Here is a 57,671-nt window from a genome sequence, read left to right on the forward strand (position 1 = left end):
CATGGTCCTGTCCGCCGCCCCGGTCCCAGCCAGCCCGATCAGAAGGCCGCGTCGACCGACAGGCCGATGGTGCGCGACTGGATCGGGATGAAGGACGGGCGCGTCGCGTTGTACTGGTTGTAGAGGCCCGAATAGGACATGTCGTTGAACAGGTTGCGCGCGTAGAGACGCAGCGACAGCGCATCGACCGTCAGTCCGAGATGGGCATCGACCACGTTCTGCGCCTTCATGGTCAGCACGTTGGCGGTGTTGCTCTCGGCATGGGTCAGGGAGGCGCCGCGATAGCGGTACGCAAGACCGGCCGTCAGCGTGTTGTGGCGGTTCAGCGCGCGCGAATAGTCGAGCGTCGCCGCCGCCGTCCAGCGCGGTGACAGCGGCAGGCGATCCCCGTCCTGCGCGAAAAGGCTCGCCACAGGCTCGTCGAAATGCGCATCGGTGAACGAGGTGTTCGCGCCCAGCTTCAGATCCGGCGTCAGACGAAAGCCCACGCTGGCCTCGAAACCACGGCTCGAGGCCTTGCCTCCGTTCCCGATATAGGTCGTCCCGGTCTCGCTCAGGATCTGGACCTGGATATCCTTCCAGTCGATGTAGAAGGCCGAGAGTTCGATATCGAGACGGTCATCAAGAAGCGTGCCCTTGTAGCCGGCCTCATAGTTGATCAGCGTATCCGAGGCATAGCTGTCCGGGTTGCCCAGGATCGGCGCGTTCGGGCCGCCCGCACGGTAGCCACTCGCCGCGCGCAGGTAGATGTTGGAGCGCGCATCCAGCGCATAGCGCGCGGTCGCCAGCCAGGTCAGGACGTTGTCGTCGGAATCGAGCACGGTCGAGCCCTCGCCCCCCATCAGCACCCCGGAGTAGTACTGCTCGTAGTGCTGCTCGTTCCGGCTGTAACGCAGCCCGCCTGTCAGGTAGAGCGCGGGCACCACGTTCCAGGTCACATTCGCAAAGCCCGCGTATTCGCGAAAGCTCGAGGGCGAATAGATGTCCGCCATGTCTGGCACCCCGGCAAGCGCGCCGCCGTCCTGCGCCACCGCCTCCACCAGCTGCGCGTTGCGCACGTGCTCGCTCGTGTAGAAGCCGCCCACCATCCAGTCGATCGCGCCCCCCGAGTTGGAAGCCATGCGCAGTTCCTCGGTGAACTTGGCCAGACGCACATCGAGCGTAAAGGGCGTGGGCGCGCCCGCCTCGGCGCCCACAAAGGGCGCATAGGCTCCGTACAGGTCAGTGGCATCGAGATACTGTCGATTGCGGGTCCGCGACCAGCTGGCCGCGTTGGTGACACTGGCAAAGCCCAGGTCCCAGTCCGCGGTCACCGCGTAGTACCGCAGCTTCTGAGCGAACAGCTCGGGGAGCTGGGTGGAATTGGCATAGCCCTCATAGGCCGGTGCAAGCGTCTCGCGCGCGAGCGTGACGGCACTGATCCCGTTGGCATCGACATCCTGAAGCAGCGCGGAGCCCCTGATCTCGAGCCTGTCGGAAGGCCGGAAGGTGGCCGCGATGCGCCCGCCCTTCTGGGTCGAGGAATTGTAGTCCTCGACGCCCGTGCCCACGTTGTCGATCCAGCCTGCGTTCTTCTGGTAGAAGCCGCTCGCCCGGACGCCGAGGACACCCTCGACGACCGGAATGTTGACCAGCCCGCGCGCGCCCCGCGTCGCGGCGGAGGCCCCATCGGTGTACTCGACAAGCGCCCCGCCACGAACCTGGTAGTCGTAGGTATCGGCCTCCTGCAGCGTGTACTTGAGCAGGCCGCCCATGGCCCCGGCGCCATAGAGCGTGCCCTGCGGCCCGCGCAGCACTTCCAGTTGCTTGAGATCGTAGGGCATGAGATCGAGCGCGAACGTCGAGGCCCGCGCATAGTTCGAACTGGAGCCGACCGGCGTATCGTCGAGATAGGTGGCAACCAGCGCGCTGGCCCCGATCGCACCGCCGGTGTTGATCCCGCGCAGGATGATCTGTGCCTGCCCTGGCGACCCGCCACTGTTGACCGCAAGACCTGGCACATAGGAGGCATAATCGGCCAGCGCCGGCGCCCCGGTCCGCTCGATCGCATTGCCCCCGATGACACTGATCGAGACGGGCACATCACGCAGTTTCTCCTCGCGCTTTTGCGCAGTGACCACGATCTCGCCTCCCGAGGCCGCCAGCTCGCCCCCCTCGTCCGCAGACGTCTGGGCCTGTGCCGAAGCTGGCACCATCAGGAGCGGAGACGCGGCCACCGACATGCCGACCAGCCATTCGCGAAACTGCATGCGCATTGATATCCCCACCTTGCTGCTACCCCCTTGGCGCGCCGGTTCGCCATGCCTCGCAACGGCGCGCGCGCCGGACACGCGATGACCGGGAGGGACGAGCCCCGTCCCTTCGCCGATGCTGCAAACCTTGGGAATTTTCAGAGACAACTCAAACGCACGACAAGCTTGCGCGCATTAGCGCGACTTATGCTTTCCAGAACCGCTGCGCGCGCTCTTCTTCCGCCTTCAGAGCGGAGCTTTAATCTATAAATTTGAGATGGTTATTCTTTAAATCGAGAGTTCCAACGCCCGACATTCCTCGACCAGCCAGGACGTGAAGAGTGCGACGCTGCGCTTGCGCGGCTGATGCGACAGCAAGGCATAACGCGAGTTGGAGACCACCACCTCCGGCGAGGCCTGGACAAGATTGCCCTTGGCCAGTTCCTCGTGAACCAGTTCGAGCCGCCCCATCGCGATGCCGGCGCCGCGCGCGGCGGCTGCGAGGGCCATGTCGGAAAGATTGAACAGCTGCGAACGATGCGCGCCCAGCGGCGGCTTGCCCACGCTCTCGCGCCAGATGTTCCATTCGACGTAGCGCGCCGCCCCCACCCACGCGCTCTCGTCGTGCAGCAAGGTGACGTTCTCGTCTTCGTCCTCGTCCCAATGCGGGTGGTCTGCAAGGTAGGCCGGACTGCACACGGGCACGATACGCGAACCCAGAAGCCGGACCTGGTGAATTCCGGTGTAGTCGACCGGATCATAGGTGATGATCACATCGACATCCTGCGCGGACAGGAATTGCTCGTCGATCCGGACATTGTCGGCGTTGATGCGAAACTCGATATCCGGGTATTGCTGAAGGAAGCGGCCGACGCGCGGCATCAGCCAGCGCAGCGCGAAGGTCGGCACGCAATTGACGTTGAGCGTGTGCTTCTGGTCGATCGCGTTGCTCAGCGCCATCTCGATCTGCCGCATCGACTGACCGAGTTCGTCCTTGAGCTGCAGCCCGAGGGCGGTGAGATCCAATCCGCGCGACTTGCGCACGAACAGGGCCCGCCCCAGCCGCTGTTCCAGCGAACGGATCTGCTGGCTGATCGCGCTCTGACTGAGATTGAGCTCGCGTGCCGCTTCCGTGAAGCTCCCCGTACGCGCCGCGCTTTCGAAGCAGCGAAGCCAGGCAAGGTCAGAAGGTGTCAGCGCCACGCGAATTCCTGTCGAGCGTTGGTTTCGAAAGGATGACCTCTACGCATCGTGTCCGCAAAGGCCAACCCGCCCCTCCCCTCGCTCAGCTGAGCTCTTCGCGCGCGAGCCAGGCCTGGAAGATCACATCCGGGACGAGCGAGCCCCCCGTTGCCCAGACCACATGGACGGCGTTTGCGCGCTCTGCCCCGATGCCAAGGCCCTCGAGGCAGGCCAGCCCCTCAGGGCTCGTGAGCAACCGGCCCGGGCCGGACAGGCCCGCGGTTGCCGACGGTTCGAGCCGCAAGCCCGCCGCGTCGTGAAGTCGGCGCACATAGCCCAGCATGGCCTCATCGCTTTCCGTCAGGACACCCGCGAGGCGTGCGCGCATCATGCGGGCCACCAGCAGCGAAGCCTGCGTCACGGCCAGTCCGTCGGCTTCCGTCCGCCCGTCGAGACCGAAGTCGTAAACCGAATGGGGCGCGTCGTATCCCCCCAGCATCTGGGTCAACATGCAAGGCGCGGCGACAGGCTCGGCAAAGAAGCAATGGACATCGCCTCCGAACAGTTCGTGCAGACCATAGGCTATGCCGCCCGGTGCGCCGCCGATGCCGCAGGGCAGATAGACGAAGAGTGGCCGGTCCGGGCCAATCGCCATACCGGCCTCGTCCAGCTGCGCCTTGAGTTCCGGCACAGCCGCGCTGTACCCCAGGAACAGGTCGGCGGAATGCTCATCGTCCACGAAGTGACAGGCCGGATCGCGCCCCGCATCCTGGGCGGCCGCATGGACGGCGCTGATGTAGTCACTTGCGTGCTCGATCACCTGCGCTCCAGCATCGCGCAAGCGGCTCTTCTTCCAGTCCTTGGCATCGCGCGACATATGGACATCGACCGCGAAGCCCAACGCCCTTCCGATCAACCCCACGCTGAGGCCCAGATTGCCTGTGCTCGCCACAAGAAGACGGCGGGTGGCCAGAAACGCGCGCGCGCGTGGCTCGCGCAGCGCCTCGAATGGGGCATCACCGGCAAAGATCCCCGCCTCGACGCACGCCGCATGGGCATGGCGCACCACTTCGAAGAAACCACCGCGCGCCTTGATCGAACCGGCGACCGGCAAGCTGTCATCACGCTTCAGGTACACCGTGGCTTCGGTGTCCCCCAGGCCAGGAACGAGCCCCCTGTCCAGCGCCAGCAGATCCGAGGCGACACCCCGCTCCCCTACGTCCCTGGGAAAGAGCGCAAGGAGCAAGGGCTGCATCGCCTGCCACGCCTCGCAGGCTTCGGCGAAATCGCGTCTGTCGATGGCATCGCCCTGCCCGCCAGGCACAGTCGCAGCCCGCTCCGGATTGATCCAGAGCACCGGCTTGCCTGCCCGGACATCCACCTCGACCATCACCATGCTTCCCTGCGAACCTTTCCATTCATGGACGTTGGCTATCATCGCCCGGCGCGCGTGCAAAAGGCGTCGGAGATGCAGAGACATTAGTCTGGCTTATGGACTGCGTGGCACCACCCTTATGACATGTGGCCCCCTTTACGTCATGAAACTGCCAAGAACGGAGACCGTCCGAGCTCCGCGAGACATCCGCTTTCAGATGCACGCAGTTCAGGGGGTTTGCATGCAAAATTTGCGCAGTAGCGCCAGCACCATGGCCATGGCCGCTTTCATTACCACGCTGTTCGGCGCCACCGGCGCGCATGCGCAGGAGGCGGCCGAAACGCCAGGTTCCGAGACCAGGGGCAACGACATCGTGGTAACGGCCAGCCGCCGCGAACAACGCCTGATCGACGTTCCCATGAGCATCTCGGCACTCCAGCAGGAGGATCTTGATCGCCAGGGCGTGACCTCCATGCACGACCTCTCCCGTGCCGTCCCCGACCTCGTCGTCGTCGAGGCCGGCCCCGGCCAGAACCGTGTCTTCATGCGCGGCATCGCCAATGGCAACAGCCTCACTTCACTCGTGGGCGTGTACCTCGACGAGATCCCGGTAACCGGCTCATCGCTTGGCCAGCCTGACCTGCAGATGATCGATCTCGAACGCGTCGAGGTGCTGCGTGGGCCGCAGGGTACGCTCTACGGGCAAGGCTCTGCGGGCGGCACACTGCGCTTCATCACCGCCAAGCCCGACACCACCCGGGCTTCGGGCGCCATGGAATTCACCGGCTACGACACCCGTTACGGCGATTTCAGTGAAAAGATGACCGGCCACCTCAATGTGCCGGTCGTGGACGACACGTTCGCGGTGCGCGTGGCGGGCACGCTGGCCAATATCGGCGGGTGGATCGACCAGCCCGACGCCGGACGCAGCGACATCAACGATCAGCTCATGCGCCACATCCGGGCAAAGGCCTTGTGGCAGGCAAGCGCGGACCTGACCATCGAAGGCACCGTGGTTGTCCATCGCAACGAAGGCCACGGCGTCAACGTGGGCGCGGATGGTGACTACGACGTCTACTATCCGGGCGGCGATCCCGAGGCGCGCCAGTCCTTCCGCGACGACTATACGATCTACAACGGCACCCTGACCTACGACTTCGGCGGTGTGCAGCTGCTCAGCTCGACAAGCTGGATGAACACCACGCGCCACAATGTCGGTGCCGCCCAGAAAATTGTCGGCGTCGAGACCTTCCTCGACGATTCCATCGGCACGAAGAGCTTCACGCAGGAAGCGCGCCTCAGCTCCACCGATGCCGGACCGCTGCACTGGGTCGTGGGCGGGTTCTACACCAACGAGAAGCTGGACCGCGATCTTGATGTAACCCTCTACACCATGGGTCTCGTCATCGAGTCCCCGAGCGTCACGCGCCAGAGTTCGGAAACGATCTCGGCCTTTGGCGATGTCAGCTACGACGTGACCTCCGCGTTGCAGCTCGGTGTCGGCCTGCGCTACTTCCACGACACGCGCCACGAAAGCAACGCCGCGCTGTCGCAGGAAGGCAAGTTCCACTCGGTGAACCCGCGTTTCTACGCGAACTTGCGGGTTTCGGAGGATGTCACGATCTACGCGAATATCGCAAAGGGCTTCCGCAGCGGCGGCTTCCTGGGCGATGCGGATCTCTCGACCTACGATCCCGAAACGGTCTGGTCCTACGAGCTGGGCACCAAGGGCGAACTGGGTCCCGTGAGCTGGGAACTCGCCGGATACTATTCGCAGTATCAGGATTACCAGACCTTCGTGATGGTCAGCGCCGTCTACGGCGGTGTGACCAATGCCGGTGACGCGGAGGTCTATGGCCTCGATGCCTCGCTTTCGCTCGAACCTGTCTCCGGGCTTACGCTTGCCGCCTCGGGCAACTACACCCACACGGAGCTGACCGAGGTCGATGCAGCCACAGTGACGAACATCGCAGGCGATCCCCTCGACTTCGTCCCCAAGTACACGGTCACCGGCTCGGCGGAGTATCGCTTCGCACTGACAGACAGCCTCCCGGCCTTTGCCCGCGTCGATTTCAGCCAGATCGGCAAGTCGACGATCACGGATCGCAGCTACGGCCTGATCCGCTATCCGTCTGACGAGCTCAGCCTGCTGAGCGCGCGCCTGGGCATTGCGGCACAGTCCTGGAAGTTCGAGATCTTTGCCAACAACCTGCTGAACGAAAACGGCCTGCAGGACCCGATGGCCGCGATCGGCCTCGACACCCGTGCCAAGCCCCGTACGATAGGCTTCACCATCGGCAAGAGCTTCTGAACCCATTGTCCCAGCCCCCAGCCCTGCCTCTTCGGCCCTTGCGTCCTGGCCCCCGCCGCCTTGCCGCCCTGGCCCTGACGCCGGTCTGGGGGCTGGCGTTCTGCATGGCCGCCTGTGCAACGCCGGCTTCGCAAAGCGACGACGAGGCGTTTCGCGACTATGCCCAGATGCACGTAAGGCCTCTCCCGGCAACCGGGGACCTTCTTGCCGGACTGCAGGACGAGAACGCGCCCGGTGCCGTCACGGACCGCCTGTGCGCCGCGAAGATCGTGGCTCTGGGCGAACCGGAGCATGGCGCGCCCGGCCCTCTTCGTGTGCGGGACCGCCTGTTCCGGTCGCTCATCGCCCGGTGCGGGACGCGTGTCATCGTCCTGGAAACAGGCTTCACCGAAGCCGCCATCCTGAACCAGTGGCTACAGACCGGCTCGGGCGATATCGACGATGTCTTGCGCCGAGGTCTGACCTGGGGGTTTGACAGGTACCCGCAGAACCGGGCCTTGCTGCTCTGGATGCGGGAATACAACGAGGCCCACCCCCACGATCCGCTCCACCTCTACGGCATGGATATCCCGGGCGGCGACAAGGAAGACGGCCTTGGCGCAACGCGCGTGGTTCTCGATACAATCGGCGCTTTCATCGCCAGCCAGTCGCCCGAAGGTCTCGAGCGTGAGGTCGAGGTTCTGGAAGATCTGGCGCCGCACTTCACGCTCACGGCGTGGCGCAGCGTGCCCGCGCCGCGCCGCGCCGCCCTGAAGCCTGCCCTCGACAAGATCGCGGCACGGCTGCACGGGAGCGATCATCTGCCTGTGCTCACCCGCGAATGGATGCTGCAGAACATCGAAGTCGCCCGCAGCAGCGCGGCCATGTTCGCCTCCTGGCCGCAGGCCTCCTCGAACCACCCCGGTATTCCGCCCGAGGCCTGGCAGTCTGCACAGATCCGCGACGCAACGATGGCCGCCAATGTCATGTGGGTACAGCAGCATATCCATCGCCGTGGTCCGGTCTTCGTCACCGCTCACACGGCACATACCATGGCCGCGAAAGTCCAGGGCTCCATCTGGGACAGCTACGCGACGCCACCTGCCGCCATGGGAGACAACCTTCGCACACGGCTGGGCCGACAGTACGTCACGATCACGATCAGCCGCACGGCTGGCGATGCGGGCTCCCTCGATCGGGCGCTTTCCAAAGCGAGGCGAGGCGGCTTCCTGCTTTCCTTGACCGCGCCGAATGCGACCGATGCGGCACGGCGCTGGATGGAAAGCCCCCAGTCAATCCATGTGAATGCCAAGGATAGCTTGCGCATTTCCCCCGCCCAAGCCTTCGACATGCTGATCCATCTTCCCTGACACCTGCAAGATCAGGCAAGACGGGCCACGCAGCGAGAGGTTTGTGGCACGTTGGAACCCCACGCGAGCGCCAGAAAAACGCACCGGCTTGAGGGGCGTCCAGTCAGCTCTCTCGAGGCCGACAAGAACACGTCGCTGTCGCTTCCCCTATTCGCCCCCTTGCGGACACTAGGCGCATGCCTACTATGCTCCTATGCCCCCACCCCGCCTGTTGATTTTGCCTATTTTCGTCCTTGCGTTGACGGGATGCTCGCGGGCGATAGATGTGAACGTTGCGTTACTGGACGGGTTGCCCGTTCTCTCTTTCCGTACACTTGGATTCTTCCCTCGTCCGCTTCCCACCGTCTGCTTGTGGCAAGCCGATATCATCGACGATGTGACTGACAAGCCTGTGATGTCGCTCTTCGCAACGCATTTCGAAGATGATTGCGCCCAAATTTCCAAGGCGAACTTTGCGCAGCCCGAACAGGGCTTGAGACGAGCCGGTGAGCCCACGGAGATTGTTGGTGGACGATTCTACCACGCCGAGGTCACCACAGAGGAGGGGCTGGGCCGATCAAAGAGTTGGCAGCAGCCCATGTAAGTGGACTAGCTCGGTTTGGCTAGCGTCCGCAAACCACCCATTCCGGCGAGTGGCAGATCCGGCCGGATAGGGGAACGTAGGGGCGGCTCCGGGACGCGACCAATCAGGTGCTGAGCGGCCAACTGGGCCGCCTGGCAGCCGGTCCCAGAGCGGACGCCTCAAAGCCCTTGCGCGCCCGACAGCGTTCCATCACGGAACATCCGGGAATGGGGCCTCAAGACTGGCAAACGTAATGGGATCCACGTTCAGCTCTTCATGCCGGGAAGTATGAGGATTGACGTGCCCCCCACGAACCGACTGGATCCACGTGCAAGATCACTTGAGATTTGCGGAAAAGCTCATTCTTGTTGCTTCGTTCAAATATGGCATCATTTTTCAAAAAAGACTGGAACAAACCATACTTTTCCGCTCATTTTGTATTTTACGATGTAGCCCTCCCTGGGGTTCAATGAAATTTTGAAGCATTCAAATGCCATTCTATTTTCTATGTCGTTTGTGAAACACACATCCGATCCATTTATTTGATAGTTTGGACTTGATCTAAATAATCCACCCGGATTATAAATATAGACTTTACCATCCTTACTAAATCTCATATATGGCGGAAAAAATAACCCAAAATCGCGCCCCGGCTTGACGCGCATTGGCGCTTCTTTAATCTTTCTCCTTATCTGCTCTTCGTGCAGAACCTTCCCTGAAAGAAAGTATTTTTGATAAGCCCTATTTCTGTCGTCAAGTTTTTTCCGGAGCAATTTTTCTCTAGCTGCAGGGCTATTCGAGGGGGCACTAGCTTGCGCATAGATGCCCGTAGGCATTAAGATTGTCGCCATCGCGAAAAATGCGGCTGAGTTGATCTGAATTTTGGTCATGCTCAGGCCCTTCTGCAAGTTCCAGTTTTTGAGCCTTTGCCATGAAAATGGCAACGCCCGCCACCCTCCCCACCCCTCGGCGCCGGTCGATCTGGTCGACAAAGGAAAGCGAAGCTGGCGGGAGGACGCCGCCTTGGCACAAGCACCCACCCTCTCCGATTCCGGGAGCGCGAGGGCGATGGCCCTCGCATCGGCTTTTTCTTAGCCCCCGACGCCGGGAGTTTTCCCTTTCCTACAGCCGCACTCTCGTGCGAAACCGAGGGAATGCTCGTTCTCGCCACGTCCTCGAAACCAGACACCCCGGGAGGGTGACACGGGCGACAGGTGACACCCTCTGGACCGTGTCACCTGTGTCAACCTGGGTGTCACCCGGCCCCGATGTAGCTAGGCCGCGAGGCCGATGTCCTCAGCATCGACCCAGTTGCCGTGGAGGCCGAAGCGCAGCCGGATCGGGATGTGGACCGTCGCGACGGGGCCCTTGGCGATGTCGAGCGCGTCGAAGATCAGGAGGTCGCTGGTGTGCTCTTCCAGGCGGTTGCAGACCTGAACGATCCAACCGTCGCCTTCCTCGCCCTCGGCGCTGCGGGGCACGAAGCAGGGTTCCTGCAGGCTGGAGACCGGGCCGCACCACCAGTGCTGCTCTTCGCCGGTTTGGAAGTCCTTGAGGAACAAGCAGTTCATCAGGAGCCCGCCCGCGCTGCCACCGCGCAGTTCGACGGGGCGCTTCATGTCCATTTCGAGGAACCAGCCGTAGCGGGTCTGCTGGCCGGTAAAGCGGTCGTCGATGCGCGGGAATTCGCAGGCCGTCTCGCTCAGCTTCGTGACGGCTTCGAAGGCGTCCTCGTTGCTGGCCATGTCCACCGTCCAGTCGGTCGGGTAGCTCATCGCCTCCATGCCGTTGAAGGGCTCGCCGTGGATGTCGGGGAAGAAGGGGAACATGTTGTTCTTCGCCTCGCAGGTCAGGAAGTGGATCTTCGATCCCTCCTGCCAGGCGTTGAGGACGTGGCTGGCAAAGCAGTTGTCCCGCGTGAACCAGCGGATCTCGTCGCCCGAGACGCCTTCGCGGCGCGGGAGAACGCCCAGATGCACAGGCTTCGTCGTGTCGAAGCCGAAGTGCGGCAGGCCCTTCTCGAGCCGCTCCCAACTGCCGATCGAGGGCACGATATGGATGACGAGGTAGTCCTCGGTGATCGCGAAGTCGTGCATCATGCAATAGTAGGGGACCTTGAACCAGACCTCGCGGATCAGCTCTCCTTGCGGGTTGACCTCGTAGTAGGCGACATCGTCGGTGCACAGCCCCGAGGCGGCGTAGCCGATGGCGACCATGTTGCCGGTGACGGGATCGATCTTGGGGTGCGCGGTGAAGGTCTGGCCCTTCATCGTACCGCCGAAGGTCTCAAAACCCGTAGTCTCCATCGTCACCGGGTCCATCAGGAGGGCCGGGCTATCCTCCTTCATCGCCCAGAGCTTGCCCGCGTAGATCCACGCATTGGTGTTGGCGGTGGAGCGGTACTCGCCCCTGACGGACGGGTCGTCGGTAAGGGGATTGCGGTAGGCGCCGAACAGCGCCTTGCCGGCCTCGTGCTCCCGGTTCCACTTGTCGGTCTTTGCCCAGCGCTGGCGAAAATCGCACTGGCCGTCGTGGATGTGGAAGCGGGTGATCATGCCATCGCCGTTGAAAGCGATGTCATCGCCCAGCCGCGGCGGGAACTGCGGATCGGGCTGAACGCGGTAGAACGCGCCGCTCAAGGCTTCGGGAATGGTGCCTTCGTGGGCAAGGTCGGCGATGTCGGCCTCGATGCGCGACGGCGTGTTGAACCCGGTAAAGCTCGGGCTGTTGGGGAAGTGGGACATATCCTCTCCTGGATCGGCGAATCTCGTGCGTGGATTCGCCCTTGCGATATTGTATGCCTCACTCACAAATTTATCCAAGTCGCCGCTTGACGCAATGCAGAAATGATCGCAACTAGGGCCTATGAACGCCCCTCTCCCTCTGACTGAAGTGCCCACTGCGGCGAGCATCGATCATGTGCTCGACCTACATCTTCGCCTGGCGCAGGGCGCGGTGCAACGGCGGTTTTCCGACATTTTCAGCGACCTGGGGATCACCCAGACCCAGCTTACCACGATGATCCTGATCCAGGAGAACGCAGGCACCTCGCAGAGCGATATCGGCCGCACGCTGCAGATGGACCGCGCCACGGTGATGGGCATTATCAACCGCCTCGAAGGGCGTGGACTTATCCAGCGCGGCCAGTCGCCCACCGACAAGCGCCGTCAGACGCTCGCCATCACCGAGGCAGGCTCAGCCATGCTGTCGATCGCGCGTGAGCGCAGCACCGAACTTGGCAACTGGCTCAAGGAGCGCTTTTCCGATGCCGAGTTCCACATGCTCGCCGCACTGCTGAAGCGCATTCACGAGGTCGACATCAAGGCCTTCTGAGGCGCGCGGCTTCCCCCGCGCCCCAGCAAGATCGCTCAATCCTCGACGAACGCCGCGAAGCCTTCGAGACGCCCCTCGCCAAGCGTTGCCAGTCGTCCCAGCACCTCGGTACGGGCCGGGAGTTCGGCCAGGTAGAAACGCGCCGCGGCCTTGAGGCGGGCGCCTGCCGGATCCTCGCCAGCGTCGCGCACCAGACGCCCCGCTATCCAGCCCCCAACACAGGCTCCGCACAGATCGAGGAAGGCCAGCGCTCCAGCATCGCCATCGCGCCCCAAACCTTCCATCTGCGTCATCTGCGCCGCGACGGCCTCAAGCGTGTCGAGCCCTGCCCCCAGTTGCGCGGCCGCTTCCGTATCTCCCAAGTCGCCCTCGCCGCGCGCGATCGCGAGGAAATGGCCCAGCCCCTCCCCCTTCTCACGCCAGAGGCGGCGGTGGACCATGTCGATGGCCTGGATGCCGCTGGTACCTTCGAAGACGGCAAAGACGCGCGCGTCACGCAAGGTCTGCTCGACCGGCCATTCGCGGGTGTAGCCCGCCCCGCCGAAGACCTGCACCGCCTCGCTCGCACAGTCAAAGGCAAGCCTGGCCGACATGTCCTTGGCAATCGGCAAGAGGAACTGGGCGAGCGAGGCCCAACGCGCCTTGTCGGCGGGATCCTCGGCGCGTTCGCTCAGTTGCAGGATGTTGCCGCAGGCGAGTGAGACACCGCGCGCAGCCTCGATGCGACCAGCCATGCCGAGCAGCATGCGCTGGACGTCGGCATGCTCGCGAATGAGAACGGGCTTGTCGGTCGGTGCCCCGCCCTGCCGGCGCTCCCCGGCATAGCGCAGCGCCCGGTCGAACGCGTTGGCCGCAACACCGATGCCCTGCGGACCGCACGAGAGGCGCATGCGCAGCATCATGTGGAACAAGGTCTGGAGCCCGCGCCCTTCCGGACCGATCAGAGTCCCTTGCGCGTCCTCGTAACCCATCACGCAGGTCGGCGAGCCGTGCAGGCCCAGCTTTTCCTCGATACGGCGCACGAAGGCACCGTTGCGCGTACCATCCTCAAGGCTGTCGGGCACGAGAAACAGGCTGAGCCCACGCACGCCAGGCTGATCGTTCGAGCGCGCCAGCATGCAGTGCCCGATGCGCTGGGTCAGGTCATGATCGCCAAAGGAGATCCAGCACTTTTCCCCGGTGATCCGCCATCCGCCCGCGCCATCGGAGACCGCCCGGGTCCGGATGCGCCCGACATCAGAGCCCGCATCGGGCTCGGAAATGCAGATCGTCGCGCCCCATTCACCGCTGACGAGGCGCGGCACCCATTCGCCCGCGATCTCTGAAGGTGCGCTGGCCACCAGCATCTCGGCCGCCGTGCGCCCCGGCGTTCCCAGCATCGAGAAGGCGGGAGAAGCCCGGTTGAACAGCTCCTCGCACGCGTTCTGCAGGACGAGGGGCAGCGCCATACCGCCCAGTTCCTCAGGCAGCGGAAGGCCGATCCAGCCGCCTTGTGCAAACTCGTCCCAGGCCTCCTTGTGGCCGGGCACCGTCTTTACCCGTCCGTCGACGAGCTTGGCCCCGACCTCGTCCATCACACGGTCCACCGGCGCGATCACGCCTTCGGCCAGCTTCGCAGCCTCCAGAAGGATCTGCTGCCATGTCTCCTGATCGACCTCGACACCCGTGGCGGCCAGTTCCTCCAGGAACGGTGCTACCTCCAGATGACGGGCAAGGGCATCGCAATGCGGCTGGTAATCCAAGTTCGCTCTCCAAACGTATCGTTCTCTTGGAATCGAGATAGCTATGTTTAATTGCTATTTCGAGAGCAAAAGTCGAGACACCCTCTCCACTCAGTCACGCGGCTGGAAACGCAGGGCGAGAAGCGCGAAGGCCGCCGTGAGGGAGCCCAGAGCGATGGTGGTCGCAACCAGGGCGAGCGAGAGCCCCCACTCGAACAGCGCCCCAGCGAGGATCGGCGAAAGCGCCGCCCCGCCGCGTCCGATACCGATGGCAAAACCGGTGCCGGTCGCGCGCACGTGGGTCGGGAAGACCCGTGCAAACAGCGTGTAGAGACCCGAGACCGCGCTATTGGTGAAGAGCCCCGAGGCAAAGGCCAGGCCCGAGAGGCCAACGAGCGTGTTCGCCCCCGCGGCGCCGAACAGCGCCACCATGATCGAAGCGCCGAACAGCATGGTAACGGTCGCCCCCTTCAGCGGCAAGCGCTGCACGGCAAAGCCGAAGATCGCACCGCCCAGCACGCCGCCCATGTTGGCCCAAACGAGCACGCTCGCGGCCTCGGGCGGCGGGAAGCCCAGATCGACCACGATCTTGGGCGTCCATTTCAGGATGAAGTAGAAGCTGACGATATGGGCGAAATAGGCGAAGGTCACGAGCAGCGTCGTCGCCATCAGCCCCGGGCGCAGGATGTCGGCGATGGAGGCCTTCTCTTCCTCTTCGCGCACCGGCGGCAGGACCGAGACAGCCCCGTGCCCGAAACGGGCAAGCAGGGCATTGATCCGCGCCAGCGTATCGGGGTTTCGGTGCACGAGCGTGTAGTGGACGCTCTCGGGCACGAAGATCCAGACCAGCGGGATGAAGACGGCGGTGAGGATCGCGCCGAACCAGAAGATCGCGCGCCAGTCGAACATCACGAGGAGCTGCGCCGAGATAAGCCCGCCGATCACCGCGCCCATCGGGTAGCCGATGACCATGATGCCCATGGCGAGCGTACGGCGCCGGGTGCTGGCAAATTCGGCCGTGACCGCGTTGATCGAGGCGAGCATCCCGCCGATGCCGAGCCCTGTAAGGACTCGCCAGATCGAAAGTACGGTTACGCTGGTGGTCTGCGTGACCATGGCCATGCCCAGCGCCATGACGACCAGGCAGCCCAGGATCGTGCGGCGCCGACCGATCCGGTCTGCAACGCCGCCGAGCACCACCGAGCCCACGGCCATGCCGATGAGCTCCATCGAAAGCACCGCGCCCAGCGCCACGCGGTCGATCCCCCACTCGGTCGCGATGCCCGGCGAGGCAAAGCTGATCGAGAGCACATCGAACCCGTCGAGCGCGTTAAGGCCGACCATGATGGCCACGGCAATGATCTGCCCCCGCGACATGGGGGCTTCAGAAATGATATCGCGCGGATCGCGCAGGCTCGCATCGACCGAGTTCACGGCGCCGTCTCTCCCAAGGCTTGCGGAAGAACGGGCCGCTTCTTACGGCTCCGCTCCGCCTCTCATTGTTTCGTTAGCATACAATAAGAGGCGGAACCAACGCGAAAATCGCGCGGAGGATCAGGAGACCTGCTGGCCTGCCAGAACGGCACCGAAGCGCGGGTGCGCGAAGTGCATCGGCACGTCACGGCGGAACGGCCAGGTCGGGCGGTGCTCGCTTTCAGGAAGCAGGCGGTCGGGGCCTAGCGGGTCTTCCGGGAAGGTCTTGGCGGCGGGCTGAAGGTGCGAGGTGGTGTGCGCCCAGCCGTCCTCATAATTGGACTGCCACTGCATCATGTAGTCGAGGCGCTTGATCTTCCACACGCCGTTTTCGAGCACGTAGTCGTTCTCGTAGATACCCGCCTCCATGAACTGCTGGGGCATCATTTCCTCGCGCGTGTCCTGGAAATCGTCGTGCCAGCCACCGAACAGCATACCGCGAAAGCGGCCCTTCGCGGTCTGGCGATCGGGCGCGACGGTGATGATGTCCTGCATCTGGAAGTGGTCGAGGAGAAGGCCATCCACCGGCCCGGGGCGTCCACCTGTGAAGCGCCCCGCGATCCAGTCGCCGTAAAGCCGCTTCACACCGGCATGACCGACATATTCTCCCGAAAGAAAGACGACGACGCCATCCTCGGAAAAGAGCTGCGCAACTTCCTCGGGCTGGTTGAAGTCGATGTAGTAGCCGTAGGCCCAGTGCAGGCGGCGGATGGCGTTGATGTCCTCCAGTTCGCCCACGCGGTGTTCCAGCGCATCGAGGCGCGCGGTGGCGGCCTTGTCGAGCACGTCGGTCATGCGAATCTCTCCCATTGCACGATCTTGTTCGTTATAGTTTGCTACACCAACATTATTTGAAATCAAGGCGAGAGGAAAACTTCGCACCATGGGAGAGACGACAAAACGCCACGAAGGCCGCGTAGCCTTCATTACCGGAGGGGTATCGGGGCTCGGCTTCGGGATCGCGCGCGCGCTGTCCAACGCGGGCTTCAGGCTCGCCCTCAGCTACCGGAACGAAGACTACCGCACGCAGGCGGAAGATTGGTTTCGCAAGGAAAAACGGGAAATACCGCTGTTCCTGAAGCTCGATGTCACCGACCGTGCCCGCTTTGCCGAAGTGGCCGAGGAAATCGAGGCTGCCTTTGGCCGGCTCGACGTGCTGGTCAACAACGCGGGCGTCTCGGTATTCGGGCCGACCGACACCGCCACCCATGCCGATTACGACTGGATCATGGGGGTGAATTTCGGAGGTGTTGCAAATGGTCTGGTAGCCCTGCTTCCGCTTCTGAAGCGCACCGGCAAGGGCGGTCACGTCGTCAATGTCGCCTCGATGGCGGCGTACCTTTCGGGTCCGCAGGCGGGCATTTACACCGCGAGCAAGTTCGCCGTGCGCGGCCTGACCGAGAGCCTGCGCTACAACCTCGCGCCCGAAGGCATCGGGGTCTCGCTGCTGTGCCCGGGGCTCACCCGCACCAACGCGTGGGACAGCGCGTTTCGCCGCCCGGACGCCTTTGCGCAAAGCGGGTTCGAGGACATCGATCCCGAGGCGCTGACCGAATTCGGCAAGGCCTTCGAGCTTGGCATGGACCCGCTTGAAGTGGGCGAAAAGACCTTGAATGGCATCGAGGAGAACCGCGGGCTGATCTTCTCCCACCCCGAGTACGCCGAGGACTTCGAGGAGATCTACCGCACCTCGCTCGCCGCGCTTCCCGACGAGGAGGCCCCGCCCGAACGCCTCGAGATCGAACGGCTGCGCCGCGAGGCCAACCGCGCCTCGGCCGCAGGGCAGGCGATCTCGCTCGCCGATCTTACCTGAGGAAGTCCGAGCCCCCACGAAAAATCCCCCGGATGCATAGGGCATCCGGGGGCGAAGTCACCTTCGGGAGGTGTCGAAGATCGGATAGGATCAGGCGTTTTCAGGCACGTAGGTGCCGATCACCGCCTTGACCTCGAGGAATTCCTCCAGTCCGAACTTGCCGAATTCACGGCCATTGCCCGACTGCTTGTAGCCGCCGAACGGCATGTCCATGACCAGGCCGCCTGCGTTGACGAAGACCGCGCCAGCGCGCAGTTTGCCGACCAGCTTGCTCGCCTTGGCCGGATCGCCCGCGATGTAGGCACCAAGGCCGTAGGGCGTGTCGTTGGCGATGCGCACCGCATCGTCCTCGTCCTTGTAGGGCATGATCACCAGGACCGGACCGAAGATCTCTTCCTGTGCGATCGCCATGTCGGGCGTCACGTTCGAGAACACCGTGGGCTTCACGTAGAAGCCGTGCTCGAAGCCCTCGGGGCGGCCGGTACCACCGGTGACGAGCGTCGCACCTTCGTCAATGCCCTTCTGGATCAGGCCCTGGATCTTCTCCCACTGGGCCTTGTTGACGACCGGGCCAATGTGCGGGCCTTCGCTCATGGGATCGCCCACGGGCTTCTCGGCGAACATCTTGCCCACTTCCGCCGCAGCCTCGTCATGCTGCGAGACATGGACAAGCATGCGGGTCGGGGCCACGCAGGACTGGCCCGAGTTCAGCAGCACACCGCCCACGCCGCCGGGCAGCGCCTTGTCGAGCGGGGTGCCTTCCAGGATGATGTTGGGCGACTTGCCGCCCAGTTCCTGTGCCACGCGCTTGACCGTGTCGGCCGCGTTCTTGGCGACCATGATGCCCGCCCGGGTGGAGCCGGTGAAGCTGATCATGTCGATGCCCGGATGCGCCGCAAGAGCGGTCCCAACGCCCGGACCATCGCCCTGAACGAGGTTGAAGACACCGGCAGGAACGCCAGCGGCTTCCAGCACCTCGGCGAAAATCGCAGCCGAGCTCGGCGCTTCCTCGGACGGTTTGAGGATCATCGTGCAACCCGCGGCCAGGCACGGGCCCACCTTGGCGACGATCTGGTTCATCGGCCAGTTCCACGGGGTGATGAGACCGACCACGCCGATCGGCTCACGCACCACGACGTTGTCGCCCACCTCTTCGGAGAACTCGAACTTCTCAAGCGCGGCGAGGGCCTGTGCGAGGTGCCCGAGACCCGAGCCGGCCTGTGCGGTCGAGGCCGTGGAGATCGGGCAGCCCATTTCCACGGCAATGGCTTCGGCAATGTCGGGGATGCGGGCCTTGTAAGCCTCGATCACCTTGCCCAGCAGTTCCATGCGCTCCTCACGCGTGGTCTGGCTGAAGGTTTCAAACGCCGCACGTGCGGCGGTGACCGCCGCATCGACATCCGCGCTGGTGCCCAGCACGATCTCGCTCGCCGGGCCTTCGGTCGCGGGGTTGATGACGGTGTGCTTCACGCCCCCGGTGCTGTCGACCCACTTTCCATCGATGTAGTTCTGGAGATAGCTCTTCATTGTCGGCTTCCTGCTCTCACAAATAGGTGTTCGGTGTCCGGCCAGTGCGCTCAGGCGGGCACCGTGTCCGAACGGACGGTAATGCCCGGGATCAACCCGAGCTCGGCATCGCTGGCGCCCTGCCCCCACTTGTCACGCGGCGGCATGGGCCGCGCGCGCCACGGCGGATCGAGGGTGAAGCTGGAGACGCTGCGCCCTTCGGGCAGACGTCCGTTTCCACCGCCTTGGGTGTAATCATAGTAGAGCGTCATCAGCTCGCGGTGGCCGTGGCGCGCCTGCACCACGGGTTCGGCCAGTGTCGCCTCGCGCCACAGAAGCACCCGCGTCAGGTTCTGCGGCACCTCGTAGTCCTCGTAATATTCAAGGAACCACAGCCGCTTGAACATCGGCGCGAAGGCGACTTCGGCCCAGCCGAAACGGTCGAACAGGTAGACCCCATCCGGACTGTAGTGCCGCAGGAAATCGTCGAGCCGGGCGTACTGCGCGTCGACTTCGGCCTTCAATTCCTCGCGCCTGGCCTTGTCCCGGTTCAGGATCATGCGATAGCCAGCCCCGGTGTAGGCTCCGTCGGTTGCGCACAGCATCGCCTCGAGAGCGTGCTCGTAGGGATCCTGGCGCGCGACCGGAACTTTGGGAAAGCGGTCCTCAATGTAGCGCATGATGACCATGCTCTCCTTCAAGGTCTCCCCGTTCTCCAACTCCAGCGCGGGAAGCGAAGTCGTCCCCCGCGTCTTCTTCAGGAGCCAGTCCGGGCGCGGCTTGGAGATGTCGATCTCGTGGTCGACGAGGACATCGCCCAGCCCCTTGAGATCGAGCAGCAGTTCCACCCGTTCGGAAAACGGGCAGCCCGGGATCTGGTACATGCGCAAGGCGCCGCCTTCGGGTTCATCGTCCCATGCCATGTGCGCCCCCTCAGCTCGCCGTAGCCGGCTCGGCCGAGCCCTGGTTGACCGGCGCCGGCTCGATGCCAAGGCCCGTCCGATCGAAGGGCTCAGGATCGCCTTCGCGCAGCTTCAGGCCGAACAGCGTGTGCATGCCCGGATGACGCCCCAGCCCGCCGTAGAGGTCGAAGCCGCGGTCGAGCCAGTCGCGCAAGGGGTCATCCTCGGTGAGCGGCGGCGTGGTGCATACAGAGCCGGTCCACAGGAAGATGGCGAGCGCGGTGTAGTCCGCGTAATTGGGTGTCTCACCGCCCAGCCAGGGCGTATCGCGCAGCAACTGGCGCAGCGGCTCGAGCAGCGGCGGCACGTGCGGCAGGCGATCCTCGCGGCCCGCCTGCACATCCTCCAGCTTCTGCCCCCCCAGGAACATCGTCTCGCGCGATTCGCGCACGTAGGCATGGTCCTGCGGCAGCGACAGATCGTGGTAGTCGAGGATGTAGCAGCGGAACCACGGCGCGATGATCGTCTTCCAGAGCCAGGCGTCGAGGAACTTGGTGAGCACCTTCATGGAAGGGCCCTCGAACAGCATCGGGCGATCAGGATAAGTCTCGTCGAGGTATTCGGCGATCTTCCAGCTGTCGAGCACCCACTTGCCATCATCGACGATAACCGGCGCACGTTCGGAACGTCCCCCCGTGCGCTCGGCAATGCCGGTAAAGCCACCCGGCACGATGTCCATGTCGAAGCCCTTGTGCGCCAGCGCGTACTTGGTGCGCCACACGAAGGGGCTGATCGTGCAGCCCGAGGCGAGCTGCAGATCGTACAACGTTATGCGGTTGTCCTTGGCCATTGCGCGCTCCTCAGGCCTGTGCCTGCTCTTCGCTCTTGGCGAAGGGCTTGCGGGCGGCGAACTCGCTCTTGGACTTGGCGAACATTTCGATGCAGGCGGGACGCGCGTTGATGCGTTCGATCCAGGCTACGAGGTTGGGCGTCGCGGTCGTGTTGACGATGTCATCAAAGCCCTTCTCCATGCCGTTGGCGATGGCGAAGTTGCAGATGTCGGCGAGCGTATAGTCCTCGCCCGCCAGCCAGGTGCTTTCGGAAAGGCGCTTTTCGAGACGGTCGATCGAAACGCGGATCTTGCGCATTTCCTCGTCCAGAACCTCCTTGGGGAAACCGGCACGGGCGCTGCGCCACTTGGCCTGCTGCTCGGGAATCGGGATGCGCTTGACCTTTTCCTCGAACTCCTCGTCGGAAAGCGCACGGGCCATCGGACCGATACCGCGCTCCCAGCCGATGGTGGAGACGCACCAGCAGAAGTACTCGTCCACCCACTTGGTCCACACGCGCATCTCGGCGATCTGCACAGGGTCCGTGGGCCGGAGGCGAGGCGCATCGGGGAAGGCGTCTTCGAGGTATTCGCAGATCACGGTCGATTCGGTGATGACGTGGCCATCGTGATCGAGCGCGGGAACCTGGCCGCGCGGGTTGATCTTCTTGAACCATTCCTCGTGATGCTCGAACTTGGTCGGGTCGACGAAGCGCGGCGTAAATTCGAGGCCTTTCTCGTAAAGGGCCAGCAGGGGCTTAAGCGAATTGGCTCCGGGGCCAAAGCTGTACAGCGTCAACATCGCGTGGGCGTATCCTCTCCATTTGTGTCCTTGCGGATCTCTCGAAAGGCAGAGTGCGTCGCCACGCGGCCGGGGGGAAGCCCAGCAGCGATACTATTACAATAGACAACTGTTTGCAGCTGCGTGCGGATGCGCACGCCCTAACTGTCACTCCCAATACTACTGTTTGCACTCTTCTTGCCCGCGCGCATTGCCTCTGCTTTCGTTCGTGACACGAATGGCGCACCCTGAAGGCGAATCACGCACACGGCGCCATGGGAGAGAGACGTGCTGGAACTGTGGACTTCGGAAACACCGAATGGCTGGAAAACCACCATCATGCTCGAGGAGCTGGACGCGAACTATACATTGCGTCCGATCTCGCTGACCAACCGCGAGCAGAAGGAAGACTGGTACCTGGCCCGCAATCCCAACGGGCGTATCCCCACGCTGATCGACCATGAGGTTGATGCCGGGAACGGCGGTTTCGCGGTGTTCGAATCGGGTGCGATCCTGATCTACCTGGCCGAGAAGTTCGGCCGCTTCCTGCCCACCGACACGATGGGCCGCAGCCGCGCGATCCAGTGGGTGATGTGGCAGATGTCGGGCCTCGGGCCAATGATGGGGCAGGCCACCGTCTTCAACCGTTACTTCGAGCCCAAGCTGCCCGATGTCATCGACCGTTACACGCGCGAAAGCCGCCGCCTCTTCGAAGTGATGGACACGCACCTCGCCGACAACGAATTCCTCGCGGGCGACTATTCGATTGCCGACATCGCCTGCTTCCCATGGGTACGCGGGCATGACTGGGCCTGCATCGACATGGAGGGGCTCCCCCACCTGCAGCGCTGGTTCGAGACCATCGGCGAGCGCCCGGCCGTCCAGCGCGGCCTGCTCCTACCCGAACCGCCCAAGGCGGACGAGATGGCCGAAAAGACGACCCGCCAGGGCAAGAACATCCTGGCCTGAGCGATGAACACACCCACCACCCCCTTCCTGACCCGCGAATATCGCATCGAGTGGGGCCAGTGCGATCCGGCCGGCATCGTCTTTGCCCCGCGCTACATGGATATGTTCGCCGAGAGTTCGGTGCTGCTGTTCGAAGCGGCGGGCCTTCCCAGGAAGCGCGACATGCTGCGCGAGATGGGCGTTGCCGGGTTCCCGCTGGTGGACCTTTCGGCCCGCTTCCTGAAGCCCGCCAGCTACGGCGACGTGGTCACCATCGAGGCCGATGCGCCCGTCTTCGGCAACTCCAGTTTCACCATCGCGCACCGCATCCGCCTTGGCGACGCGCTCTGCGTCGAGGGAACCGAGAAGCGCGTGTGGACCGTGCGTGAGAAAGACGGCAGCGGCCCCCTCAAAGCCGCACGCGTGCCCGGCGACGTGCGCGCGCGCTTCGCATCCGGGTAGACCGCCGGCAAGCCCGAGGGCCGCACAGTGGCGCCTGCACAGGACACGACACAAAGATCCGGCAGGCGCCCCATATTGCATGGAGGAGAGGACAACCATGGACAGTGACACCCTGTCGCGCCCCGGCGCGGCCATCGACACCGAGATCAAGTACCTGGTGCCGACCTCGCGCATCAACCGTCGCTTCTGGGCGCCGGGCGCGGAGTACAACACCGGAGTCTACGACTTCTACCCCGCAACGATCCGCAACGCGCGCCTGCGCGACACGCCCCCCACACTCGACGAACACGGCTTCTGCCTGGCCGAGCACCCCACCAAGGTGACCGACTTCGCCGATGCCGATACGCTGAAGGCGATCTACCCGGCCGAAGTGGAAGAGGTCGCCAAGCGGTTGACCGGCTGCGACTTCATTCACCCCATGGGTGGCCAGCTGCGCTCGCCCGTCGTCGGCGCTGCGGGCGTCCAGCCCCCTGCGGCCGAAGCCCACGTCGATTTCAACACGCCCACCGCCAACGCCATTGCCAAGGTCTTCTATGACCAGATGCGTCCCGATGGCCCTGGCTATGACCGCTTCTTGTGCTTCAGCCTCTGGCGCACCTTCTCGCCGCCGCCGCAAGACTGGCCGCTCGCGCTGTGCGAGGGCCCCTCGATCGGCGAGGAAGACAGCATCTCCAACTACAAGGTCGATGTCGACGAGATCCCGACCGGCGCCGACCTCTTCGCGCCCATCCCGGACGAGGAGAAGCTGCTCGCCGCGACCATCTTCAAGTACAGCCCTGGCCATCGCTGGTGGTACTATCCGGACATGACGCGCGATGAGGTCATCTTCATCAAGTTCCACGATTCCGACCACTCGCGCGCCTGGCGCAGCCCGCACACCGCCTTCCACGACACCACGCGCCCCGACGCAAATGTGCGGCGCAGTTACGAATTTCGGGCCATCGCCTATTTCGAGAAGAAGGGCTGATCCCCTGACGCGAGTCGACCACCTGCCGGGGCAAAACCGCCTTCGGAGCCAGATATGAGCGAGCCAGCGGACAGCCCCCGCGAAACCGAAGCACCCGGCAGGGATGCGCCGCACGCCGATCCGCGTGCGGCCGCCATCCTTGTCGCCTTCGTCATGTTCCTCTCGATCCTCGAGGCGACGGTCATCGCGACCGCGCTTCCCGACATGGCGCGCGACTTCGGCGTTGCGGCGAGCGAGCTGGGCATCGGCATCACCGCCTATCTCATGGTCTCGACCGCGTTCCTGCCACTGAGCAGTTGGGTCGCGCTGCGCCTCGGGCCCCGGCGCGTCCTTACCGTCTCGGTGCTCGGCTTCGGTGTCGCCTCACTCTTGTGCTCGCAGAGCCCGACACTGGGCTTCTTCGTCGCCGCGCGCGCCTTCCAGGCGCTGTGCTCCAGCCTCATGACTCCGGTCGGCAACCTCGTCCTGCTGCGCATCACGCCCAAGCACCGCCTTGTCGAGATGCTGGCGATCAGCACCACGCCCGCACTCATCGCGCCGGTCATCGGACCGCCGCTCGGTGGGTTCCTGACCGAGGCCTTCGGATGGCCTTCGATTTTCCTGATCAACCTGCCGCTCACGCTGGTCGGCGCGCTGCTGGCCCGGCGTCTGCTGCCGCGCCTTGCTCCTCAACGGCTGCGTTTCGATGCGGTGGGCTTCGTGCTCATAGCCTCCGCGCTCTCGCTTCTCATCTACGGGCTGGATCGTCTTGGCGCCCACCCCGATGCCCCCATGGTGCCGCTCATGCTGATGGGCGTGGGCAGCGTACTTGCCGTCATGGCCTACCGCTGGCTGCGCCGGATGCGCCACGGGCTGGTCCCGCTCGACGCGCTGCGACACCAGACCTTCCGCGCGATTTCCTATGGCGCGGGCATGCTCATGCGCATTCCCCACATGGGCCTCGCGCTGGTCCTGCCGCTCTATTTCCAGCTGGCTTTCGGACTGTCACCAGGAATGGCGGGTGTATTGCTCCTCGCCAACAACCTGGGCGACCTTGCCGTCAAACCCTTCATCAGCCGCATTCTGCGCCGTGTCGGCTTTCGCAGCGGCCTTGTCGTGGGCACCGCGATGATGATGGCCGCCAGCGCCTCGATCGCCGCCTTTACGGCCGCAATGCCGGTCTGGCTGATGGCGCTGGCCATGTTCCTGATTGGAATGGCCCGTTCGGTGCCCTTCACCGGCATGGTCAGTCTCGCCTTTGCGGATGTCGAGGCCGACGAATTGCCCGGTGCCAATGTCCTCAACGCCATCGGCAACGCGCTTTCGGCCGCCGCAGGCATTTCGCTCGGCGCGCTGTTCCTCAACCTTCCGCTGGGCGACGGGCTCGCCTCCGATCCCCTGCCCTACCGCGTCGCGCTGCTTGCGCTTTCGGGAATCGGGACGCTGTCGGTCTTTCTGTTCCTGCGCCTTCCCGCCGATGCCGGAGCCAAGGTCACCGGCAAGGCGCCCGCTGTTACAGAGCCACCAGTTCGGGCCTGAGTTCGCGCAGCTTTTCCAGCTTGCGGGCATCTTCCTCACCCTTGGGTGCAAAGAGGATGAGGCGCTGGCCGGGTGCTTCCTCGATGCCATAGGAGCTGTGCGTGAAGGAGATCTTGCCCACTTCAGGCACACGCGCGTTGTTCTCGCCCCCGAAGTGGGCCTGGATCGCGCTACACTCCCAGAACTCGCGAAAATGTTCGGACTTCTCCGTCATTTCCTCGATAAGCTCATCAAAGGCCTCGGGCGTGCCCGCCTGACTGTAGTCCCACTTCAACCGCGCAACCAGACGCGAGGCCATCGCGCGGAAGCTTTCCGGATTGCGCTGGTAGCGTTCGCCCAGCATCAGGATCTTGAACAGATTGCGCTCACTGCGCGGCATGTTGGCGTAGTCGCGAAAGGCTGCGGTCACCATCCGGTTCCAGCCGACCACAGTCCAGTCCGCCACGATCACCAAAGCGGGCATGCCCAGGGTATCGAGCAGGTGGCGCGTGGCCGGACGAATGTCCTCGTCCAGCTTGGAGGCGAGCGGCGGCGGGCGATGCTGCGCAAGGCCGAACAGGTAGTCGCGCTCGGTATCGGAAAGCCGCAAGGTGCGTCCCAGCCGCTCGATCATGGGGGCGGAAAGCTGGATCTCACGGCCCTGCTCGAACCAGGTGTACCAGGTGACGCTCATGCCCGCGAGCGCGGCCACTTCCTCACGCCGCAACCCCTTTGCGCGACGTCGCTCACCTTCGGGAAGGCCCACTTCGGACGGTGTCAGCCGTGCCCGGGCCGCTTTCAGGAATCGCGAAAGTTCCTCGCGATGGGACATCTCTCTTCCCCTTCTCTCTCTCCGACCTGTCACTCCCGGTACCTGTTACAGGGCGTGATAGGATATGTGCTGAACTATTCCGCCAGCCTCGATCTTGTAGTTTTGCCAGAGTGAACCCGAAATCAAACGGGCATGCAAGGTGAGAGGAGATCCAAATTGGCCAAGAAGGTCTACATTACGTGTGCGGTTACCGGCAGTTCGCCCATGCCGGACCACCCCAACTTCCCGTTCCGTCCCGACCATGTCGCCGCCGAAGCCCTCGCCGCCGCAGAGGCAGGTGCCTCGATCATCCACGTCCACGTGCGTGACGGGACGACCGGCGAACCTTCGCAGGCACTCGACGACTACCGCGAGGTGGTGGGCCTGATTCGCGAAAAGAACCGCGAGGTCATCCTCAACGTCACCACAGGACCGGGCTGCACCTGGATGCAGAGCGAGGAAGATCCCAAGGTGTGCGGCGAAGGCACGCTGATGTTCACCGCCGAGCGGCGCCTCGAACACATCCTCGATCTCAAGCCCGACATGTGCACCCTCGACATCTGCACCATGCAGCTGTGGGGCGGCGTCGCGATCAACCTGGACCCAATGATCACGCGAATGGGCCACATGATACAGGATGCCGGTGTCATGCCCGAGATCGAATGCTTCGAAGCCGGTGACTTCGTCTTTGCCGACGACCTCATGGCCAAGGGCGCGATCCCCAAGAACGTCCCCTTCTCCTTCGTACTGGGCACCAAGTACGGCCTGCCCGCCACCCCCGAAGCGATGATGTACGCGGCCAACCAGATTCCGCGCGGTGCGGCTTTCACCGGCTTTGGCGTCAGCCGCCATTCCTACCCGATGGCTGCGCAGTCGGTGCTTCTGGGCGGGCACGTGCGCGTCGGCTTCGAGGACACGATCTGGCTGCGTAAGGGCCAGCTTGCCCCCGACAACGCCGCCCACGTGCGCTGGGCTGTCGACCTCATCGACCGCATGGGTGCCGAGGTGTCGAGCGCGGGCGAGACGCGCGATCTTCTGGGCCTGGCCAACCACGCCTACGCCTGAGCGCGTCCGTCACGATCTGAGAGAGCATAAAGAGGGAGTGGAGAGGACATGACACAGGTAATGGGACGCACCGCGTTCATCACCGGCGGCGGTTCGGGCGTGGCGCTCGGCCAGGCCAAGGTTTTCGCCAAGGCCGGCTGCAAGGTCGCCATCGCCGATATCCGCCAGGATCACCTCGACGAGGCCATGGCCTGGTTCGAAGCCGAGAACGCGAAGGGCGCGAACTACGAGGTGATGGCGGTCAAGCTCGACATCACCGACCGCGAGGCCTACGCCAAGGTCGCCGACGAGGTGGAAGCGAAGCTGGGGCCCGTCGAACTGCTGTTCAACACCGCCGGGGTCTCCCACTTCGGCGCGATTCAGGACGCCACGTACGACGACTGGGACTGGCAGATCGACGTCAACCTGCGCGGCGTGATCAACGGCGTGCGCACGTTCGTTCCGCGCATGATCGAGCGCGGCAACGGCGGCCACGTGGTCAACACCGCCTCGATGTCGGCCTTCGTGGCGCTCAAGGGCACGGGCATCTACTGCACCACCAAGATGGCGGTGCGCGGCCTCACCGAGACCCTTGCCCTCGATCTGGAAGAGCATGGCATCGGCGTGTCGCTGCTTTGCCCGGGCGCGGTCAACACCAACATCCACGAAGCGCTGCTGACCCGCCCCAAGCACCTGGCGGACACCGGCTACTACCAGGCCGGGCCGGAGATGTTCGCGCATCTCAAGAACGTGATCGAGTGCGGCATGGAGCCCGAAACTCTGGCCAATCACGTCCTGAAGGCCGTGGAAGAGAACCAGCTCTACGTGCTCGCCTATCCGGAATTCCGAAAGCCCCTGGAAGACATCCATGCGCGCGTCATGGCGGCTCTGGCCAAGCCCGAGGACGATCCCGACTACGACCGGCGCGTGGCGCACGGTGTGCCGGGCGGCGAGGCCAAGGAGGAGGAAAAGACGGCATGAACAGCCCCTTCCTCCAGTTCGAGACGCGGGTGCGAGCCCGCGTCGTCGCTCTCGACCACTTCTGCGTGGTCGCCTCGGACCTCGACCGTTCGGAAGCCTTCTACCGCGATGTGCTTTCGCTGGAATCGTGCCCTGCGCCCGCCCCGCTTACCCGCGAGACGGCGCGCTGGATCTACGATCACGAGGAGCGGCCGATCATCCACCTCAACGCGAAGTCCGCGCCGCGCGCAATGGACCGCGACATGACGAAGGGCCCGACCGGCGCGCTGCACCACATTGCGCTGCGCTGCGAGGGCTTCGACGACATCCGCGATCGCCTGGAAGACCGCGGCCTCACTTACGAGAGCAACGTGATCCAGTCGATCGGCCTGCGCCAGATCTTCGTGCACGATCCCGACGGGGTGCTGCTGGAGCTCAACTTCTTCGAGGATTGAAGAAGGAAGGATTGTTTCAAGGGGCTATCGCCCCTTGACCCCGGAATGGGCAACCTTGCCGGTCTCGGCCATGGGTGCGCATCGCAAGTAAGCTCGACAGTTTGGGGAGCCCGAGGGCGATGGCCCTCGGAATCGTTCTTCTGCCTTCCTTAAACAGAAAGCGTACCCAGCACCCCGCCATCGACCGCAAGGCTCTGCCCGGTCACGTGCGAGGCCGCGTCCGAAAGCAGGAACGCGGCCACCGCACCCAGTTCGTCGGCACTTCCGGTGCGCCCCTGCGGCACGCGCGCGGCGATCTGCTCAAGCGCGTCGGGCGGAAGCGCGGCAAACATCTCGGTGTCGATGAAGCCGGGCACCACGCAATTGCAGCGAACGCCATGGGGCGCCGCTTCCAGCGCGACCGCGCGCGCAAGCCCCAGCACTGCGTGCTTGGAAGCCACGTAAGCGACGTTGTTGGCCATGCCGCGTTCGCTCGCAAGGCTGCCCGTCACCAGGAGCGCGCCGCGTCCGCGCGCTTTCATCGCCGGCAGCACCTGCGCAATGGCGCGATAGGGGGCCGTCAGGTTGACGTTGAGAACCTGCGCGAAAGCGTCCTCGCCATAGTCCTCCACGGCTGCGAAGGAACCACCTGTTCCGGCATTGAGAAACAGCCCGTCAATCGGCCCGCCCGCCTCCATGGCTGCGTCCAGTGCGGCCGCCTGCGCAGCTCCATCGCTGACGTCGACCGCAAACCAGCGCGCGCCCTCGCCCAGTTCCGCGGCCAGAGCCTCCAGCCGTTCGGCCCGGCGGGCCATCAGCGTAACCGCCCCGCCGCGCGCCGCGATGGCCCTCGCGGTGGCGGCCCCGATCCCGCTCGACGCGCCGGTGACGATGATGTGCTTGCCGGTAAAATCCATGAGCCCTGCCTTTTTGCCGTCTCAGCCCGCGAGTCCCAGAACCCGCGCGGCGTTGTCCTTCATGATGCCCGGCATGACCTCGTCCTTGAAGCCGATGCGCTTGGCCGCTTCGATCCACTTGTCCGGGCGGATCAGCGGAAAGTCGGAGCCGAACATCATCTTGTGTTTGAGCTGCCCGTTGGCATAGCGCACGATCTGCGGCGGAAAATACTTGGGGCTCCAGCCGGAAAGATCGATGAAGACGTTCTCCTTGTGGAGCGCCATCGACAGGCTCTCATCCACCCAGGGCCAGCTGGGATGCGCAAGGATGATCTTCATGTCCGGGAAGTCCACCGCGACATCGTCGACCAGCATCGGGCGCCCATATTTCAGGCGTAGCCCCCCGCCGCCCCGCATGCCGGTGCCCATGCCCGAATGGCCAGTGTGGAAGATGGCGGGCAGACCGTGCTCGGCGATGACTTCGTAGATGGGATAGCCGACCCGGTCGGCCGGGTGGCAGTCCTGCATGATCGCGTGGAACTTGAAGCCGCGCACGCCATGGTTCTCGATGAGGTCGCGGGCCTCGCGCGCGCCCATCCTCCCCTTGCGCGGGTCGATCGAGGCGAAGGGAATGCACACGTCCGAATTCGCTGCGGCAAACTCGGCCACCTCGTAGTTCGAGACACGCTTGGCCCCCACACCGCTCTCGCAATCGACCGTGAAGAGGCAGAAAGCGATGTTCTGCTCCCGGTAGATCTGTGCGATCTCGGGCATCTTCGGGCGTTCGCGCGGCGCCTTGAAATAGGCTGATGCCGCATCGAAGAACTGCGCCATCACCGGGTCTTCGGGATCGTGGCAGGAGACCTCGGCGTGCACGTGGACATCGATGCCGGCAAGCCGCGCGAGATCGAGGGTCACGGACGGCGGCCCGTCGCCTGCTGGTCCTTCACAATCTGCGCGGCCGCCTTGGTGGCCTCGCTGGCCGGGACACTGGGTGCGGCCTTGGGCGCCTTGCCCGACTTCGCCTCGAGCGCCTTGTCCTCGTTCGCGCGGTGGATGATGTACTGGCGCACGTCCTCCACTTCCTCCGGCGTCAGGGTGTCGGCAAAGCTGACCATGCCCAGATCCTCGAGCGCGCCGTCGTGGACGACCTGCTGGAAGGCATCATGGTCCTGGATGAAGCCCGAGCGGCGAAGGTCGGGCAGCACGCCGCCACCGATGGCCGCATCGCCGTGGCAGGTGGAGCAGAAGCGTCCGAAGCGGTAGGCCCCGCGCGCGACCTGTTCCTTCGTCCCTGCAAACGGCGGCGGGTCGAGCGGGAGTTCATCGAGCGTGAGCGGCTCAGACAGCTTGGCCTTGCCATCGAGCTTGAAGACGAGGAGGCGGCTGACGTTGCGCACCGGGCCGCCATCCTGCGAGAGGATGCCCGGCGCCAGCGCCCAGATGCCGCCCCAGCCCGCGACCAGAGCCACGTACTGCGTGCCGTCGATCTCGTAGGTGATCGGGGGCGCGACGACCCCGGTCTGGACCGGGTAGGACCACAGCTCCTTGCCCGTGTCCGAGGCATAGGCAACGAGATTGCTTTTCATGTTGCCCTGGAAGACGAGGCCGCCGCCCGTTGCCAGTACGCCGCCGTTGTTGACGCTGGGCAAGGTGACCTTCCAGCGCGCCTTCTGCGCGACCGGGTCCCAGGCGATCAGTTCGCCCGTGGTGGCATCGGCCGCCGCCTTGCGCACCGCCGGATCGGCCGGCATCGCACCTGCCGACATGTCGACACCGGTGTTGAAGCCCTTGGGCTTGGCCTTCCAGTCCTTGTCGGGGAAATACGGCAAGGAGGCGAGTTGGGCGGGAATATAGACCAGCTTGTCCTTGGGGCTGTAGGCCATCGGGTGCCACGAGTGCGCGCCGCCAGCCCCCGGCGATCCGACGAACATCTTGCCCGTCTTGTAGTAGCGCGCCTCCGGGTTCTCGATCGGGCGGCCGGTCACGGGATCAAGGCCCGTGGCCCAGTTCACCGGCACGAAGTTCTTGCCCGAGATGAACTGGCCGGTCTCACGGTCGATCACGTAGAAGAAGCCGTTCTTGGGCGCCTGCATCAGCACCTTGCGCGGCTTGCCCTCGATTTCGAGGTCGGCCAGGATGATGCTCTGCGTCGCGGTGAAGTCCCAGGTTTCACCAGGGGTCGTCTGGAAGTGCCAGACGTATTCGCCGGTTTCGGGTCGGACTGCGACAATCGAGGAGAGGTAGAGGTTGTCCCCCTTGCCTTCCGAGCGGATGCCCTGGTTCCAGGGGGAACCGTTGCCGACGCCGATGTAAAGGAGGTCGAGTTCGGGATCGTAGGCCATCGAGTCCCAGGCCGTGCCGCCACCACCCTCGGCCCAGTATTCACCGTGCCAGGTCTTTTCCGCGTCCTTGAGATACTTGGCCTCGTTCTTCCCCGGTGCGTCGGGCACCGTGTAGAAGCGCCAGGCCTGCTCACCCGTCTCGGCATCATAGGCCGTCACGTAGCCCCGCACGCCCATCTCCGCGCCGCCGTTGCCGATAACCACCTTGCCCTTCACCACGCGCGGCGCACCGGTGATGGTGTAGGGCTTGGTGGGATCGACCGTCTCCTTGATCCACAGCGGCTTTCCGGTCTTGCGGTCGAGCGCGACAAGGCGTCCGTCGAAGGTGCCCAGGTACAGCTTGCCCCCCCAGGCCGCGAGGCCGCGGTTGACGACGTCGCAGCATCCCTTCACGCCCGCCGAGCCGGGCACCTCGGGATCGTAGCCCCACAGCTGCTTGCCCGTCTTTGCATCGTAGGCGCGCACTTTGGACCAGGCAGTGGTGATGTAGATCACCCCGTCGATGACGAGCGGGGTCGATTCCTGCCCGCGCGAGGTGTCGAGGTCCTGCGACCAGGCCAGCCCCAGCGTGCCCACGGTTTCCCGATTGATCTGGTCGAGCGGGGAGTAACGCTGCTCGTCGTAGGTGCGCCCGTAGCTCAGCCACTCGCTGTCCACGCCCTGTGCGATGAGCAGGCCATCGACACCGGCTTCGCCGCTACCGTCGGCACTTGCCGTGCAGCCGGCAAGAATCAGGGCGCCGGACATCGCAAGCCCGGCCAGCCAGCCGCGCCGGGCCCGCACGCGAACTTGCCTTGCCTGCGAATTGCCCTGCGCGCCCGTCAGCCTGATCATGTGTAAACCCAATCCTCTCGTGCGTTCCTGTATCCCCCGCGCCTTGTGCCGGCAGGTGGGACCAGGACCCCTCTCTCATCGTGTCTTCGTTTCGTGCCCGGGCTCAGCCCCAGCGGTTGATTTCCGGCCCGGGCGCCCAGCTGCGCTCCGGCGCCTCGCTCGTGGCCCTGGCCAACGCCGCCTGAACGCTCGGACGCGCCTTCACGCGCTTCATCCAGGCCTGGGTCTCGCTCTTGCCCTTGAAGGCCTCGGGAACAATCGACTCCATGCCAACCAGCCAGGCGAAGGTCTCGAAGTCGGCAATGGTCAGCGCGCCCATCAGCCATTCCCGGCCATCGGCAAGCTGCTTCTCGCAGCGTTCGACGGCCTGCATGACCTTGGCCTCGCAGTCCTTGAGCTGCGCATCGTCGGCTTCGCCGTCGCGCACCAGATCCCAGCGCACCTTGAGGTCGGCGCTCACGATGGGTTCCACCTGGGCGGCAAAGGCGTCTTCGCTCAGCGCCTCGAGACGCTGGTGCGAGGTGGCCAGATTGCCCAGCAGGGAAGCCGCAGGGGACAGACGCTCGGTAATCTGGCGGCACCACATCATCATTTCCCAATGCGCATAGGCATCGTCGGGCTGGAGCGAGGTGCCGTCCCCAACCTCGTCGAAGAACTGGGCCAGAAAGACGGATTCGGTCATTGCCTCTCCGTCGATCACCAGGACAGGTCCCTCACCTTCCACGCCCATGTCGCGGGCGAGCGGCTTGGTGACACCGGGCAGTGTATGCCGCTTGCCGCCCAGAAGATCCATGGCATGACACTCGATATCGAGCGCCGTGTCAGCACCGGTCTCGGCCATGGCAGCAAGAACCGCCAACGAGGGCCCGTTGGGCTCACCGTGATAGAGGATCGTCGCCATCAGATGCGCTCCTGTTCGAGAATGGTCACGCGCTTCACCATGTCGGTGCGACCCAGCGCCCAGCAGTCCTTCACGGCCTTGCGTGCGTAGATCGCGCGCAGCCAGCGCAGGAGATTGGGGGTAAGCTCGTCGTTGGAGAGCTCGGGCTGGCTCAGCGGAATGGCGTAGGCCAGGTTGAAGCCATTGATGTCAGCGAGCGAATAGCTGTCGCTGCCGAGCCATTCGCGCTTGCCCAGTTCCTTCTCCAGCATCGCGATGCCCATCGCCACGCGGCGCTGGCTTTCCGCGATCTCGGCCTCGGAGAAGGTGCCATAGATGGCCTTGCGCCACGAGACGCGGCGTTCGGGCATGGGAATGCGCTCGATCGCAGCTTCGAGTTCGGCCGGGTCGCGCTGGCGCACGACGGGACCGATGAAGACCGACCAGCCGATCATCGAGAAGCTGGGGGCCAGCCACTGGTCCATGAACTTCATCCACCAGCGCACGCGCCAGCGATCCCGCGCGTCGGCGGGCATCAGGTCAGGTCCCTCGAAGCACTCGTTCACGTATTCCATGATCGCGGTGCTCTCGACGAGGACCTTGTCGCCATGGGTCATCGCCGGGATCGTTCCTTGCGGGTTGATCGCCAGGTATTCCGGACGGTGCTGATCGAAGTTCAGCATGTCGATGTAGTGGCTGTCGAAGGGAACGCCCTTTTCCATCAGCGCCAGCATCGGCTTGCCCGAGTTGGCGTTGGGCTCCCAGTGGTAAAGCGTGACCTCGGCCATCGCGTCTCTCCCCCGTGCGTCTATCGTATCGAAATGGGTGCGGCGGGACAGGCCCGGGGACCTGCCCCGCCGCGAGGGGTTCGGATCGTCAGAACTTCTTCTGCACGGTGAAGGCCCACTCGCGCGGTCGACCCACGTTGGAGTAGGTCGTGCCCGCGCTGCCGTAGAGCGCAGCAAAGCGGATCGGCAGGTAGTAGTACTTGTCGAACAGGTTCTGGACCTCGAAGGAGATCGCCAGATCCTCGTCCGCGTTGCGCCAGGTCACACGCGCATTGGCGATGGCCCGCGAGGGATTGAAGTCCAGCTCGCTGCTGCCCGGAAGACGGCCCAGGCCCTGCTTTCCGGTGTAGGCGATGTCGAAGCGCGGCGTGACCGTGCCTGCGTTGTCGCCCAGTTCGCCGCGGTACTGGATGCCGAAGCTGCCGCGCCAGTTGGGCGTGGTGAGCGGATCCTCGAGGCGGATGTTGTTGCCGACCATGGGGCCGATGCGCTTCCAGTTGCCCTCGATCCAGCTGACAGTCGCGTCGATGTCGAGGCCGTAGATCGGGCTCGCCTGGAGCTCGAACTCGACACCGTACATCTCGCCGTCGCCCGCGTTGCTGATCGCGGCGCAGGGGAACGGATCCTCACCCGGCGGGAAACCGTCGAGGATGGCGCAGTCCGCGATGGGAAGCTGCATGTTCTTGTAGTCGTTGTAGAAGCCCGACAGGTTCATGCGCAGCGTACGGCCGAGAAGATCGGTCTTCACACCCACTTCGTAAGCGGTCAGCGTTTCGGGATCGAACGTGCCGTTGACAGCCTGAGCCTGGGTGAAGGGGCGCGCGGTCACACCGCCGCCCTTGAAGCCCGTGCTGATCGTGGCGTAGGCCAGAACTTCGTCGCTGAAGCGGTAGTCGACCGAGATACGGTAGTCGACGCGGTCGCCGTCGTATTCCGCCACACTGCCATCAAGCGCGCCGACACCGAAGATATCGACCAGCGGGCCGCCGTCCCAGGCCTTGCGCACGAAGGTGTAGTCCTTGTGCTCCTTGGTGTAGCGAAGGCCGCCCGTGACGTTGAGGTTGGGCGTGGGGTGCAGGATGACGGTACCGAACAGCGCCTTGCTGTCGGCGCGGACCGGGTCATCGCCCTGGAACTGGAGGAACAGCGCCGGGTTGCCCATGCCGATATAGCGGATGTCCTGGCGGGTGAAGTAGACCGACTTCTGATCGCTGTAGTAGCCACCCACGGTAAGATCGGCGAAGTCACCCAGTTCCGCGTTGACACGCAGTTCCTGGCTGAAGAAGCGGAAGGTCAGGTCGTTGAAACCGCCGCCGCCGATGTTCGGGTTGGGCGTGTAATCGTCGTCCGTGCCATAGGTCTGCTGGTATTCGCGGTAGGCCGTGATCGACTTGACGTTGATCGAGTCCGAGAGGTTCACCGACATGTCGCTCGACACGCCCCAGCCCCAGAACTTGACCGAGTTGGGCATGTAGTAGGCCTGGCCCGCCTGGCCGCCCGCGGGCAGGTACCAGCTGGCATACGTGCAGAACTTGCCGCAGCGGAAGTCCGCGCCGGTCAGGTCGGTGTTGTTCTCGGTGATGACACCGGCGGCCGCCGTGCGGTTCTCCCAGGTGTAGTCGCCGGTCACGATCCAGTCGAAGCTGTCGGTCGGGTTGAAGCGCAGCGATCCGCGCACGCCGGCGTAGTTACGCTCGCCCAGCTTGTCGACGACGCAGTTGGCCGGGGTCGAGGGATTGCCGGTGATGCCCAGTTCGTTGTCCGGGTTCACGCAGCCATAGTCGAGCTGGTCGACGTAGCCGTTCTGGTGCTTGTAGACACCTGCGACGCGCGCATAGAGATTGTCGGTCAGCGCGAAGTTCATGCTGGCGCGAAGGTCGATGCGTTCACGCGCACCATAGACCACGTCCACCTTGCCGCTGCTTCCCGGCTCGGGCTTGACCGAGAACATCTTGATCGCGCCGCCGATCGAGTTGCGGCCGGTCAGGGTGCCCTGCGGTCCGCGCAGGATCTCGACACGCTCCAGGTCGAGCAGGTCCATGATGTTGCCGGTCAGCGTCGCGTAGTAGACATCGTCGATGTACATGCCCACGCCCGGCTCGTAGGCGGGGTTGAAGTCGTACTGGCCGATGCCGCGGATGTAGACGGCCATCGAGGAGCCGAAAGCACCGCCCATTTCGGTCAGCTGCACGTTCGGCGCCTGGCCTGCGACCTGCGAAAGATCGGTCTGGTTGCGCGCTTCAAGGAGCGCAGCGTCGACTGCGGTGATCGAAAGCGGCGTGTCCTGCAGTTTCTGCGAGCGGAACTGCGCGGTCACGATGATCTCGCGCATCGCGGCATCACTGGTGGTCTGCTGCTGCGGCTCCGAAGTCGTCTCGGCGGTGTCCTGCGCCCGCGCGCCGGTAGCTGTGAAAAGCGTTGCCGCCGAAGCGGTTGCGAGCAGCGCATAGCGCAGCCCTGATCTGGAAGTGATCTGCATATTGGCCCTCTCCTGAACCAGCGCCGGGGATTATGCGTCTCCGTGCGCCTTTCATGCCGTCGCGTTGTGCGACATGTTGTTTGTATGGCATACAATATGTGGAAGGCAAGCCCGGAGAGGTCCGCAGGCGACTTTTTTAGAAGAAATACAGTTGCCCTGATCACCTATAGGGAAACCGCATGAGCACCACGCGCTCACGCAAAAATTGACATAAAACAACAATTAAATAAGGACTTGAGAGGGATGGATAGACTTGTAGGCACCATCAACTATGCCGCCCGGGACGCAGAGCGCATGCTCTACCGGGCCAACGACCACACCCGCGACACCGTTCGCATCGCCCCCGAATCCATGCCAATACACGATGGTCGCACCCGCGAATCCACGCTGGATTGCAATGGGTACCAAATTGTCTCGGTTGTTATGTCACCCGGCACCAGTGGCCATCTCGAGCCAGCAACCGACGCCGCCTGTGCGCTGATCCGCGATCTGTGCGGCGCCGACCGCGTGGTGGCGACCGCCCCTCCGGTCCACCGCTTCGGCGAGCGCTCGGACCTTTCGGGCCAGCTCGACAACTCACGGCCCGCCCGCTTTGCCCACGTTGACGTCTCGGACACCACCGCCCTCGCCTTCTCCGAGCGCTCCCGCCCCGACAGTCTGGACCACTACCGCCGCAGTGCGCACTACAACCTGTGGTGCGTCACCTCGCCGCCGCCACAGGACGTGCCGCTGGCGCTGTGCGATGCCCGCTCGTTCGCGCGCGAGGACCTGATCCTGGCCGACGCCGTATTCGACCGGGACGGCGAGGATCTGTGGACCATGGAAAGCTTCGTTCTTGCCCACGCGCCCCGCCACGAATGGGTCTGGTTCCCCGACATGCAGCCGGGCGAAGCGCTTCTTTTCAAGACCTTCGACAGCGATGCCGACGCGGCAACTTGCGTGCCCCATGTCGCCTTCGACAACCCGCTCGCCCCGCCCGGCACGCCGCCGCGCAGCTCGGTGGAACTGCGCTTCATCGCCTACTGGGCCTGAACTTGGCTGCGCGCGCCCCCCACGCTACCCTGCTTGGATGAGCGATTGCGGATGCCGCCCGACGGGCCTCGAAACCACCTCCCAGCGCCGCGCCCTCGTCGTGGCGCTGGGGCTCAACGCGGTCATGTTCGTGGTCGAGACCGCCGCAGGTATCCACGCCGATTCGGCGAGCCTGCTCGCCGACGGCCTCGACATGGCCACCGACGCCTCGGTCTATGCCGTCGCGCTCCTCGCCCTCACCCGCAGCGCCCGCTTCAAGAAGGGCGCGGCAACGTGGAGCGGCGCCCTCCTCTTTCTCGTCGGCGTGGGCGTGGTGCTCGAAACCGTGCGCCGGGCCTTTGCGGGCGCGGAGCCCGGCGGCCTGTGGATGATGGCGGTCGGCCTCCTCGCCCTGGCGGTCAACGCTTATGTCCTGCGCCTGCTCGCGCGCCAGCGCAGCGCCGAAGTCCACATGCGCGCCGCCTGGATCTTCACCCGCGCCGATGTCATCGCCAACGCCGCCGTCCTTGTCTCGGGCGCCCTGGTCTGGGCTACCGGCATCATCGCCTTCGACCTTGCGGTTGGCCTCGCCATCGGTGTCTATGTCATCAAGGAAGCCTTCGAGATCCTGCGCGAAGCACGCGACGCATAGTCCCAGCGCCCCTCCTGCTGCGCACAAAAGAAAAGGCCGCCCGGATCGAAATCCGGACGGCCCTTCTTCATCGGGAGAGCGAAAGGATCAGGCGTCGGCCTTCACGGTGCGCCAGCCTTCCTGGTAGCTTTCACGCGCAACACGCGAGTAGGGCACTGGCGAGACGATCGCGCGCACGGCAAGCTGCTTGTGCGGCTCGACGGTCGACTTCTTGGTGCCGCCGTTCTCTTCGCCCCACAGCACGGTGACTTCGTCACCGATCTGCGTTTCGGGGTCGACAGTCGCCAGGCTCAGCGCCTGCTTCTCGTTGTAGGAGAAGCCGGTGAACATCGAGTAGCCGATGGTCTTGCCCGAAGCGTCGCGCACCGCGTCGTAGTTGGACGAGGCGTAGTTCGCGAGCGGCACGTCGAAGAACTTGTAGGCTTCGCCGTCCGGATCGAACATCGAGGCCATGATCTTGGCCATGTCTTCCGGATGCCAGGCCAGCGTCACCTTCTTGCGCTGCTTGGCCGGGTCGAGAGCTTCAAGCGCTTCACGGCCGATGAAGTCGTGGTCGAACTTCACGAAGTTGCCGTAGCCCAGTTCCCACGGGTTCAGGTAGTAGTCCTCGATGTCGTCCGACACGAACGAACCGCCGATCGAACCCGTCGCCTCGTAACTGTTCGCGCCGAGCCACTCGCGGAAGCCCTTGAGCTTCTCGCCGGTGTAGATGGCGGGCAGCGGCGAGGGGATCCAGCCCGATTCCAGCGTGTTCGAGGGGTACGCGCGGCTACCGCAGGGGATCAGGCCGAATTCCTTGCCCGCTTCCAGAATGGCCGCGCGGATTTCTTCCTGCTCTTCATAGGGGCCCCAGATTTCAAGACCCGGTGCGCCCGACATGCCGTGGCGCAGCGTGCGCACGGTCTTGCCGGCAATGTTCATGGTGCTCATGTTGAAGAACTTGAGCTTCTCGAGCGGGCCGCCGTGCAGCTTCTCGATCACGTCCCAGGCCTTGGGACCCTGGATCTGGAAGCGCCATTCCTTGCGCTGCACCGGCTTGCCCATCGGGCGCATCGGCGAGCGGTCGTCAAGCTCGATCTCGCAATCGTAGCCGCCGGTCTCGGCCTGATAGCGCAGCCAGTTCGACGCGGGCGCGCGGCCAACGTAGGTGAAGCTTTCCTCTTCTTCCCAGAAGATGATGCCGTCACCGATGACATGGCCGTAGGGCGTGGTCGGGACGTACTGCTTGGCCTTGTTCACGGTCCAGCCCTTGGGGCTATTGATCATCGTGTCGGTCAGGAGCTTGAGGGCGTCCTTGCCGCGGATGTAGAGATTGACCATGTGGTGCGACTGGTCGAACAGGACGGCGCTGTGCTGCCAGGCCCACTGCTCCGAACGCCAGTTGGAAAATTCGGGCGCGACAACGGGATATACGTAGGCGCCAAGCTGCGAATTGCGCAGCATCTCAACGATATTGCCGGCCCCCTGCAGGACCTGCTCGAGATTGTCAGCCATCTCACCTCTCCAAAAAATTCAGCCACAGCCTCGCTGCGTGCCGGGAGAGAGTATCGCGCACCCTGAACCCGCACAAGAGAAAAGGTTCGTGGAACGAACTAATATCTATCAAAGTACTGATATAGAGCTATATTTTTTGTTTTCATGCGATGACTTGCGCGATCTGTGCGACGGGCTAAGCATGAGCGCGTGGGCACGAACGAACCAAAATCCGACACTCCCGACGCCTCCGCACCAGCGGAAGGACGCGGCGATCTCGACTCGATCCTGGGCTTTCACATCCGGTTGGCCCACGGCGCGGTCTATCGCCATTTCACCGAGACCTTCACCGACCTGGGCCTGACCCAGAAGCAGGTCTCGGTGCTCTGGACCGTGGCCGAACAGCCCGGCCTGTTCCAGGCGGATCTGGGCCAGCAACTCCAGATGGACCGGGCGACCACGACCGAGATCATCAATCGCCTGGCCGCGCGCGATCTCCTGCGCCGCGAGCCCTCCCCGCTCGACCGCCGCAAGAGTTCGCTCCACCTCCAGCCCGAGGGCAAGCGCGTGCTCGAGGAGGCGCGCACATCCATTCTCGCGCATGAGACCTGGCTCAAGGAGCGCTTCAGCGACGCCGAAGTGGCGACGCTGATCGGTCTGCTCACCCGCATCCACAGCCTGCCACCAGGCGACTGAGCCTCCTTCCACTCGCGCCGCGTTGACAGGCGCACGCGCCTCCTGCAAAGTAACGAACGTTACTAATAAGGTGGCAGCCACCCCGTGCGCCTAGCAGGCGCAGGACCTGGCTTGCGACAAGGTGGAGAGCGATGGTTTCGAAACGTGCGCAGGGGCCCGACCCGGCCCGCATCCGGCAGGCGCGGGCCGCCTTCCAGGCGGCGCTGGGCGCCGACAATGTCTTTTTCGGGGAAGAGGACGCGGCCGCCTACAACGACAAGTTCGCGGTGGACGACACGCTCCACCACCCATCGGGCGCCATCGCGCCGGGGAGCGCTGAGGAAGTCCAGGCGGCCCTGCGCATCGCCTCGGAGGTCGGAATCCCGCTCTGGCCGATCAGCCGTGGCAAGAACCTGGGCTACGGCGGCAGCGCGCCGGTCCTCGCCGACTCGGTCATCCTCGATCTCTCCCGCATGAAAAAGATCGAGTACGACGAGGAGAACGGCACCGTCCTTCTCGAGCCTGGTGTGGGCTTCTACGATCTCTACGACTTCCTCAAGGCGCGGGGGATGAAGCACTGGCTGTCGACACCCGGAAACTCCTGGGGTTCGGTCGTCGGCAACGCCCTCGACCGGGGCGTGGGCTATACCCCCTACGGCGAGAACACGAGCAAGATCTGCGGGATGGAAGTGGCGTTGGCGGACGGTTCGCTGGTGCGCACCGGCATGGGCGCGCTCGAAGGCTCGCCTACCTGGCAGCTCTACCGCTACGGCTTCGGCCCGGCCTGGGACCAGCTCTTCGTGCAGTCGAACTTCGGGGTCGTCACCAAGATGGGCCTCTGGCTCATGCCTGAGCCCGAATCGTTGATGGGCATGGATGTCGAGTTCGACAATCCCGAGGACCTGGGGCCCCTCATCGACACGCTCGCCCCCTTGCGCCGTGAGGGCCTGCTCCAGCAATCGCCCACCATCGGCAACTGGCTGCGCGCGGCCGCCGTCCTCACCACGCGCTCGGAATGGACAGACCAGCCCGGCGCGCTGAGCGACGAGGTGATCTCGGCAATCCGCAAGAAGTATCGCGTGGGCTGGTGGGGCGTGAGCCTGCGCCTCTATGGCCGCGAGGAGGTGAACAAGGCCGCCTATCCGATCCTGGAAAAGGCCATGAACGACCTGAAGCCGCTCTCCATGCGCCCCGCGCAGTGGAAGCGCGGCGAGCCACTCGAAAATTCGGGCTGGACCGGCACACCGATCAGCTTCCCGATGCAGAACGCCAACTGGCACGGCGGGCGCGGCGGACACATCGGCTTCTCACCGGTACTGCCCCAGTCGGGCACGGCCGCCATGGCGCAGTTCAAGCGGACCTATGACCGCTACCGCGAATACGGCATGGACTACCAGGCCAGCTTCGCCTTCGGCGAGCGCCATCTCATCAACGTCAACGCGGTCCTTCTCGACAAGGACGACCCGGCGATGATGGGCCGGGTCGATCCCTTCCTGCGCCAACTCGTCGCCGACGCGAAGGCGCAAGGCTATGGCGAGTACCGCACCCATCTCGACTACATGGACCTCGTCGCCTCGACGTACGATTTCAACGACAACGCCCTGCTCAAGCTCAACGAGCGCGTGAAGAATGCGCTTGATCCGGCTGGCGTCATCGCGCCCGGCAAGAGCGGCATCTGGCCCGGCGCCAAGGGAGGAACATCCGCATGAGCACGCTTTCCAAGTCGGCGTTGACCGGTGCCTGCACCGCCGTTCTCATCGCCGTCGCGGCATGTGGCTCCGGCGCCCCGGCCCAGGATGCCAAGGATGCACCACAGGGCGGCCCGCCGCCAATGCCCGCCCCCATTACGCTCTCCTCGCGCCCCGGCGCGGGCCCCGGAGAAAAGCTCTTCATCGAGAAGTGCGTGATGTGCCACGGCCCCAACGGCATGGGCACCGGCCTCCTCGCGCGCCGCATGGACGTCGCCCTGCTTGAAGAGCGCGAGGACCTTCCCGCGGACTACGTCATCCAGGCCGCACGCATGGGCATCGGCAACATGCCCGCAATCCCACGCGGCGAAGTAAGCGATGCCGATATGCAGCAGATCGCCGACTACCTTGCGAGCAAGACGCCCAAGGACATGGGCGGCACGCTGGGAGGGGACGCCCGATGACAACGCTGGCCCGGCGCGAACTGCTCGCCCTCACCGCCGCGGGCGTGCCGCTCGCAGCCCTTGGCTCCACGCTTCTCGCCTCCGGAGCAAGCGCAGCCACGGCGCCCACCGCCCTCCTGCATGACGCGACGCTTCCCGACGCGCGGCGCTTTGCCGCCCGCGCCGCCGAGCTTGGCCAGACCTCGCAGGCCCTCGCCGGAGACCCCGTGCGCCAGGCCCAGGCGCTCTTTGCGCGCCGTCCGCAGGTCGTGTTCGGAGTTAGCCGGGTCAGCGACCGCCTGCTCTTCAGCGAGGTCGCGCGCGAGGCCGGTTACGAGGAACTCGTCCAGATCGCTCAGCGCGCCGGATGTATCCATGAGAGCCGCTGCCGTAGCGGCGCCGAAGCCTTTGCCGCCCTCGCCCGCGCGAGTGGCCCCAACTGGCCGCGCGCTTTTGCCGAACTGGCTCTGGGGGCGGCGCCGCTGACGGACGTTCCGGAGATACAGGGAGCGGACGCACCAACCAGCTTCAGCTGGGTGCTGCGCCGCAAGGGGTGATCTTGAACATACCCAGAAAAAGCCCCTCCGGAATGGCCGTTCCGGAGGGGCTTTTTTCTCGCATAGAGTAGGAAGAGTTCCGAGGGCCATCGCCCTCGGGCTCCCCGAACGGGCGACCTCACGTCTTGCGCGCCACGCGGGCGGAACAAGCTGAGGTCGCCGATTCTGGGGTCCAAGGGGCGATGGCCCCTTGAAGCCTCTTCTTCTACGTTACTTACGAATGATGAGCGATTCCGGTCGCTTGCGCGGCACCCACTGCCCACGTCCAGGGAACTTGCTGAGAACTTCACCGTCCCAGAGGCGTACGGTGCGGCGGTGGAAGCGCCAGCTCCCGTCCTCGCAGCGCACCGCGTGATCGTCGTACCAGCCGGTGAAGCGCAGGAGGTAGGGCGGCTCGTCCTCGCACTCGGTCACGAAGGCAAAGCTGCGCATCTTGACGCTGCCATCGTCCTGCGGGCGAAACTGGGTCTGCGTGACGTGATGCTGGCGTCCCGGAAAGCCCGGCGCGTTGCGGTAATGTTCGGCAATACCGCGAATGCCCTCGTGGCCTTCCCAGATATCCGGATCCTCGAACACTTCCTCGACCATGCGCGCATCGGGCGTGAAGCAGGCGACCAGCGCCTCCACGTCGCCCGTGTCCAGCGCCCAGCTGTAGTCCGCAATCAGATCCTGCAGCGCAAGACGGTCTTCGATCGGCAATTTCGGCAAGGTATATCTCTCCCATGTTCGCCCTCGCCGCCCGCATCGCATTTGCGGGCCGGTACGAGGTGCCTTGACGCAACCGTAACACTCGTTACTTTCTTCCACAAGAACTCCGGGCTGACTCGGAGCGAAATCGGGAAGAGAGAGGACCCTTGGGCAAGATCATTGTCACCGGCGCATCGGGCGCCTTCGGCCACAGCGCAGCGCAGCTTCTTCTGGAGAAATGCGCCGCGGACGACCTCGTGTTCCTGACACGGACCCCGGACAAGTTGAAGCACTTTTCCGAGGCTGGCGCGCACGTACGCGCAGCCGACTTCGACGATCCCGCAAGCCTGCCCGCCGCGATGGAGGGCGGGGAGCGCATGCTGCTTATCAGCACCGCGCGCGTGGGCACCCGCGTCGGCCAGCACCGAAATGCGGTCGAGGCCGCCGTGGCCGCAGGCGTGAACCATATCGTCTACACCTCGCTCATCGCGGCCGATGCGCCCGACAACCCGGCCATCGTCAAGCTCGACCACCGCGCCACCGAGGAAATCATCGAAGCCTCGGGCGCGGCCTGGACGCACCTTCGCGACAGCCAGTATTCCGAGGCCATCGCGACCGCCATGGTCATCCCCGCACTGATGACCGGGCACAAGCCCGACAACTGCGCCCACGGCAAGGTCGCCTTCGTCAGCCGCGACGACTGCGTGGCCTCGGCGGTTGGCGTCCTCACCCAGGACGGGCACGCGAACACCGCCTACACCCTCACCGGCCCCGAGCTCATCTCGATCCCCGAAGCGCTTGCGATGGCGAGCGAGATCGCGGGCAAGCCGATCGAGGTGGAACATGTCGATGACGCGGCCATGTTCGCCTACTTCGATTCGCTGGGCGTGCCGCGCCACGCCTCGGACATCGTGCCCGACGGGCCGATCCCCTGGTCGAGCGACGATATGGTCACTTTCGGCCAGTCAATCCGCGAGGGCTACTTCGACCTTGCCACCGACCACGTCGAGAAGTTGACCGGGAAGCCCCCGCGACCTTTGCGCGAAGTCATGCTCCAGCACTGCGAAAGCTGGCCGAAATGAAGGTCTTTTCCGCAAGCCTGACCGCCGCCGCAGCCCTGCTGCTGAGCGCCTGCTCCGGGTCGACGGGATCGTCCGACAGCACCGCGATGGGCGATGACTGGACAACCCCCAAGGGCGGCGCGAACGCCGCGCATTTCTCGGGCCTCACCGACATCAACCCTGGTAATGTCGGGCGTCTGGGGCTTGCCTGGAGCTATGATCTGGGCACCTCGCGCGTGCAGGAGGCGACCCCGGTCGTCCTCGACGGGGTGATGTACACCTCGGGTAATCTGGGGCGGACCTACGCGCTCAACGCCGCGACCGGCGAGGAGCTGTGGACCTTCGAGCCCGAGGTCGACATGCAGGCCAACCGCGGCGCGTGCTGCGACCAGGGCAACCGCGGCGTTGCCGTCGCGAACGGCAAGGTCATGGTCGCCGCGCTCGATGGCTGGCTCTACGCGCTCGACGCGAAGACCGGCAAGGTCGCCTGGAAGGCCGACACGATCACCGATCATTCGCGCGGCTACACCATCACCGGCGCGCCCGAAGTGGCCGGAAACCTCGTCCTCATCGGCAACGCGGGCGCGGAATACGACGCGCGTGGCTATGTGACCGCCTACGATGTTGCCAGCGGCGAACAGGCCTGGCGTTTCTACACCGTGCCTCACGATCCCGCGCAAGGCCCTCAGGAAAACCCGGAGCTGGAAGAGGCGGTCAAGACCTGGTCGCCCGAAAGCCGCTGGGACATCGGCGGCGGCGGCACCGTGTGGGACGCGATCAATTACGACGAGCGCTTCGGCACGGTCATCATCGGTGTCGGCAATGCAGGCCCCTACAACCTGGAGCGCCGCTCGCCGGGCGGGGGCGACAATCTCTTCGTCGCCTCGCTCGTCGCGCTCGATGCCAGGACGGGCCGCGTGAAGTGGCATTACCAGGAAACGCCGGGCGATGCCTGGGACTTCACCTCGACCCAGCCCATCGTCTTTGCCGACATGGAGGTCGAGGGTGAGATGCGCCCCGTGCTCATCCACGCGCCCAAGAACGGCTACATGTTCGTGCTCGACCGCGAGACCGGAAAGCCCATCGCGATCAACGCCATCGTGCGCACCAGCTGGGCCGATGGTTATGACATGGAGACCGGGCGTCCCAAGGAAAAGCCCGAAAGCGCCTACTACTGGAAGGGGCCGAAGATCATCTTCCCCGCCTCGCCCGGCGCGCGCAACTGGTACCCGCCCGCCTATGACCCGGACCGCGAGCTCTACTTCGCCTCGGTGCTCGACATGGGCAATCTCATGTTCACCACGCCTCCGCTCGACCCGGCCGATCCGCACCGCAAGAAGGCGCTCAACATCCAGACCGCGCTGCTCTTCACCGCCGATCTCGACAAGTCGATCACCACCCTGCCCCCGCCGCTCCAGGACATGGTGAAGGCCCTGCCCGAATGGCAGTGGGTCAAGGACAAGCCCTATTCCTCGCAGATCCGCGCCATCGACCCGATGACCGGCAAGGCCAAGTGGGCGGTCGACACCGAGGGCTGGCAGGACCGTCCCGGTGTCATGGCGACGAAGACCGGCATCGTCTTTCACGGCAGCATCGACGGGCGCTTCATCGCCCGCGACGCCGAGACAGGCAACATCCTGACCGAGATCGACACCGGAACCGCGATCATGGCCGCGCCCATGACCTACCGCGTCGACGGCGTGCAGTACGTCGCAGTCCAGGCGGGCTTTGGCGGCGGCGGCTGGGGCTTCGTCCCGCGCTATTCCGCGCCCTACAAGTACGGCAACGCCAACCGTCTGCTCGTCTTCAAGATCGACGGCGGCGAAGTACCCAAGCCCGATCCCCTGCCCGCTCCGCAAGTCGCACCCGAGCCGCCCGCACAGCTTCCCGGCGTCACGCCCGCGACCATCGCGCGCGGCCAGGCGGTGTTCTTCGGCAACTGCGCGATCTGCCACTCGAACCAGATCATTTCGGGCGTGCCGGACCTGCGCCGCATGCAGCCCGAGATCCACGAGGCCTTCGACCAGATCGTGCTGGAAGGTGCGTTCCTGCCGATGGGCATGCCGCGCTGGGACGATCTCATCAGCAAGGAGGACGCCCACGCGATCCACGCCTGGCTGATCGACGAGCAGACCAAGGTGCGCGAGCGCGAACTCAAGCTGAAGGCGGCGGGCAAACCGCTCGACGCGCCCAGCCTCACCATCCTGTCCAGCTACTGACGAAGGAGAGACAGGCCATGGATACCCCTGACATCATCGTCATCGGCGGCGGCTCGGCTGGCGCGGCGATGGCCGGACGGCTTGCCGAAGGGGGCACCCGCGTGCTCCTCGTCGAGGCCGGACGCTCCGACAAGACGCTGAAATCGCGCGTTCCCGCCCTTACCAGCTCGGTCGTCCAGAACCCGGACTACGACTGGTGCTACAAGGTCGAGCCCGACCCCTCGCTCGGCGGCCGCGCCGATGTGTGGCCCGCGGGCAAGCTCCTGGGTGGGGGCAGCTCGCTCAACGGGATGATGTTCATCCGCGGGCACAAGTGGGACTACGACCACTGGGCTGACCTGGGCGCATCAGGCTGGGACTACCAGAGCGTGCTCCCCTACTTCCGCCGCCTGGAGGACAACGAGCGCGGCCCCGACGCCTGGCGCGGGACGGGCGGCCCCATCGGTGTTTCCGAGGTCCGCTCGCGCTATACCATCACCGACGACTGGATCGCGGCGGCCGAAGCTGCCGGGATCCCGCGCTCGGAGGACCTCAACGGCAAGAGCGCCGAAGGCGTCGACTATGTCCAGGTCTCGCAGCGCGGCGGCCTGCGCTGCTCGACCGCGCGCGGCTACCTCGAGGGACGTGACTACGACGGACGGCTCAAGGTGGAACTGGAATGTCAGGTCCTGCGCATCCTCGTTGAGGACGGGCGCGCCTGCGGCGTGGTCGTGCGGCAAGGCCGCGAGGAACGCACCTGGCGCAGCACGCGCGGAGTGGTGCTGAGCGCCGGTTCGATGAACACGCCCCGCCTGCTCATGCTCTCAGGGATTGGCCCGGCCGAGCATCTGCAGGACATGGGCATCCCCCTCGTGCGCGATCTGCCCGGCGTCGGGCGCAACCTGCAGGACCATGTCGGCACGCACCTCGTCAACACGGTCTCGGGCACCACGCTCAACACCGATGCGCAAGGTCTTCGCGGCGCGCTGCAGCTGCTCAAGTTCGCCGCCTTGCGCACAGGTGCCCTCACCACCGGGATCGGCCATGCCCAGGCCTTCGTCCACGGACGCCCGGGCCTGCCTGCGCCCAACCTGCAGATCTCCTTTGCCGCCTTCGCGTTCGATTTCGACGAGCAGGGCCGCCTCATGCTGCGCAAGGACGCAGCGGTCTCCACGCTGATCGGCCTCATGCGCCCCTCGGCGCGCGGGCGCATCACCCTGCGCTCGGCCGATCCGCTGGCGCCGCCGGTGATCACGCACCAGCAGCTGGGCAGCGAGGACGATATCGAGCAGATCGTCGAGGGCATCGCGATTGCGCGCAGGATCATGGAGGCCACGCCCATGGCCGCCCAGATTACCGGCGAGGTCCGCCCCGGCGCCGCGCTCGACGCGCCCGAGGCTCTGCGCGAATACGTCAAGCTTGCCTCGATCCCGCTCTACCACCCGGTCGGCACCGCGAAGATGGGTGCGGCCGAGGACCTGATGGCGGTGGTCGATCCCGATCTTGCCGTCCACGGCGTCGAGGGCCTGTGGGTCGCCGACGCCTCGATCTTCCCGAGCCTGCCTGCCGGCAACACCAACGCGACCGCGATCATGGTCGGCGACAAGGGCTCGGACCACGTACTCAAGGCCCTGCGCGCGAACCGCTGATGGAACGCGTGACACAACAAACCGGGGTCCCCGGGGAGACACCACCCAAAACAGGTTCTGGATACATTCTGGAGAGGACGTCACTGTGACACAGTTCCCGCAAACCATTCATTTCACCGGCACCAACACCCCCATCGGGGTCGAGTGGTCGGCCCGTAATCTCGATGTCATCGGCACCATCCCCGAGGAGATCGACGGCGCCTTCTTCCGCGCCGTGCCCGACCCCGCGCTGGCCCCCATGTTCGAGGACGAGGTCGCGCTCTCGGCCGACGGTATGGTCGCCAAGTTCGACATTCGCGGCGGCACCGTCGATTACGCGATCAAGTACGTCGAGACCGAGCGCTACCTGCTCGAGAAGGAAGCGCGCACCGCGCTCTTCGGGCGCTACCGCAACCCCTACACCGACGATCCCAGCGTTGCGGGCAAGGACCGCACCGTCGCCAACACCACGCCTGTCTGGCACGGCGGACGCCTGCTGATGACCAAGGAGGACGGCCTTGGCTACGAGGTCGATCCCGAGACGCTCGAGACCATCGGCCGCTTCGATTACTACGGTGCGCTCAAGTCCGAGACATTCACCGCCCACCCGCGCATCGATCCCGAGACGGGCGAGATGTTCTTCTTCGGCTATGAAGCAGGCGGCCTTGCCAGCCTCGATGTGGCCTATGGCATTGCCGACAAGGACGGCAACCTGATCTCGGAGCAGTGGTTCAAGCAGCCCTACTGCTCGACCATCCACGACTTCACGATCACCGAGAAGTACGCCGTCTTCCCGATCTTCCCGACCACCGCCGATCTCGACCGCCTGAAGGCGGGCGGCGCGCACTGGGCACACCAGCAGGACCTGGAATCCTGGGTCGGTATCATGCCGCGCTACGGCAAGGTCGAGGACATGCGCTGGTTCAAGGGGCCCAAGGGCGTCTCGGCCTTCCATTTCCTCAACGCCTATGACGATGGCGACCTGGTCCATCTCGACGTGTGCCTGTCCGACACCTGCGCCTTTGGCTTCATGCGCGAGGCGGGCGGCGTCGAACGCGGGCAGCAGAGCATCCAGGGCGGCATGACCCGCTGGACCTTCGATATGTCCAAGCCCGGCGAGGAATTTGAATCGCGCGTCATCGGCCCTCCGGGCGACATGCCGCGCATTCCCGACGCCAGCCAGGGCCGCATGCACCGCAAGGGCTGGTACCTCACCATCAACCCCGAAGGCGGCCCGCCCGTCCCCGGCGGCCCGGTCGGGGTCTCGTTCAACATGCTGGTGCAGATCGAGCCGGGCAACGGGCGCATCGAGGCCATGCCGCTCGAACCGGGCATGGCCATCAACGAGCCGGTCCATGTGCCCTCCTCCGATCCGGAAAAGGACGGCTGGCTGCTCATGGTGGTCGACCGCCAGACCGGGGAGAACAGCTTCGATTCCGAGCTCTGGGTGGTCGAGGCCGACGCCGTGGCCAAGGGGCCCATCGCCCGCGTGCCGATGCCCCTGCCCATGCGCGCACAGGTCCACGGCTGGTGGGTTTCGCGCGAACAGCTCGACAAGGCCAAGGCCCGCAAGGCGCAAGGCCTCGCCGCCTGATGCGCACGCGCTGAGGCGCGCTGCGGGAACGTCGTCCGGAAGGAGAGAGGAGGCTCCTTTCGGACGACGAAATCGATTGACACTTTAATAACGATCGTTACTAATTTACCTAAGCTGGTAGTCCGGCTGACAGGGGCGTTGCTGCCCGGGTCAGGACTGCCATTTTGCGCAACGACGAAGTCACCAACGAAGGACCGTTGGGGCAGGGAGAAAGGTGGCCGCAAGGAACGCCCGGCAGGGCTTTTGCGCCGCCGCGAGGGATGAGAAAGGACAGCCAGCGTCCTCCATTCCGCCTGCCCGATCCCCGCGGTCGAGGGAGAGGAAATTTCATGGCACGAGCCCCATTCACCTGTCGTCGCACGGCCAGCGCCGTGATCGCCCTGGCTACCGGCCTGACTCTGGGCCTTGGCAACGCCCATGCGCAGGACGGCGCGCAGGACACAGGCGAAGTTCACGCCCCCGAGATCATCGTGACCGCGCAGTTTCGCGAACAGCGCCTGCAGGACACCCCCATCGCCATCACCGCGACGAGCGGCGACGAACTGGCCGCCAAGAGCGTCGACAGCGTCACCGACCTCACCGCCATCGCGCCCAACGTGAACCTGTCCGAGGCGACCGGCCTCAACGGCAGCGCGGTCCAGGCCTACATCCGCGGCATCGGCCAGAACGATTCCAGCTTCGCGCTCGAACCGGGCGTGGGCATCTACATCGACGATGTCTATTACGGCACCACCTTCGGCGCGATCCTCGACCTCAACGACCTTGACCGCGTCGAAGTCCTGCGCGGGCCGCAGGGGACGCTCTCGGGCAAGAACTCGATCGGCGGCTCGATCAAGCTGTTCAGCCGCAAGCCCGACGAGGTGAGCGACGGCTTCGTGGAGGCAACCACCGGCAGCTACGGCCGCATCGACCTGCGCGCGAGCGCGGGCTTCACCATCGCCGATGGGCTCTACGCGCGCATTTCAGGTGTCTCGAAGCACACCGATGGCTTTTTCAAGCTCTACGATTACGGCTGCCTCAACCCCGATTCCGGCATTGCCCCGACAGTGGGCGGCGGCGACTGCCAGACCGGCACCGAAGGCGGTGTCGATGTCCAGGGTGGACGTCTTGCGCTGCGCTATGCCCCTGTCGGATCGAGCCTCGAGATCAACCTCATCGGCGACTATGCGATGAACAAGTCCGAGCAGGTCGCCACCAAACTGATCTATGCAAACAGCAACGACACCCGCTCCTACGACGCAGCCGATCCCATGGGCGGCGTACCTTTCGACAGCCGCTTCCTGACCGGGCCGAAGTCCTATTCCAGCTACGCCAACTACGCCTCGGGCGGCAATTACACGACGATCTTCGGCACGCCGCTGCAGGTCGCACCCGGCACCTTCGACACCAGCCCGCAGAGCACTGCCAAGAGCTGGGGCGTGGCCGGTACGGTCGACTTCGAGCTGAACGACTTCCTCGCCGTCAAGTCGATCACCGCCTACCGCGAGGCAAGCGGCACCTCGGGCATCGATCTTGACGGCTCCCCCCTTTCGGTGCTGGTCCAGGAGTTCGACTACGAACACGCCCAGTTCACTCAGGAACTGCGCCTCTCCGGCCAGGTCGGCACGCTCATCGACTTCACTGTGGGCGGCTATTACTACGATGCCGACGACAACATCGCCGGACGTTCACTCATCCCGACCGCGATGTTCGATTTCGTGCAGGACGACCCGATCACGAACCGCTCCGTTTCGGCTTTCGCGCACTCCGAGTTTCACCTCACGCCCGACCTCAACGTGATCGCGGGCATCCGCTACACCGACGACAAGAAGACGTACCAGTTCACCCGGCGCAATCCGGATGGCACCCTGCCCTCGGGCATTCCGCTGACGACGAACTTCCTGGTCGCAGGGCTGGATGGGGAAGTGGGCCTCTTCAAGGGCACGCGCACCGACTATCGCCTCGGCGTCAACTACCGCTTCATGCCCGAGCTCATGGTCTATGCGCAGATCGCGACCGGCTACAAGGGCGGCGGCATCAACCCGCGCCCCTACACGCCTGACCAGATCGTGCCCTTCGATCCCGAGACGCTGACCACCTACGAGGCGGGCTTCAAGTCGGACCTGTGGAACAACCGCATCCGCTTCAACGGTACGTTCTTCTTCAACCGGTACAAGGATCTCCAGATCAACCGCTACTTCTGCCCGGAGAGCGTAAGCCCGACCTGCTCGCAGCCGGCCAATGCAGGCGATGCGGATGTCTGGGGTCTGGAGGCCGAGCTCTTTGCGGAACCCATCGACAATCTCACCATCGATGGCGCGATGGGCTATCTCAACTTCGACTACACCCGTGTCGATCCCACGACCTTCGTCGAAGAGGACATGGTCGCCCCCTTCAACCCGAGCTGGCAGCTGAGCGCCGGCATGCAGTACAAGGCGGAGCTGGGCGATGGCATCGGCACGCTCACCCCGCGCGTCGACTGGACCTACCAGTCCTCGTTCTACTTCAACTCGGTCAACAACCCGGACAACCTGATCGGCTCGCGCAGCCTCTTCAACCTGCGCCTGACGTACGCCTCGGACGACGAGACCTGGCAGGTCAGCACCGGCATCACCAACCTGTTCGACAAGTTCTACTACACCGGCGTCAGCGAGAACGTGCAGAACTACGGCGTGAACACCGGCTCGGTCGGTCGTCCGCGCGAATGGTTCCTCTCGGTCCGTCGCTCCTTCTGAGCGCGGACCTTCCCGGAACGCTTCACAGAAGAGAAGAGAAGAGAAGAGAGGACGAGACGATGCGCGCGCTCTACCACGCCAGCCGCTGGATCTTCGGATTGTGGTACCTGTTCTCGGGGGTGGAGTATTTCACCCCCTTCGAACTGCAGCCGCTCGGCAACACGCCGCTCGGTCAGGAATTCACGCTGGCGCTCATCCATTCCGGGCTCTTCGCCTGGATCAAGGTGGCCGAGATCGCGATTGCCATCCTCGTCCTTGCCGACCGCATGATGCCGCTCGTCGCGGCCGCAGCCGTACCGCTGACCGTGGTCATCGCCTACTGGAACTTCGCGCTGGAATGGGGCGTCGTCGAAGTCGTCTTCGGCGCGCTGACGATCCTCTTCAACGCTGTCCTGCTGTGGCCCTACCGGGCCTACTACCGACCGATGCTCACCGCCTGGCGCGGGGACAGAGACTTCTCGCTCTCACTCGACTGAGCGGGCCGCGCTGCCCGTCGAACGACGGGCAGCAGCATCGTGAGGCCCAGGCACAAGGCCACGGGCAGCGCGGCAAAGGCGAAGAACAGCGCAGCCCCGACATTGCCCTCGATGACCGCAGCGCCCAGCAAGGGGCCGCCAATGGCGCCGATCCGGGCCACCGCCACGGCAATGCCAATCAGGCTGGAGAGCAAGCGCGGCGGGACCAGGCCCGAGGCCACCGCCAGGATCGCGACGTGGACGCCCGAAATGCCGCCTCCTGCAATCAGCAGCAGGAGACCCCAGCCAAAGCGCGTCGGCGGGACCAGGCCGAAGGCAAGGAGCGCCAGAGCAATGGCCCCATAGCTTGCCGCCAGCACCACCGTGACCCGCCCCCCGTCAAGCATGCGGGCAAGCAGGAGCCCGATAACCATGCCTCCGAATTGGAGGAGCGAGACCGCATGGGCCGCCGTCTCCAGCGTAAAACCGGCATCCGGCAGGACCGTGGGCACCCAGGAATTGATGTAATAGAGCGCGGCGGCGTTCACGCCATAGAGTACGCAGATGAGCGCGGTGACGTAGAAGATGGGCCGGTGCAGCAACTGCACCAGTGGCGCACCTGAAGCTGCCCCCTCCTCGGCATCGCCTGCGACCGCCGGGGATTCGGCCAAGGCCATCCAGAGGAGGCCCAGCAGCAGCAAAGTCACCAGTCCGGGAAGTATGAAGATCGCCTGCCACCCGAAGGCAGCAACGAGCGGCGAGACCACCAGACCCGATCCTGCGGCGCCGAGTGGAATGGCCATCGAGACAATCGTCATCGTACTCGCCCGCCGACCGGGCAGCGCCAGCTCAGCGCTGAGCGCGGTGACATTGGGCAGGCACGCGCCGAGCGCGAGACCAGTCAGGAGCCGCCAGGCCGTAAACGCCTCGACACTCTGGCCCGTGGCCGTGCCGAAGGTCGCCAGAGCCAGTACCGGCATCGCGATAAGGATCACACGGCGGCGGCCGAAACGATCGCCCAGCGGTGCCAACCCCACCGCGCCAAGCCCCAGGCCCAGCAAAACGGCGGAGAGCGCAAGACCGAAGGTTTCGGGCGCATGGCCATAGGCCTGGACCAGATGCGGTACGGCGAGCGGCATCGCGGTCAGGTCATAGCCGTCGAGCAGCATGACCGCCCCGCACAGGATCAGCGACGTCCAGCGCGAACGGGCGGAAAGCGCGGGCGCTTCAGCCGGAGGGACGGCCGCGCTCATTGCCCCTGCCCCTTAGCGTCCCACGGCGAGGGCATGTGGTAGGGCACGGTGATGAAGTTCGCCTCGACCTGGCGGATCGCGCCAGACTCGATCTTGAAGACCTCGGAGAGATAGAACGTGTGCGGGCGGCGGATATGCGATTCCACCTCTCTCCCGTCGGTCAGGGTATAGCGCTCCAGCACGCCGCGATGGTCGATGAAGCCATGCGCCATGACCAGCCCGCGTTCCACGTCGACAAGCGGGAAGCGGCGCGCGCGCAGGCGATCATCATAGCGGTACCAGCCGAGGCGAAACTGCGCCTCGCAGCCCAGCTTGGCGATGGGCAGCATGAAGGCGGGGTTGTTGGTCGTCTGCGTCCCGTTCTCGACCCGCTGGCAGTCCGGGTGAAAGGCGGTGAATAGCTGGCCGTCGTTCTGCTCCAGCGTCGCGAAATAGCCGTTCGCCAATGTCAGCAGCCGTTCGCGGGTCATGCGCTCGGCTTCGGGCACGAATGCCTCCATGACCGACTTGGGCTCGAACCTGGGATCAGGGAAATGCAGGGCCTCGTCGCGCTGGCGCACGACAATCAGTTCGGCCTCGCAGACCTCGCCCCCGGCGGTCACGCCAAGGCGCAGCGCGGCGGCGGATTCGTCGCCGCTCTCGATCACCGTCGTGAACAGGCCGATCTGCCCGGTCTCGGGATCGCAGAAGCGAAAGTCGTATGTCCCCCGGCCAGTGATCGTCGCCCACAACCCATCGCCGGGAACCAGCGCGACGTTGTTCTCGGTGTGGAAGACATCACCCGCCCAAGTACCCGCCCCAGTACCCGCCCACGCCACCTGCGCCGGGTCGCGCGCGTCAAGAGCCGCCAGATAGCGGTCGAGCACGGCGTAGAGCGCGGCGCGATCAAGCCTTGTCGACAGACCGGTCACACCCCCTTCTCCGCCGCCTGATCGCCATAGTGGAAGGGCGGCACAAAGACCTCGGGAAACGCCTCGTACTCGACCGTGGGGGGAAGGTCCGGCTGGAGCCCGTCGATCTTGCGCAGGAGCGGAATGCCCCCCTCGTTCAAGCCCTTGTCGTACTCGCAGTAGAAGGTGATGAAGCCATGGAGCGAGGCGATGCGCCAGGTCCCGTCCTCGCGCACATAGCTGTTCTCGTACGTCGCCTCGCCCCAGCGCGCGACCCCGCCCAGCCAGGCGATCTGGATGAAGGTGCGCCAGCGCGCCTTTGCCGCATCTCCCTCGGCATGGATCACGGGCTGGAGCTGCATGTGGTTGAACAGCGCGCCGCGCTCGTAGGGCGGCAGGGCATGGAGATAGGCCCGCACCCGCTCGCGCCCGACATAGACGCCGCGCCCTGCAATCTCGAGCGTACCCTCGCGCGCGAACAGATCCGCCGCCTTGTCCCACAGCCCCTTGTCGACATAGTATCCGTACATCGCCTGGAGGTTGGCGATCTCGGTCCAGTCGCGCGCGGCGCGTGCTTCTTCGCGCAGCTGCGCCACTTCGGCCCGCAACTGGGCAATTGCCGGATCCTGATCCATGCAGCCTCTCTCCTCTCCCAAGCCCTCTTGCCGCGCCCGGAGAAACCAGATCGGCTTCCCCAAAACGCGTTTTGGGCGTTGCACCTCATCGTAACGTTCGTTATCGTTTTGGCAAGAGACGCGCACCCTCCGGCATCATTGCCGGATCGCAAGCCGTGCGCAAATGGAAGAGGACACCTGCAATGACTCCTGAAGGCGTGGATATCCGCAACCCCGAGAAACTCTACATCGGCGGCAGCTGGATCGAATCAACCGGCACGCAACGCTTCGAACTCGTCTCGCCCAACAGCGAGGAGGTGATCGGCGTGGTTGCCGACGCAACGAGTGCCGACATGGACAAGGCCGTTGCCGCCGCGCGCGAGGCTTTCGACACCGGCCCCTGGCCGCAGATGAGCCCGGCCGAGCGTGGGGCCGCCGTCCTGCGCTGGGCCGAGGAACTGGAAAAGCGCGAAGCCGAACTGTGCGCCTGCTGGACCGCGCAGGTTGGCGGCCTTTCCAGCTTTGCCCCGCAGATGCATGGCGGCGCGACCGCCACGATCAAGTTCATTGCCTCGCTCGGCCAGGACTTCGAGTTCGTCGTGCGCCGCCCCAGCCAGATGGTCGACACCGCGCTTGTCGCCTATGAGCCGGTCGGCGTTGCGGCCTGCATCGCGCCCTGGAACGCACCTTACGGCATTCTCTCCAGCAAGGTCGCCTACGCGCTGGTTGCCGGCTGCACGGTCATCATGAAGCCCTCGCCCGAAACCCCGCTCGAAGCCTATATCATGGCCGAGGCGGCGGAAGCGGCCGGCATCCCGGCGGGCGTCGTCAACCTGGTGTGCGGCGGGCGCGATGCCTCCGACCACCTCGTCAACAACCCCGGCATCGACAAGGTCAGCTTCACCGGTTCCACCATCGCGGGCAAGCGCATCGGCGAGGTCTGCGCGGGCCGCGTTGCGCGCTGCACGCTGGAGCTGGGCGGCAAGTCGGCAGCCATCGTGCGCGACGACTTCCCGATCGAGGCCGCCGCTGCGATCCTGGGCAACACGATCACCGTGATGAGCGGGCAGGTCTGCGCCATGCTGAGCCGCGCGATCGTCACCAAGTCGCGCCACGACGAACTGGCCGACGCCATCGCCAAGGTCATGCAGGGCGTGAAGATCGGGGCCAGCACGGCGCCCGACACGCAGCTGGGTCCCCTTGCCATGAAGCGCCAGCTCGAACGCGTCGAGGACTACATCGCCATCGGCAAGCAGGAAGGCGCGGACCTCGTCACAGGCGGCAACCGCCCGACCACGATGAACAAGGGCTACTTCCTGGAGCCCACCCTCTTTGCCAACGTCGACAACACCAGCCGCATCGCCC

Annotated in this window: 49 protein-coding genes (2 of these 49 cut by a window edge); 24 read left to right on the top strand and 25 right to left on the bottom strand. The window is 64.8% G+C overall.

The annotated features are described in order from the left end of the window. The 4 genes from MTR65_RS09845 to MTR65_RS09860 all read right to left on the bottom strand — a co-directional run. Nucleotides 1–3 carry the 5' portion of a M81 family metallopeptidase gene (locus MTR65_RS09845; RefSeq protein WP_243799626.1) on the bottom strand. It extends 1,506 nt beyond the left edge of the window, so only the first 3 of its 1,509 coding nucleotides appear in the window; the start codon lies at nt 1–3; its stop codon lies beyond the left edge, outside the window. Nucleotides 4–38: 35 nt separating this feature from the next. Then, nucleotides 39–2,249, bottom strand: coding sequence for a TonB-dependent receptor (locus MTR65_RS09850; protein ID WP_243799628.1), 2,211 nt, complete (start codon nt 2,247–2,249; stop codon nt 39–41). A gap of 270 nt (nt 2,250–2,519) precedes the next feature. Next, on the bottom strand, nt 2,520–3,434 hold the full coding sequence (locus tag MTR65_RS09855) for a LysR substrate-binding domain-containing protein (RefSeq protein WP_243799631.1): 915 nt from the start codon (nt 3,432–3,434) through the stop codon (nt 2,520–2,522). Between the two features lie 82 nt (nt 3,435–3,516). Then, nucleotides 3,517–4,803, bottom strand: a complete 1,287-nt coding sequence (locus MTR65_RS09860; RefSeq protein ID WP_243799633.1) for a D-serine ammonia-lyase — start codon at nt 4,801–4,803, stop codon at nt 3,517–3,519. A 262-nt stretch (nt 4,804–5,065) separates the two neighbouring features. On the opposite strand from MTR65_RS09860, the gene MTR65_RS09865 reads away from it, so the two are divergent. Together MTR65_RS09865 and MTR65_RS09870 are read left to right on the top strand one after the other, a co-directional pair. Continuing rightward, the gene (locus MTR65_RS09865; RefSeq protein WP_243799635.1) at nt 5,066–7,099 is read left to right on the top strand and encodes a TonB-dependent receptor; all 2,034 of its coding nucleotides are present in this window, start codon (nt 5,066–5,068) and stop codon (nt 7,097–7,099) included. A 38-nt stretch (nt 7,100–7,137) separates the two neighbouring features. Further along, nucleotides 7,138–8,448, top strand: a complete 1,311-nt coding sequence (locus tag MTR65_RS09870) for an erythromycin esterase family protein (RefSeq protein ID WP_243799638.1) — start codon at nt 7,138–7,140, stop codon at nt 8,446–8,448. 951 nt (nt 8,449–9,399) lie between these two features. Here MTR65_RS09870 and MTR65_RS09875 read toward each other — a convergent pair. Both MTR65_RS09875 and MTR65_RS09880 read right to left on the bottom strand, forming a co-directional pair. Then, the gene (locus MTR65_RS09875) at nt 9,400–9,900 is read right to left on the bottom strand and encodes a hypothetical protein (RefSeq protein ID WP_243799640.1); all 501 of its coding nucleotides are present in this window, start codon (nt 9,898–9,900) and stop codon (nt 9,400–9,402) included. Nucleotides 9,901–10,284: 384 nt separating this feature from the next. Continuing rightward, nucleotides 10,285–11,754, bottom strand: coding sequence for a lignostilbene-alpha,beta-dioxygenase (locus tag MTR65_RS09880; protein ID WP_243799643.1), 1,470 nt, complete (start codon nt 11,752–11,754; stop codon nt 10,285–10,287). 175 nt (nt 11,755–11,929) lie between these two features. On the opposite strand from MTR65_RS09880, the gene MTR65_RS09885 reads away from it, so the two are divergent. After that, nucleotides 11,930–12,343 (top strand): MarR family winged helix-turn-helix transcriptional regulator, encoded by a 414-nt coding sequence (locus tag MTR65_RS09885; protein WP_243799645.1) that lies wholly within the window; start codon nt 11,930–11,932, stop codon nt 12,341–12,343. A gap of 35 nt (nt 12,344–12,378) precedes the next feature. On the opposite strand, the gene MTR65_RS09890 is transcribed toward MTR65_RS09885, so the two are convergent. The 3 genes from MTR65_RS09890 to MTR65_RS09900 form a co-directional block, all read right to left on the bottom strand. Continuing rightward, nucleotides 12,379–14,085 carry an acyl-CoA dehydrogenase family protein gene (locus tag MTR65_RS09890; protein WP_243799647.1) on the bottom strand — a complete coding sequence of 569 codons (1,707 nt, stop codon included), beginning with the start codon at nt 14,083–14,085 and terminating at the stop codon, nt 12,379–12,381. 90 nt (nt 14,086–14,175) lie between these two features. Beyond that, nucleotides 14,176–15,441, bottom strand: a complete 1,266-nt coding sequence (locus MTR65_RS09895) for an MFS transporter (protein WP_243799760.1) — start codon at nt 15,439–15,441, stop codon at nt 14,176–14,178. 177 nt (nt 15,442–15,618) lie between these two features. Continuing rightward, on the bottom strand, nt 15,619–16,347 hold the full coding sequence (locus MTR65_RS09900; RefSeq protein WP_243799650.1) for a nuclear transport factor 2 family protein: 729 nt from the start codon (nt 16,345–16,347) through the stop codon (nt 15,619–15,621). Nucleotides 16,348–16,420: 73 nt separating this feature from the next. On the opposite strand from MTR65_RS09900, the gene MTR65_RS09905 reads away from it, so the two are divergent. Continuing rightward, entirely contained in the window at nt 16,421–17,350 is a 930-nt protein-coding gene (locus MTR65_RS09905; protein WP_243799652.1) for an SDR family oxidoreductase, read from the top strand. Nucleotides 17,351–17,440: 90 nt separating this feature from the next. Here MTR65_RS09905 and MTR65_RS09910 read toward each other — a convergent pair whose 3' ends face one another. The 4 genes from MTR65_RS09910 to MTR65_RS09925 are packed head-to-tail and all read right to left on the bottom strand — an operon-like array spanning nt 17,441 to nt 21,389. Next, the gene (locus tag MTR65_RS09910; protein WP_243799655.1) at nt 17,441–18,877 is read right to left on the bottom strand and encodes an aldehyde dehydrogenase family protein; all 1,437 of its coding nucleotides are present in this window, start codon (nt 18,875–18,877) and stop codon (nt 17,441–17,443) included. A 50-nt stretch (nt 18,878–18,927) separates the two neighbouring features. Then, on the bottom strand, nt 18,928–19,779 hold the full coding sequence (locus MTR65_RS09915; RefSeq protein WP_243799657.1) for a glutathione S-transferase family protein: 852 nt from the start codon (nt 19,777–19,779) through the stop codon (nt 18,928–18,930). 10 nt (nt 19,780–19,789) lie between these two features. Continuing rightward, nucleotides 19,790–20,608: a beta-etherase gene (locus MTR65_RS09920; protein ID WP_243799659.1), complete on the bottom strand. Its 819-nt coding sequence runs from the start codon at nt 20,606–20,608 to the stop codon at nt 19,790–19,792. Nucleotides 20,609–20,618: 10 nt separating this feature from the next. Next, on the bottom strand, nt 20,619–21,389 hold the full coding sequence (locus MTR65_RS09925; protein WP_243799662.1) for a glutathione S-transferase family protein: 771 nt from the start codon (nt 21,387–21,389) through the stop codon (nt 20,619–20,621). A 267-nt stretch (nt 21,390–21,656) separates the two neighbouring features. Between MTR65_RS09925 and MTR65_RS09930 the strand changes: the two genes are divergently transcribed. From MTR65_RS09930 to MTR65_RS09945, 4 genes are all read left to right on the top strand, one after another. Then, on the top strand, nt 21,657–22,337 hold the full coding sequence (locus tag MTR65_RS09930; protein ID WP_243799665.1) for a glutathione S-transferase family protein: 681 nt from the start codon (nt 21,657–21,659) through the stop codon (nt 22,335–22,337). A gap of 3 nt (nt 22,338–22,340) precedes the next feature. Then, on the top strand, nt 22,341–22,778 hold the full coding sequence (locus tag MTR65_RS09935; protein ID WP_243799667.1) for an acyl-CoA thioesterase: 438 nt from the start codon (nt 22,341–22,343) through the stop codon (nt 22,776–22,778). Between the two features lie 97 nt (nt 22,779–22,875). Then, entirely contained in the window at nt 22,876–23,745 is an 870-nt protein-coding gene (locus tag MTR65_RS09940; RefSeq protein WP_226634201.1) for a CmcJ/NvfI family oxidoreductase, read from the top strand. Nucleotides 23,746–23,799: 54 nt separating this feature from the next. Continuing rightward, nucleotides 23,800–25,263, top strand: coding sequence for an MFS transporter (locus tag MTR65_RS09945; protein ID WP_243799669.1), 1,464 nt, complete (start codon nt 23,800–23,802; stop codon nt 25,261–25,263). Here MTR65_RS09945 and MTR65_RS09950 read toward each other — a convergent pair. Continuing rightward, entirely contained in the window at nt 25,238–26,074 is an 837-nt protein-coding gene (locus MTR65_RS09950; RefSeq protein WP_226634210.1) for a helix-turn-helix transcriptional regulator, read from the bottom strand. The genes MTR65_RS09945 and MTR65_RS09950 overlap by 26 nt on opposite strands. Nucleotides 26,075–26,230: 156 nt before the next feature. On the opposite strand from MTR65_RS09950, the gene MTR65_RS09955 reads away from it, so the two are divergent. The 3 genes from MTR65_RS09955 to MTR65_RS09965 are packed head-to-tail and all read left to right on the top strand — an operon-like array spanning nt 26,231 to nt 28,512. Next, on the top strand, nt 26,231–27,118 hold the full coding sequence (locus MTR65_RS09955) for a beta-keto acid cleavage family enzyme (protein ID WP_243799671.1): 888 nt from the start codon (nt 26,231–26,233) through the stop codon (nt 27,116–27,118). Between the two features lie 48 nt (nt 27,119–27,166). Beyond that, on the top strand, nt 27,167–28,078 hold the full coding sequence (locus tag MTR65_RS09960; RefSeq protein WP_243799673.1) for an SDR family oxidoreductase: 912 nt from the start codon (nt 27,167–27,169) through the stop codon (nt 28,076–28,078). Beyond that, entirely contained in the window at nt 28,075–28,512 is a 438-nt protein-coding gene (locus MTR65_RS09965; protein ID WP_243799676.1) for a VOC family protein, read from the top strand. The genes MTR65_RS09960 and MTR65_RS09965 overlap by 4 nt, the downstream gene beginning before the upstream one ends. A gap of 149 nt (nt 28,513–28,661) precedes the next feature. Here the strand turns inward: MTR65_RS09965 and MTR65_RS09970 are convergent, their stop codons facing one another. The 6 genes from MTR65_RS09970 to MTR65_RS09995 all read right to left on the bottom strand — a co-directional run bounded on the left by MTR65_RS09970 (nt 28,662) and on the right by MTR65_RS09995 (nt 36,713). Beyond that, nucleotides 28,662–29,408, bottom strand: a complete 747-nt coding sequence (locus MTR65_RS09970; RefSeq protein ID WP_243799678.1) for an SDR family NAD(P)-dependent oxidoreductase — start codon at nt 29,406–29,408, stop codon at nt 28,662–28,664. Nucleotides 29,409–29,429: 21 nt separating this feature from the next. Next, on the bottom strand, nt 29,430–30,305 hold the full coding sequence (locus MTR65_RS09975) for an amidohydrolase family protein (protein WP_243799680.1): 876 nt from the start codon (nt 30,303–30,305) through the stop codon (nt 29,430–29,432). Continuing rightward, nucleotides 30,302–32,479 (bottom strand): PQQ-dependent dehydrogenase, methanol/ethanol family, encoded by a 2,178-nt coding sequence (locus tag MTR65_RS09980; RefSeq protein WP_243799762.1) that lies wholly within the window; start codon nt 32,477–32,479, stop codon nt 30,302–30,304. The genes MTR65_RS09975 and MTR65_RS09980 overlap by 4 nt, the downstream gene beginning before the upstream one ends. A 190-nt stretch (nt 32,480–32,669) precedes the next feature. Further along, nucleotides 32,670–33,467, bottom strand: a complete 798-nt coding sequence (locus MTR65_RS09985) for a glutathione S-transferase family protein (protein WP_243799683.1) — start codon at nt 33,465–33,467, stop codon at nt 32,670–32,672. Further along, nucleotides 33,467–34,234 (bottom strand): glutathione S-transferase family protein, encoded by a 768-nt coding sequence (locus MTR65_RS09990; RefSeq protein ID WP_213503393.1) that lies wholly within the window; start codon nt 34,232–34,234, stop codon nt 33,467–33,469. The genes MTR65_RS09985 and MTR65_RS09990 overlap by 1 nt, the downstream gene beginning before the upstream one ends. An 88-nt stretch (nt 34,235–34,322) precedes the next feature. Next, the gene (locus MTR65_RS09995) at nt 34,323–36,713 is read right to left on the bottom strand and encodes a TonB-dependent receptor (protein WP_243799686.1); all 2,391 of its coding nucleotides are present in this window, start codon (nt 36,711–36,713) and stop codon (nt 34,323–34,325) included. A 243-nt stretch (nt 36,714–36,956) separates the two neighbouring features. Between MTR65_RS09995 and MTR65_RS10000 the strand changes: the two genes are divergently transcribed. Beyond that, nucleotides 36,957–37,745 carry a CmcJ/NvfI family oxidoreductase gene (locus MTR65_RS10000; RefSeq protein WP_243799688.1) on the top strand — a complete coding sequence of 263 codons (789 nt, stop codon included), beginning with the start codon at nt 36,957–36,959 and terminating at the stop codon, nt 37,743–37,745. Nucleotides 37,746–37,782: 37 nt separating this feature from the next. Further along, nucleotides 37,783–38,376, top strand: a complete 594-nt coding sequence (locus MTR65_RS10005) for a cation diffusion facilitator family transporter (protein ID WP_243799690.1) — start codon at nt 37,783–37,785, stop codon at nt 38,374–38,376. Nucleotides 38,377–38,463: 87 nt separating this feature from the next. On the opposite strand, the gene ligM is transcribed toward MTR65_RS10005, so the two are convergent. Next, nucleotides 38,464–39,870 (bottom strand): vanillate/3-O-methylgallate O-demethylase, encoded by a 1,407-nt coding sequence (gene ligM / locus MTR65_RS10010; RefSeq protein WP_243799692.1) that lies wholly within the window; start codon nt 39,868–39,870, stop codon nt 38,464–38,466. A gap of 189 nt (nt 39,871–40,059) precedes the next feature. Between ligM and MTR65_RS10015 the strand changes: the two genes are divergently transcribed. The 4 genes from MTR65_RS10015 to MTR65_RS10030 all read left to right on the top strand — a co-directional run bounded on the left by MTR65_RS10015 (nt 40,060) and on the right by MTR65_RS10030 (nt 43,212). Continuing rightward, a complete protein-coding gene (locus MTR65_RS10015) occupies nt 40,060–40,545 on the top strand; it encodes a Saro_0803 family transcriptional regulator (protein WP_243799694.1) in 486 nt (161 codons plus the stop codon). Between the two features lie 131 nt (nt 40,546–40,676). Continuing rightward, nucleotides 40,677–42,233, top strand: coding sequence for an FAD-binding oxidoreductase (locus MTR65_RS10020; RefSeq protein WP_243799696.1), 1,557 nt, complete (start codon nt 40,677–40,679; stop codon nt 42,231–42,233). Continuing rightward, nucleotides 42,230–42,676 carry a c-type cytochrome gene (locus MTR65_RS10025; RefSeq protein ID WP_243799698.1) on the top strand — a complete coding sequence of 149 codons (447 nt, stop codon included), beginning with the start codon at nt 42,230–42,232 and terminating at the stop codon, nt 42,674–42,676. The genes MTR65_RS10020 and MTR65_RS10025 overlap by 4 nt, the downstream gene beginning before the upstream one ends. Then, nucleotides 42,673–43,212 carry a hypothetical protein gene (locus MTR65_RS10030; protein WP_243799700.1) on the top strand — a complete coding sequence of 180 codons (540 nt, stop codon included), beginning with the start codon at nt 42,673–42,675 and terminating at the stop codon, nt 43,210–43,212. The genes MTR65_RS10025 and MTR65_RS10030 overlap by 4 nt, the downstream gene beginning before the upstream one ends. A gap of 210 nt (nt 43,213–43,422) precedes the next feature. Here MTR65_RS10030 and MTR65_RS10035 read toward each other — a convergent pair whose 3' ends face one another. Continuing rightward, complete coding sequence (locus MTR65_RS10035) at nt 43,423–43,920, bottom strand: nuclear transport factor 2 family protein (protein WP_243799702.1); 498 nt, start codon at nt 43,918–43,920, stop codon at nt 43,423–43,425. 146 nt (nt 43,921–44,066) lie between these two features. Here MTR65_RS10035 and MTR65_RS10040 point away from each other — a divergent pair, with 146 nt between their 5' ends. The 6 genes from MTR65_RS10040 (at nt 44,067) to MTR65_RS10065 (ending at nt 53,570) form a co-directional block, all read left to right on the top strand. Continuing rightward, nucleotides 44,067–44,981: an NAD(P)H-binding protein gene (locus MTR65_RS10040; RefSeq protein WP_243799704.1), complete on the top strand. Its 915-nt coding sequence runs from the start codon at nt 44,067–44,069 to the stop codon at nt 44,979–44,981. Beyond that, nucleotides 44,978–47,179, top strand: coding sequence for a PQQ-dependent dehydrogenase, methanol/ethanol family (locus MTR65_RS10045; RefSeq protein ID WP_243799706.1), 2,202 nt, complete (start codon nt 44,978–44,980; stop codon nt 47,177–47,179). Before MTR65_RS10040 ends, MTR65_RS10045 begins: the two co-directional genes overlap by 4 nt. A 17-nt stretch (nt 47,180–47,196) precedes the next feature. Beyond that, complete coding sequence (locus MTR65_RS10050) at nt 47,197–48,807, top strand: GMC family oxidoreductase (RefSeq protein ID WP_243799708.1); 1,611 nt, start codon at nt 47,197–47,199, stop codon at nt 48,805–48,807. A gap of 85 nt (nt 48,808–48,892) precedes the next feature. Next, on the top strand, nt 48,893–50,380 hold the full coding sequence (locus MTR65_RS10055; RefSeq protein WP_243799710.1) for a lignostilbene-alpha,beta-dioxygenase NOV2: 1,488 nt from the start codon (nt 48,893–48,895) through the stop codon (nt 50,378–50,380). A gap of 329 nt (nt 50,381–50,709) precedes the next feature. After that, nucleotides 50,710–53,094, top strand: coding sequence for a TonB-dependent receptor (locus tag MTR65_RS10060; protein WP_243799712.1), 2,385 nt, complete (start codon nt 50,710–50,712; stop codon nt 53,092–53,094). A gap of 59 nt (nt 53,095–53,153) precedes the next feature. Next, nucleotides 53,154–53,570, top strand: a complete 417-nt coding sequence (locus tag MTR65_RS10065) for a hypothetical protein (RefSeq protein ID WP_243799714.1) — start codon at nt 53,154–53,156, stop codon at nt 53,568–53,570. Here MTR65_RS10065 and MTR65_RS10070 read toward each other — a convergent pair. From MTR65_RS10070 to MTR65_RS10080, 3 genes are read right to left on the bottom strand one after another with little or no spacing between them, the layout of a single operon-like run. After that, on the bottom strand, nt 53,510–54,802 hold the full coding sequence (locus tag MTR65_RS10070) for an MFS transporter (protein ID WP_243799716.1): 1,293 nt from the start codon (nt 54,800–54,802) through the stop codon (nt 53,510–53,512). The two genes, MTR65_RS10065 and MTR65_RS10070, sit on opposite strands and share 61 nt — an antisense overlap. Then, entirely contained in the window at nt 54,799–55,713 is a 915-nt protein-coding gene (locus MTR65_RS10075; RefSeq protein ID WP_243799718.1) for a DUF8021 domain-containing protein, read from the bottom strand. Before MTR65_RS10075 ends, MTR65_RS10070 begins: the two co-directional genes overlap by 4 nt. Then, the gene (locus MTR65_RS10080; protein ID WP_243799720.1) at nt 55,710–56,327 is read right to left on the bottom strand and encodes a nuclear transport factor 2 family protein; all 618 of its coding nucleotides are present in this window, start codon (nt 56,325–56,327) and stop codon (nt 55,710–55,712) included. The genes MTR65_RS10075 and MTR65_RS10080 overlap by 4 nt, the downstream gene beginning before the upstream one ends. Nucleotides 56,328–56,509: 182 nt before the next feature. On the opposite strand from MTR65_RS10080, the gene MTR65_RS10085 reads away from it, so the two are divergent. Beyond that, on the top strand, nt 56,510–57,671 hold the 5' portion of the coding sequence (locus MTR65_RS10085; RefSeq protein WP_243799723.1) for an aldehyde dehydrogenase. 311 nt of this gene lie beyond the right edge of the window; only the first 1,162 of its 1,473 coding nucleotides appear in the window; the start codon lies at nt 56,510–56,512; the stop codon falls past the right edge of the window.

The sequence above is a fragment of the Novosphingobium mangrovi genome (assembly GCF_022818885.1).
GTDB lineage: Bacteria > Pseudomonadota > Alphaproteobacteria > Sphingomonadales > Sphingomonadaceae > Novosphingobium > Novosphingobium mangrovi.

What these genes read in the sequence shown, in the direction of transcription:
- MTR65_RS09850 (WP_243799628.1), bottom strand. Translation starts at nt 2,249, where the DNA reads ATGCAGTTTCGCGAATGGCTGGTCGGCATGTCGGTGGCCGCGTCTCCG.
- MTR65_RS09860 (WP_243799633.1), bottom strand. Translation starts at nt 4,803, where the DNA reads ATGGTCGAGGTGGATGTCCGGGCAGGCAAGCCGGTGCTCTGGATCAAT.
- MTR65_RS09865 (WP_243799635.1), top strand. Translation starts at nt 5,066, where the DNA reads ATGGCCGCTTTCATTACCACGCTGTTCGGCGCCACCGGCGCGCATGCG.
- MTR65_RS09875 (WP_243799640.1), bottom strand. Translation starts at nt 9,900, where the DNA reads ATGACCAAAATTCAGATCAACTCAGCCGCATTTTTCGCGATGGCGACA.
- MTR65_RS09880 (WP_243799643.1), bottom strand. Translation starts at nt 11,754, where the DNA reads ATGTCCCACTTCCCCAACAGCCCGAGCTTTACCGGGTTCAACACGCCG.
- MTR65_RS09895 (WP_243799760.1), bottom strand. Translation starts at nt 15,441, where the DNA reads ATGTCGCGGGGGCAGATCATTGCCGTGGCCATCATGGTCGGCCTTAAC.
- MTR65_RS09900 (WP_243799650.1), bottom strand. Translation starts at nt 16,347, where the DNA reads ATGGGAGAGATTCGCATGACCGACGTGCTCGACAAGGCCGCCACCGCG.
- MTR65_RS09905 (WP_243799652.1), top strand. Translation starts at nt 16,421, where the DNA reads ATGGGAGAGACGACAAAACGCCACGAAGGCCGCGTAGCCTTCATTACC.
- MTR65_RS09910 (WP_243799655.1), bottom strand. Translation starts at nt 18,877, where the DNA reads ATGAAGAGCTATCTCCAGAACTACATCGATGGAAAGTGGGTCGACAGC.
- MTR65_RS09915 (WP_243799657.1), bottom strand. Translation starts at nt 19,779, where the DNA reads ATGGCATGGGACGATGAACCCGAAGGCGGCGCCTTGCGCATGTACCAG.
- MTR65_RS09920 (WP_243799659.1), bottom strand. Translation starts at nt 20,608, where the DNA reads ATGGCCAAGGACAACCGCATAACGTTGTACGATCTGCAGCTCGCCTCG.
- MTR65_RS09925 (WP_243799662.1), bottom strand. Translation starts at nt 21,389, where the DNA reads ATGTTGACGCTGTACAGCTTTGGCCCCGGAGCCAATTCGCTTAAGCCC.
- MTR65_RS09935 (WP_243799667.1), top strand. Translation starts at nt 22,341, where the DNA reads ATGAACACACCCACCACCCCCTTCCTGACCCGCGAATATCGCATCGAG.
- MTR65_RS09940 (WP_226634201.1), top strand. Translation starts at nt 22,876, where the DNA reads ATGGACAGTGACACCCTGTCGCGCCCCGGCGCGGCCATCGACACCGAG.
- MTR65_RS09945 (WP_243799669.1), top strand. Translation starts at nt 23,800, where the DNA reads ATGAGCGAGCCAGCGGACAGCCCCCGCGAAACCGAAGCACCCGGCAGG.
- MTR65_RS09950 (WP_226634210.1), bottom strand. Translation starts at nt 26,074, where the DNA reads ATGTCCCATCGCGAGGAACTTTCGCGATTCCTGAAAGCGGCCCGGGCA.
- MTR65_RS09960 (WP_243799673.1), top strand. Translation starts at nt 27,167, where the DNA reads ATGACACAGGTAATGGGACGCACCGCGTTCATCACCGGCGGCGGTTCG.
- MTR65_RS09965 (WP_243799676.1), top strand. Translation starts at nt 28,075, where the DNA reads ATGAACAGCCCCTTCCTCCAGTTCGAGACGCGGGTGCGAGCCCGCGTC.
- MTR65_RS09970 (WP_243799678.1), bottom strand. Translation starts at nt 29,408, where the DNA reads ATGGATTTTACCGGCAAGCACATCATCGTCACCGGCGCGTCGAGCGGG.
- MTR65_RS09980 (WP_243799762.1), bottom strand. Translation starts at nt 32,479, where the DNA reads ATGTCCGGCGCCCTGATTCTTGCCGGCTGCACGGCAAGTGCCGACGGT.
- MTR65_RS09985 (WP_243799683.1), bottom strand. Translation starts at nt 33,467, where the DNA reads ATGGCGACGATCCTCTATCACGGTGAGCCCAACGGGCCCTCGTTGGCG.
- MTR65_RS09990 (WP_213503393.1), bottom strand. Translation starts at nt 34,234, where the DNA reads ATGGCCGAGGTCACGCTTTACCACTGGGAGCCCAACGCCAACTCGGGC.
- MTR65_RS09995 (WP_243799686.1), bottom strand. Translation starts at nt 36,713, where the DNA reads ATGCAGATCACTTCCAGATCAGGGCTGCGCTATGCGCTGCTCGCAACC.
- MTR65_RS10000 (WP_243799688.1), top strand. Translation starts at nt 36,957, where the DNA reads ATGGATAGACTTGTAGGCACCATCAACTATGCCGCCCGGGACGCAGAG.
- MTR65_RS10005 (WP_243799690.1), top strand. Translation starts at nt 37,783, where the DNA reads ATGAGCGATTGCGGATGCCGCCCGACGGGCCTCGAAACCACCTCCCAG.
- ligM (WP_243799692.1), bottom strand. Translation starts at nt 39,870, where the DNA reads ATGGCTGACAATCTCGAGCAGGTCCTGCAGGGGGCCGGCAATATCGTT.
- MTR65_RS10020 (WP_243799696.1), top strand. Translation starts at nt 40,677, where the DNA reads ATGGTTTCGAAACGTGCGCAGGGGCCCGACCCGGCCCGCATCCGGCAG.
- MTR65_RS10025 (WP_243799698.1), top strand. Translation starts at nt 42,230, where the DNA reads ATGAGCACGCTTTCCAAGTCGGCGTTGACCGGTGCCTGCACCGCCGTT.
- MTR65_RS10030 (WP_243799700.1), top strand. Translation starts at nt 42,673, where the DNA reads ATGACAACGCTGGCCCGGCGCGAACTGCTCGCCCTCACCGCCGCGGGC.
- MTR65_RS10045 (WP_243799706.1), top strand. Translation starts at nt 44,978, where the DNA reads ATGAAGGTCTTTTCCGCAAGCCTGACCGCCGCCGCAGCCCTGCTGCTG.
- MTR65_RS10050 (WP_243799708.1), top strand. Translation starts at nt 47,197, where the DNA reads ATGGATACCCCTGACATCATCGTCATCGGCGGCGGCTCGGCTGGCGCG.
- MTR65_RS10060 (WP_243799712.1), top strand. Translation starts at nt 50,710, where the DNA reads ATGGCACGAGCCCCATTCACCTGTCGTCGCACGGCCAGCGCCGTGATC.
- MTR65_RS10065 (WP_243799714.1), top strand. Translation starts at nt 53,154, where the DNA reads ATGCGCGCGCTCTACCACGCCAGCCGCTGGATCTTCGGATTGTGGTAC.
- MTR65_RS10070 (WP_243799716.1), bottom strand. Translation starts at nt 54,802, where the DNA reads ATGAGCGCGGCCGTCCCTCCGGCTGAAGCGCCCGCGCTTTCCGCCCGT.
- MTR65_RS10080 (WP_243799720.1), bottom strand. Translation starts at nt 56,327, where the DNA reads ATGGATCAGGATCCGGCAATTGCCCAGTTGCGGGCCGAAGTGGCGCAG.